This window comes from Desmonostoc vinosum (assembly GCF_059505385.1).
Genome location: NZ_JCACKM010000052.1, coordinates 1 through 44,528, shown reverse-complemented (window position 1 = coordinate 44,528; position 44,528 = coordinate 1). Strand labels below are relative to the sequence as shown.

The following is a 44,528-nucleotide window of genomic DNA, read 5'->3' as shown; positions in this document are numbered from 1 at the left end:
ATGTTTTTGTATCCCTACTCCCTACTCCCTACTCCCTACTCCCTGTTTTTGTAATATTCATCCCTTCATAAGGTCTAGGACTTCTATAGAGTTTAACTGTTTGGTCTTCATGACCACTAGCTAGGATTTGTCCATGAGAATTATCAGGGGGTGGAGAAACGGCGATCGCCCAAACACCACTACTATATCCCTGAAAGGTTCTAATACAGTGCCCTGTGCGAATATCCCAAAACTTGATTGCTTGGTTTTCATCACTGGCAATTAAGGTATGACATTTGACTCACTACTGGACTATTTCAGCTAAAATAATGCAATAAATTCTGTAGGTTGGGTTGAGGAGCGAAACCCAATATGGATAAGCTAATCTGCCTTTAACTTGCATAATCCTTTGCCTCAGAAAGACGCGGGGACGCGGGGATGCAATTTGAATGATTATTAGCTTATCAGTGTTGGGTTGAACGAAGTGAAACCCAACTTACGCCTATTAAATCTAATGCACTAAATTAGCTCAAACAATCTACTACAACAAACTTTGCTGTTTCAACTTAACTAGTGCATCTTCAGCAGCAGCTTTCTCAGCATCTTTTTTATTACGTCCTTTACCTTCACCATATTCTTGTTCACCCACAAATACTTTAGCGGTGAAAACTGGCACGTGAGACAAACCGCCTGCTTGAACAGTGACATATTTGGGAGGATTTGGAGTAACATTGCGGTGTACCCATTCCTGAAAGCGATTTTTTGAATCTACATTAGAGCGAGACTCTACAATTTTCTGAGGTACAGACTTAAATAGTGGTTTAACAACAACACGAACTGCTTCAATATCTGAACTATTGTCTAGATAGTAAGCACCAATCACAGCTTCAAAAGTGCTGCTGAGTAAATTAGGGTTTTGGTAGCCTCCGTCCAAAATAGCACCTTTGCCTAAACGCATTCTCAAGTCCAAACCAACCTCAATAGCGAACTTGGCCAATTGCTTTTCGTCAACTAGCGCCGAACGCCGCCGAGTGAGTTCATCTTCCCCTATTTCTGGATGAAGACGATAAAGATATTCACCACTTAAGAAATTGAGTACAGCATCACCGAGAAATTCTAAACGTTCATTGTGTTCGCCTTCTCCTGGATTTTCATGAACATAAGAACGGTGAGTCAGCGCCCGACGTAGGAGTTTCTCATCCTGAAATATTAAAAGTTTATGCATTATTATCTTTTGTCTTGTTGCAGAAATTGACTGTTGGAAAAGTGTACAAATACTTGTTTTATTCGACTAGTTTTTAGAAGCTATGCTTTTTAAGCAGCTAGTCTATTTATTTCAGGTAAAAACAATTCCTGATTTTGTTTTCTGACCTTACCATCTTTAACAGCAGCATCAACAAACTGACTGAAATTTTTAAATTTCTGACCATTGGATGTGGCAATAGAAGAACATCCTTGATATCGAGTGCAACGCTCACGCATCAATTTATCAATACGGCTAAAACCTGTTTGCTTACCTTGAGTTAAAGCAGTTTCGATAGCTTCAATCAAGTATTTTATAGCCTCATTGTAATTAATTTTAGACTTAATAGAAGTGGCTTGAGTTTGATTAATATGGTTAACTAACTTAGGTAAATCGTCTATAAAATGAAATTCATTAGCCAGACCTTTCAAATCTTTTTTTACATTACCTTTTTGGGCAAAGATGATAACTTTGATATCCTTAGTTTGCAAAAGTTTAACAGTGCTAATAAAATCTCCGTCTCCTGAAATTAGGATAACTATGTTGGGAAAATAATGTTTAGAAACATCGTCAATCAAGTCAGATTTTAATTGATTGTCTGCACTATTTTTTAAAGTGCAGGTAACATCTCGATATTCATAGCCAATTTCTTGCAACTCATCTTTTGCAGCCAAATGATTTTGATATAGTGAGTTATGGTAGATTTTCTTACTAATAATCTTCCCTTTTGATTTCACAAAAATTAGTAGAGATTTTGCTAAATCTTGACTTAAAGGTACATTTTGCAAATCGCAATAGATATAAACATTGAGTTGCTTTTGACTGGTTTGTCCGTTTGATGCTGAATAATTTGTTTCCATTGTAATGTACCCAGATTTTAGTTTTGTTAACTGGACAGCATCAAATTGCACATCTAGCAATAGCATCGGCTTGTACTAGGAATTGATGCTTCAAAATCCCTATGCCAAGCTTTTCACTATCACTTTTGTTTGATTCATGTCTCAGCCGTAGAATTCCTAGCTTCCTACCAAGTTTCTTGTCATCTTCTCCTCTGAAGATTCATTCAACTATCTCATCTTGCTATTGCAAATTTAGTTGAATCAGTTAACCTGATACAGTGCTAAATCTTCAGCCGAAGGGATGACACGAAGCATCAGTAGGAAAATAAGAATTCTGCCGCTGAGACAAGATCAAAAACCTGCGCTTGAGAGTGCGGTTATTTTGCTGTCTATACACAGATTGGCATGGTATTAAAAGCACGTCAATATTTGTTTACATAAGCTTTAAAAATTTGGCTTTGGTGTAAATACTTTACTTAAATCCAGATTTAAATTAGTAAAAATAGGTAAAACAATTCGTTTATTTAAGTAACCACGTACTTAATATTTATTTAAATGAACCGCCAAGATGAGGCAGTGCGTTGCAAGCAGCGAGTAAAGGAGGGTTTCCCTCGGTTGTACCAACTGTTGTGCCAAGAGGAAAGAAGTGCAAGTTTATAGAGAATTGATATGAATTGCTCCGTTATTTTAAATGTGCCAGAAATTGGTATGCTAAGAGCCAAGACTACATAATTATCAAACCATGCCCGCGCCTACTCTCAACCCCACTTTTACTGCTTTTCCGCTGACAGCTGTAGTCGGTCAAGAAGCAATTAAGTTAGCTTTGCTGTTAGCAGCAGTTGATCCAGGATTGGGGGGAGTGGCGATCGCAGGTCGTCGCGGTACGGCAAAATCTGTAATGGCACGTGCTATCCACGCCTTACTTCCACCTATTGAAGTTGTCAAAGGCTCGATTAGCAACTGTGACCCTAACCACCCTGAAGAATGGGATGACTTATTATCTACACAGACTATAGATAATATCTCTACTGAAATTATCCCTGCGCCCTTCATCCAAATTCCGCTAGGTGTCACAGAAGACCGACTTCTAGGTTCGGTGGATGTGGAACAGTCGGTAAAACAAGGTGACACTGTATTTCAACCGGGGTTACTCGCTACCGCTAACCGAGGTGTCTTATATGTGGATGAAATCAATCTATTAGATGATCAAATTAGTAACCAGCTACTGACAGTATTATCTGAAGGACGCAACCAAATTGAGCGGGAAGGGATTAGTTTTCAACATCCTTGCAAGTCGCTGTTTATCGCCACCTATAACCCTGAAGAAGGAGCCTTAAGAGAGCATTTATTAGATAGAATTGCGATCGCTCTATCTGCTGACGGTGTACTCGGACTAGATCAAAGAGTACACGCAGTTGAGGTGGCGATCGCCTATTCCCAATCTCCCCAAGAATTTCTCCAGCAGTACAGCGAAGACTTAGACGCCCTCAAAACTCAAATTATTTTGGCACGGGAATGGCTTAAAGATGTCTGCATTACCCACGAACAAATTACTTATCTTGTGAATGAAGCCATTCGTGGTGGTGTGCAGGGACATCGCGCTGAGTTGTTTGCTGTGCGGGTTGCCAAGGCGGCTGCGGCTTTAGAAGGACGAACAGCAGTTAATGCTGAAGATTTGCGCCATGCCGTAGAATTGGTGATTGTTCCACGCGCCACAATTGTGCAGACACCACCACCTGAACAACCACCCCCACCACCCCCACCCCCACCGCAAAATCAAGAAGAAGAACCCCCAGATAAACCAGAACAAGAAGAACAAGAAGAACAGGAAGAACAGGAAGAAAATCAACAGCAAGAACCCCCTAGTATTCCTGAAGAGTTCATCTTTGACCCCGAAGGAGTCATCCTTGATGATAGTGTGCTTTATTTTGCACAAATGGCAAAACGCCGGGGTAAATCTGGCAGTCGCAGTCTCATCTTATCTGAAGACCGGGGACGCTATATTAAGCCGATGCTGCCCAAGGGAAAGGTGCGACGTATTGCCGTAGATGCCACACTCAGAGCCGCAGCCCCGTATCAAAAAGCACGGAGAGCCAGACAGCCCGGTAAAAAAGTAATTGTTGAGCCTGGTGATATTCGCTCTAAACGTCTGGTACGTAAAGCTGGGGCGTTAGTAGTTTTTGTCGTTGACGCTTCTGGCTCAATGGCCCTCAACCGGATGCAGTCGGCTAAAGGTGCAGTCATGCAACTTTTAACCGAAGCTTATCAAAACCGTGACCAAGTAGCTTTAATCCCCTTCCGGGGAGAACAAGCAGAGGTATTATTACCACCAACGCGTTCTATTGCCTTGGCACGTAATCGTTTGGAAAGGTTGCCATGTGGTGGAGGTTCGCCCCTAGCCCATGGTTTAACACAAGCCGTGCGCGTCGGCTTAAATGCCCAAATGAGTGGCGATATTGGGCAAGTTGTGATCGTTGCAATCACTGATGGGCGTGGTAATATTCCTTTAGCGCGTTCGTTGGGTGAACAGTTAGAACCTGGGGAAAAACCAGACATTAAAACGGAATTGTTAGAAATTGCAGCGAGAATCCGTGGTTTAGGATTGCAACTGTTAATGATTGATACGGAGAGCAAATTCGTTTCTACTGGCTTTGCTAAAGAATTAGCCCAAACAGCAGCAGGCAAGTATTATCACTTGCCAAAAGCCACAGATCAAGCCATTGCGGCTATGACCAAAGGTGCGATCGCTGATTTAAAATCTCGTTGAGATGAGGGGCACAAAATTAAGACCCTGTAGCTACTGCTTGCGGTTGTAAGTAGCAAATTAAATCCTGAATTCCTTTTTGCAGATACCGTGTTACAGTCATCGGACTAGTACCAATATTTTTGGCGGCATCCTTGCGAGAAAGTTCTTTCAAAAAAACCATTTCAACTGCCATCCGGGGTTTTTCTTCTAACATGTTGATTGCCCCTTGGAGTTGTTGCCGTTCTTCGTCTTGTTGCTGAAGACTAGTAGAACGGGGACAAGGAAGTGCTTCACCCAAGGTGATTTGGCAATCAACATTGTTAACAGCAGTGGCATCTAGGCTCAAAGGCATCCGGTTTTGAGCTGCTAATTTGGTTTCTTGCCATTCTTGCAGAGATACTTTAAGTTCTTTGGCAATTTCAGTATCTTTGGGAGGACGACCTAGAGAAATAGCCAATTCTTTGCGAACTTTTTGCCCTTCATTATATAGTTCTTGCCAGCGACGAGGAATTTTTAATAGAGTACTGCGATCGCGTAAAAAATGCAGCATCTCACCTCGAATGTATGGCACAGCAAAGGAACTAAAAGCGTATCCTTGGCTGGGGTCAAAACGCTCAATTGCCCTAATTAAACCAAAATAGCCAATTTGTTCTAAATCTTCATAAGGTTCATTACATTGATGGCTAAATTTATGAGCCATCTTCCGCACTAAACCAGTATGTAACTGTACAAGTCGATTACGAAGTCTAATAGAGGGATTCTGGTGGTATAAGTGTAATAATTCTATACCTTCAGTTCGCAAAGAGGACTCACTAGTTGCCATATAAATTCCTTTGTTCTAACTCCTTCTCTGGAGGAATTGGAGTTGCGTATATCTTCTTTTAAGCTGTCATTATTTTCCTCAGCTGAGTTTGAATAAGCCATCGTTGTTCCACTGAACTTATCGGGGGCCTGACTCTAGAATTCAGTATTTGTACGCATGATTTTACGCGTTTATCCGTTGCTACTCATTGTGATTTTTCAAAAACAATAGAAGAGTTATAAAATTTGGTGCAAAATCAAGTGCTAATGAAGAAAGCATGAGATAGAGATAATTTCTCTCTTGATTTCATTAGACCTCTTGCATAAATCTTTTTTTACCGGGCTACGCCCCGCTTCTGTGCGAGACGCTTCGCGAACGCTAACACGCAAAGGCAAGGCAGTGCGTTGCGGGGGTTTCCAAGGTAGCTTTTAGGGGGAAACTTCCCCCTAAACATGCCGCCCCGTTGTAGCAAGTGTCATCGGGCTCCCCGACTTGTAGCAACTGCCGCGCAAAGAAAGAAACTGTAATTAGGACTTTTGCAAGAAGTCTATTCTTTACATACAAGAGTCAAAAAGTGCTTTTGCAAAAAATCTAGTTGCACAGTATATATTTTTTATCTACTTAACTTCTTTTCCTACCACACCTTTGTTGGGTTTCTCACCTCAAATGAAAATATTGGTCAAAATAGAAATAAGCAGTATGTTTCCCTAGAAACCAATTTTTCCATATGAGCAATACCAGTAACTTTCGTGAAGCTATCCGTGAGGCTAGAACTCAAGCCCTGATTGGGCCAAACGTAATCGCCAACGCCCTACCTTACGTCGGTGGTGGATTGGTGCTAACAGCCTTGGGAACCTATGGTGGTTTGGGAGTTCTCCGTACTAACCCTGGACTGTTCTTTCCCACTTTCATTGGTGCGATAATTCTCCAGTTAATTTTATTCTTCGTTGCCCAAAATGTTGCCCAAAAGGGTAACAATGGTCTGGCACTGCCCTTACTGGCAACTTATAGTCTCCTGTCTGGATATACTCTCAGTGGCTTAGTAAATGTTGCTTTGAGAAGCCAAGGTGTTGGCATTCAAGGCATTGGTTTGGCGGCCCTTGGTTGTGGCATCACCTTTATTGCTGCCCGTCAAATTGGTTCTAATCTCTCTGAACAGGATGGCATGGCTTTAAGCAAAACCATCAATCTCGGCATCATTGCCTTGGTGGTTGTGTGCCTTGCTCAATTCATTTTTGCTTTGTTTGGTGTTTTTACGCCAAATTGGTTAGAAATCGCCATCTCCGGCTTAGGGGTATTTTTGTTTGTTGGGGCTTCAGTCGTTGATTTCTACATCTTGCCGCGCACTTACCGCAACGACCAGTATTTACCCGCAGCCTTATCGATGTATCTCACTTACATCAACCTATTCGTTTTTATTTTGCGGTTACTGATTGCTCTCAATGGGCGTGATTGATAATTAGGGAGTAGGGAGTGGCACTTCGACTTTGCTCAGTAACCAAGAGTAGGGAGTGGGGAAAGGAAATTTTCATTATGCTTTGTTGTTAGCCCTACTCACGAAAGTTTTGTGAGAAAGAAAATATCAGAGTTATAGAATTCAACCGTGGTTATGCATCAGTAGCCACGGTTTTTTTAGGGTTGCAGCATTGAATAGACCTCTTGCATAAATATTTTTTTGTTGGGCTACGCCCCGCTTCGCTAACACGCAGAGGCGCAGCGAAAAGTTCTGTTCGCGTAGCGTCTCCGTCAGGAGAAGGAGGGTTTCCCTCCGTAGGAAACTTTTCAAGACAGAGACGCAGAGAAGAGAACGCAAAGAAGGACTTTTGCAAGAGGAATTATGAATTTTGTATGGACGTAGCATTACTACGTTCCTAGAATTTGCCCAACTACAGTTAAATAATTCGTAATTCGTAATTAAAATCAAAAATACAAATAGAATAAGAGCTGTCTCAAATTTAAAAGCGCTCTATCTATCATACTGAGCAAGTACTATGGAAGTCTTAGAACTCAAACGCGAAATCGAAACGTTGTCTGGCCGCCTGGGTAAAACCCAGGACTATCTTTGACCTACCTGCACTGACTGCCAAAATTCAAGATTTAGAACAAATATCAGCTCAACCCGAATTTTGGAATGACCAAGCTCAAGCCCAGCAAACGCTGCAAGAACTCAACGAACTTAAAGCACATGTTCAGCAGTATGATCAGTGGCAAGCTAATCTGGAAGATACTAAAGCAGTCGTTGATCTGTTGGAGTTAGAAACCGACGAAGCGCTACTGCAAGAAGCGGAATCTACCATTACTAAGCTCAATCGTGATCTCGATCAGTGGGAATTACAACAGTTGCTCTCTGGCCTCTACGATCATGAAGGGGCAGTACTGACGATTAATGCTGGTGCTGGTGGTACAGATGCCCAAGATTGGGCGTTTATGTTGCTGCGGATGTACACCCGTTGGGCAGAAACCCACGGTTATAAGGTGCATCTAACTGAAGAGTCGGAAGGAGATGAAGCAGGAATTAAGTCAGCAACCCTGGAAATTACTGGTCGCTATGCCTATGGTTATTTGCGCTCAGAAACAGGTACGCATCGCTTAGTGCGGATTTCACCCTTCAATGCTAATGGCAAGCGGCAGACCAGTTTTGCTGGGGTGGAAGTGATGCCACAGATAGATAGTTCTGTGCAGCTAGAAATTCCAGAGAAGGATTTGGAAATAACGACTTCGCGGTCTGGTGGTAAAGGTGGGCAAAACGTCAACAAGGTAGAAACAGCGGTGCGGATTGTTCATATTCCCACGGGTATTGCTGTGCGTTGTACAGAGGAACGTTCTCAGCTACAAAATAAAGAGAAAGCCCTCGCTCGTCTTAAAGCCAAGTTGTTGGTGATTGCCAGAGAACAACGTGCCCAAGAAATTGCCCAAATTCGCGGTGATATGGTAGAGGCTTCCTGGGGCAACCAAATCCGTAATTATGTGTTTCACCCTTACCAAATGGTAAAGGATTTACGGACAGAGATAGAAACCACTGCTATTACTGATGTGATGAATGGCGAGTTGGATGCATTCATTCAAGCCTATTTGCGTCAGGAAAACCAACTTGTAGAAAATCCTGCGTAACTTTAATTGCAGGTTAGTAGAGACGTGCTATGTCGCGTCTCTATTTTTGGTAACAGTGCCTACAAAGCGATCGCACCTCTATATCGGTCAACTGTTAGATTTATATATAAATAGTCTGCGATCAATACACTGATGAAGTTATGAGTAACTCTCCTTCAGGCGAACCTCAACCTAGCTACGTAAAACTCGCTATGCGAAACATGGTGCGAAAGGGCGGGACATCTTTAAAACATTTTGCACTAACTACTATTGGGCTTTTAGCGCTGCTTGTGGGTCTTGCTTACCTGACTCGCTAATGAGTAGTAGCTGGGGATTGGGCATAAGGGAGACACTACGCGTAGCAAGATCCCGCAGAGTATGACTTTGCTCAGTACAAGTTCCCAATTCCCCATTCCCTTTTTCACCTAAATATGCCAGGAGATTAAGTGCCCCCAAAAGTTGAATTATATGTGGAGGATGATTTTAACGAGCTATCTCCAATAGCATTTGTGAGTATTGGCGAGACTCATTTCCCAATTTCTGCTGCAATCTGGGAAAACTGGTTTAATTGCTGGTTGGAAATACTTCGCTTTGATTTGCCGTCAGCACCAAGTTACGAAATAGGGCTGCGATTGACAAATGACTCACAAATTCAAACACTTAACGCCCAGTATCGTCACCAAAATAAGCCTACAGACGTTTTAGCTTTTGCCGCTTTGGAGGTAGACTTTCCCCAAAGTGAAGAAATGCTTGCTTCTATGCCTTTATCTTTAGGTGATATTATTGTGTCTTTAGATACTGCTAATCGTCAAGCTCAACAACAGGGACATAGCTTATCAACTGAGCTAGCTTGGTTAGCTGCTCACGGGTTGCTACATTTGTTGGGCTGGGATCATCCTGATGAAGAAAGTTTAGGAAGAATGCTAAAACAGCAAGTGATATTGCTGAATGCAATCGGTATTGCTATTGACATAGAATAGCTGTGATTAGTATGTTCGCAAGTGTTAATCTTGGGTGATACTTTTATAATATATCTGTAAAAATTGCCTAAAATTACCTCAAATCTTATCACTCTATTAAAATTAGTGAAAAATCCCACTCTAACTCTTTCTTCTTTGTATTTTTAAGCCTATGTCCCAAAAAATTTCTCCACCACCAACACCCAATACCTTACAAACGCTAGTGACCAAAGACCGAGAATTCTCCTGGCAGGTGGCTTCTAATTTATTAGTGAGCTTTAAGTACGCCTGGGCTGGAATTAGCTATAGTTTTCAAACACAACGCAACTTTCGCATTCATGTCAGTGTTTGCGCTTTGGCGATCGCAATGAGCGTTTTTTTACATCTGCAAGCAGTGGAAATAGCAATAATTGGTATAACTAGTGGTTTAGTTTTGGCATTAGAGTTACTGAATACAGCGATCGAATCTCTTGTAGATTTAACAGTTAAGCAGACTTACCATGAATTGGCAAAAATTGCTAAAGACTGTGCTGCTGGTGCTGTGCTGATCTCAGCTTTTGTAGCTGTGCTGGTAGCTGCTGTACTGCTATTGCCTCCTTTAATGGTGTTAATTATGTCAGCTTTATAAACGTGGGATAATTAGATCCTATTTTGAGAAAAACATATATCAAGGTCAGTAATGGTAATTGGTAGTATGTATAAACCAATTACCTATTACTAAAAGCACACATTAAGTGGCAGAAATCAGGAGCGATCGCCTGTGATTATAGTCATTGATAATTACGATAGTTTTACATATAATTTGGTGCAATACCTGGGAGAGTTAGCGCTAGAGTTCCCAGTTGCAGCTGATATTAAAGTTTTTCGTAACGACAAAATCTCCATAGATGAAATTCGCGCTTTCCAGCCAGATGTCGTAGTTATCTCCCCTGGCCCTGGTCGCCCAGAAGATGCAGGAGTTTCCTTAAAATTAATCGAACAGCTAGGGCCAAACTTACCAATTCTAGGTGTTTGCTTGGGACATCAAAGCATTGGTCAAGTATTCGGTGGTAAGATCGTGTCCGCTCCAGAGTTGATGCATGGTAAAACTTCTCAAGTTTCTCACACAGGGGTAGGGGTTTTTCAAGGATTAGAAAATCCCTTAACCGCTACCAGGTATCATAGTTTGGTGATTGATCGCGAAACCTGTCCTGAGGTCTTAGAAATCACAGCTTGGGTTGAAGATGGCACCATTATGGGAGTACGACACCGGAACTATCCTCACATTCAAGGCGTCCAGTTTCATCCAGAGAGTGTTCTGACATCTTCAGGAAAACAGTTATTGCGAAACTTTCTGGAACAATTACAGTCGAGAGAGTAATTAATGAAACGACGACAGTTGATGGGCTATGCTGGGGCGGGGTTAGTAACAACTTTAGCAACTACCTTAGGTTCAAACCTGCAAGCTGATGCCCAATCTAGCGGTTTATCAGTTCAGTGGTTGGGTCATACTTGCTTTCTATTCACTGGTAGTGGTACGAAAATAATTGTCAATCCATTTCGAGCGGTCGGTTGTACTGCTAAGTATCGTCCCCCGAAAGTGGCAGCAAATTTGGTACTAATTAGCAGTCAATTGCTGGATGAAGGAGCGGTAGATGGACTACCAGGAAATCCTAAGCTAATATATGAGCCTGGAGTTTACGAGTTCCAAGGTATTAAATTCCAAGGAGTTGCCATAGACCACGATCGCAAAGGTGGTAAGCAATTTGGCTCAAATACTGCTTGGAGTTGGAAACAAGGCGGAATTAACATCCTCCATTTAGGGGGTGCTGCGGCACCGATTTCCATCGAGCAAAAAATCCTCATGGGGCGTCCCGATGTGTTATTTATCCCTGTGGGAGGCAGTGCAAAAGCCTACAATGCTCAAGAAGCAAAGCAGGCTATCGAGGTGTTAAATCCTAAGTTGATAGTTCCCACGCATTATCGGACACAAGCGGCTGATGAAGCTACCTGTGAGATTACACCTCTGGATGATTTTCTCAACTTGATGCAAGGTGTAACAGTACGCCGTAGTAATGGAGATACTATTGCCTTGAGTCCTGGGAAGTTGCCAGAGAATGGGACGATTCAGGTTTTGAGTTACAAGTTTTAGAAAGACATGAGGGGGATGAGGGGGATGAGGGAGAAATTTTCTCTTTGTGCCTACGTCCCCGTGTCTCCGCGTCCCCCTTCGGGTGACGCTCGCAAGCTCGCTAACGCAGTCGCCTGCGGAGGGAAACCCTCCTTTACTCGCTGTCTCACCGTGTCCCCGCGTCCTCTTCCCCACTCCCTACTCCCTACTCCCCACTCCCTCATCCGTAGTTAAGCTGTATACCACTCAGAAGTAAGTCTATCTGCTTCGCTGATGGGGGTTTCAGTTGCTTGTGTACCATCCATCACCCAAATGCTATCTGCACCTGTTTGCTGATCACGCCAGTAGATGTCTGTCTTGCCATCGCCGTTGAAATCGCCAAGGGATGGTTTTAAGGCGGCGCTATTGCTTGAGAGGAAAGCTTCACTGGCAACTGTTGTACCATCCATCAACCAAGCGGTGTTTTCGCCTGTGGTCTCATTGTGCCAGAAGACGTCAGTTTTGCCGTCGCCGTTGAAGTCGCCAATGCTCGATTTCCAAGAGGCATCAAGTGTATTTAAAGTACCTTCACTAACGATAATGCCATTCACTGTCCAAATTTTGTTTTCACCTGTTGTTTGATTGCGCCACAGGATATCAGTACTTAAATCACCGTTAAAATCGCCCAGGGTATAAGTCCAGGCCGCATCTTGGGATTGGAGGGCAAACTCACTCTTTTGTGAACCGTCCATGAACCAAACTTTGTTTTCACCAGTTGATTGATTACGCCAGAAGATGTCACTCTTGCCATTGCCGTCGAAATCAACAACAGTAGGAGTCAATGCTGTATCTGTGTTGTCTAGAACGGTGCCATTGGTAACTGTTGTACCATCAACTTCCCAAATCGCATTTTGGCCGGTTTGAGCATTATGCCAGAAGATATCAGTTTTGCGATCGCCGTTGAAATCGCCAATGCTTGGTGTCCAACCTGCATCAACTTTCTCTAAAGAAACTGCATTAGCAACGTTAGTGCCATCCATCAATACGATGACATTCTCACCTGTTGTTTGATTACGCAATAAGAAGTCAGTTTTTTGATCGCTATTAAAGTCGGCAGTTTTGTAAGTCCAAGCAGATACATCATATTGACCCAACGAACCCTGTTGAATAATGGTTGCACCATCCATCAAACGAACCACAATCTCACCGGTTTGAGAATTGACCCAAAGTTTATCTGTTTTACCATCACCATTAAAATCAGGAACGATCGCAGCACTAGTTAAGTAAGGATTAGGATTAGGATTGGCTGCTGCATCTAAAGAATTAGTCAGCGGTTCATACAGTGTAGACGCAGAACTTTTACTACTAAAAGTAGAAACAGAACCCAATGGGTCTAAGCTATCAACTGATGATGTTAATATTTGCGATTTTTGAAAAGATTCGGATGCCCATTTTGATGTATTCAAAGATAAGTTTGAGGTATTTTTACTGCCAAACATGATGTGTTTTTATGAGTGGTGGTCATACCTTTTTAACTTTTATTGATTATCTATTTCTGTCAATAAATAACATTTGCTTGGGTTTTATATTTTCTTTATAAACTCTATTTTTTGTTAAATGTCAGCTTTTGTAAATAATGTTTTAGATGATTTTTGTTAATTTTTCAAGTGCTATACAAACAATTAAAAAATAAAATTTGTAGTTTATGTATGTCAGGTTTTATAGATAAAGTTTGGCTATTTATATTTATTTTTTGACATTTAAAAATTATTCTTTGGTAGCTGTGCAGCGACTAAGTTTCGGTTTCGTAGTTTCTTAGGGTGTGTGATCACCAAGCGCTCTGACGGGTGCTAACGTCCATCACGCACCCTGCTAAAGGCTGTTCCTGTTACCTCTTTAACAATGCTATATATTGGTTAAAATAACTACTACTAAGGTGTAATCTCTACAGCCTTTGTAGTTTGAAAGTGTCAAATAACACAATAAATTACAAGTAGATTCAGCTATGCAAGCAGAATATCGGCAGCGGCGCGAGCAATTAATGGCGAAAATTGGGACTGGTACTGGTATTTTTCGCAGTGCGCCAATGGCAGTCATGCACAACGATGTCGAGTATAATTACCGTCAAGACAGCGATTTTTTTTACCTCACAGGCTTTAATGAATCGCAAGCGGTAGCAGTATTAGCGCCACATCACGCAGAACATCGATTTGTGCTATTTGTTCAACCTAAAGATCGGGAAAAGGAAGTTTGGACTGGTTATCGTTGCGGGGTAGATGCAGCTAAGGAACTTTATGGTGCAGATGAAGCTTACCCCATCAGCGAATTAGATGAAAAGTTGCCGCAGTATTTAGAAAAAGCCGATCGCATTTACTATCGCTTCGGACGCGATCGCGCTTTCAATGACACAATTTTGAGTCATTATCAACGGTTGCTGCAAACTTATCCTAAACGTGGTACAGGGCCGATCGCCATTGAAGATACTAGCACCATCCTTTACAGCATGAGGCTGCTAAAAAGTCAAGCTGAGATGGAACTAATGCGTCAAGCAGCTGCGATCGCCATTGAGGCACATAATCACGCGATGGAAATCACTGCACCTGGACGTTATGAGTACGAGATTCAGGCAGAGATGGAACGGATTTTCCGCTTGCGTGGTGGGATGGGGCCAGCTTATCCGACAATTGTGGCGTCTGGTGCGAATGCTTGTGTACTGCACTATATAGAGAATGTGCGACAGATGCAAGAGCAAGAGTTGCTGTTAATTGACGCTGGATGTGCTTACGATTATTACAACTCCGATATTACTCGGACATTTCCGGTAGGGGGGAAGTTTACGCCAGAACAAAAAATTTTATATGAGATTGTTTTGGAGGCACAAAAACAAGCCATAGCTCAAGTGCAACCAGGCAATCCTCATAAGTCAATCCATGATACAGCGGTGCGCGTCCTGACTGAAGGCTTAGTCGAACTTGGCATCCTCAAAGGTGAAATTGACAAGTTAATTGAGGAAGAAAAATACAAGCCATATTACATGCACCGCACTAGTCATTGGTTAGGTTTGGATGTTCATGATGCGGGTGTTTATCAACATGGTGAAGATAAACCGCAGATTTTGCAACCAGGTCAAGTTTTAACAGTGGAACCAGGACTTTATATTGTGCCAGATACTAAACTGGCAGAAGATCAGCCACAAACACACCCTCGCTGGATTGGTATTGGTATTCGGATTGAGGATGATGTATTAGTGACACCTAATGGACATGAGGTGTTAACTGCTGGGGTTCCTAAAGCAGTAGATGAAATGGAACGGTGAAAATAAGCGATCGCTTATTTTCGCAGTCCGAAAGCATCTTGAGTGGGTTTCATCTTAGCGTCAAAATTAATTTTCTAATTTTAAGGGTAAAGTCACTGTGAAAGTCGAACCAACCCCCAATTGAGAAACTACATTAATTTCACCTTGTAAAAGTTTTACTAACCGTAAAACTATTGCTAACCCCAACCCAGTACTGTCGGGAAGGAAAGATTTTTTACCCGAACGAATACGGAAGTAAGGTTCAAATATTTGAGTTTGGTCTTCTGGCGCAATACCAATTCCTGTGTCAATAACTGCGATCGCCCACTTTTTTTCATCCAGCACTTGACACTCTATATTAATATTTCCTGACTCTGTGTAGCGAATGGCATTACTGATAAGATTTGTAATAATCTGTTGCAATTGAAAGCCATCTGTAAATACTTCTTTGGGGGCGCGTTCACAATCAATGGTGATTTGTAATTTTTTATCAACAGTTAAAGGTTCTAACATTTCACACACATTTATCACTATTTCAGGCACATCAGTCAGCGCTGGATGAAGTTTGATTTGTCCTGCTTCATACCTTGATAGTTCTAGTACATCATTGATCAAGCGGAGTAATTGTCTGCCGTTGCGTAATACACGCTCAATATGTTCTACATTATTGATGGAGGGGTTATTTGTTCCAGTTTTTCGTCGCTGTTGGCGCAAAAACAGATCCGAGTAACCGATAATTGAAGTGAGAGGATGTTTTAAGTCGTGTGCTAGTTGCGAAAGATATTCTTGGTTAGCGTTTATTAAACGAGTCAGTTCTTCATTGTGTAGCGCTAACGATGATTGTAGCTGCTGTAGTTCTCGTAAACGCTCCTCAACATAACTCTTAAAACAACGAGCGATCGCTTCATCAATGACAGCATCAATCAAACGCATGGAGCGAATTACTTCACTTGATGTGCCTTTTAATAAATCTGCTTGTATAGTATCAAAAATTACTGTTCTTAGTAAATGATATTCCCTAGCAATTTCTGCTGGATCAAAACCTTGTTCTGCTCGAATTGCCCCATGCTGAAAACTGGCCACAACTATTGATTGAATATCATTATCTTCAGATTTGGAAAGCACTGTGATCATTGCTTTCAATACATCAGGGATGTGATCTCGTATCGCTGTATAAGATAGTTCATCAGCGCTTTCAATCCGCATATCTTTACGAACCGCAACCACCCATTTGTCTAGGATGATGTTAGTTTTTTCAGCCAGTGATTGACTAAAATCCATTATGTTAAATGCAGCCAAAAAATAGATAAGTAAAGTTCTAGATGAGACTAGTTTAACGAGTGCAGCGACTCTTTACCAAAAAAAATGTTTAGATTCACCTACCAAAAGACTTAGATTTTACCTATTATCAGTAATGTCCACTAAATAAAGCGATTTATAATCAGGTAAAAAAGTATAATAAGCTACTTTTATTTTCAAGATTAATCAGGTAGATTAAGTGCTTTAATGCTGAATTTTTACACGCTACTTAGCGCTCTGTGCAAGGATTTTACTCTACAGTATAACTAAAATCATAAGTTTTAGTTATTACTAAAAATTACTGATAACAATCAGGCCGAACGTTCGCTTCGCTTGGCTGTCACAAAACGCTCATGTGAGTGGTGGTTCCCGTTCGATGGAGCGGTTTCAACACACTGCTAATTTGTTGACGGGTGCAGACTTGAGGCAGCGCGTTGGGAGGCTCTGCCGACTTGAAGCGACTGCCGTGTCGCCATCAACGTCGGTCTGTAATTGATTTTTTTTGCACAATCTTTAAATTGCTGACTCTAATAATTGTCTGTCTCGCCCTTCTTTGCTTCCCCAATATTAGACCTGAATCGTTACTTTTCTTTCTACCTATGTTGTGGTTTTAAGGAATCTATGACTAAATTATTTCAGGAGCATTTAATCATTAAAGATACCTCATTACCTATCAGTACATACAGCAAAGTTATGCCCCGTACTGGATTTTTAGAAATTGAAAATTTAGTCAGGTCTTATCCGACACTAGATAAAGATAATTTTGTTGTTTTAGATGATGTGAATCTTACGATTGATGAAGATGAGTATATTTCTGTAATTGGTCACTCAGTTTGTGGGAAATCAACACTTTTGAAGATTATCGCTGGTTTAGAAAAAGCAACTTCTGGCTCAGTGAGGCTAGATGGCAAAGAAATTAGCAAACCAGGAGCAGAGAGAATGATGATCTTTCAAAATTATTCGCTACTACCGTGGTTAACCGTGCAGGAAAATATTCGTCTAGCCGTAGATGAAGTGTTAAAAAATGCTAATCGTGCTGAAAAAATTAGCATTGTGAACGAACATTTGGCAATGGTAAACTTAACGGCGGCAGCTGACAAATATCCTGATGAAATTTCTGGAGGTATGAAACAGCGGGTAGGTATTGCCAGGGCTTTGACAATTCGCCTAAAGATGCTATTAATGGATGAACCTTTTGGGGCACTAGATGCACTAACCAGGGGCAAATTGCAGCGGCAAGTCTTGGATATTTGGGAAAATCATTGTCAAGCAGTTATGATGATTACCCATGATGTAGATGAGGCAATTTATATGTCCGATCGCATCGTCTTGATGACCAATGGGCCAGCTGCTACGATAGGGAAGATCATAAAAGTTTCTTTTGAGCATCCGCGCGATCGCTCGGCGATGCGAAACTCGAAAGAATATTTTGAAATCCGCAACCATGCTCTTAATTTCTTAGATCGATATTTTACTCAAGACGAGTAAAGTAGATAATCACCTTCTGTTAGTGGGTAGCCTAATTCAAATTTATGAAAGCTAGATTTGGAGCGGAGGAACCAATGTTTGGGGCTAATCATCCGAGAGACACCTTCCAGTCTTAGCCCGTCAGCTAACTCCGTAGGCAATGGAAGGAACCCCCAAAAATTTGGCTGTCTGTCACCAGCTGTTATTGGGGTTTCCTCTACCGAACTTTAGATTTTATTCTTAGTCATTGGTCAAAAAAGCTAAAGACGAATGACAAAGGACAAAATTTAAAATTGGTTGCCCTGCTTCTCATTAGTAATTCATTTCATTGGAGAGAAGTAAAAGCTGTGAAAATTAAGCCAATGTTAGCTCGCTTGCAAAGCGCCATCGGTCGAGAAGACTTAATTGAGCAAATGGTATTAGTACCAGAGCCAAAAAAATCTTTTCCTAAAAAAGCTCAAAGACCATCAACTAACTTAATCGTAGGCTATGACGCTTCACCCAACAGCCACACAGCCTTAGATATTGCCTTTTGGATTGCTCACCAAACGCGTTTAGCTACTAATACCCAAGTCACAGTTCAAGTCGTTTATGTAGTAGAAGAAAGTAGCAGTAGTCAGTATCCAAATATCTTGAGTTTGCCGATAAATCAACCTACATTAGAGTGTTCAGTTAGCGACATATCAAAATCTGTGACATTAGTATTAACTCAGCCAAAACTGCACACATCCATTACACCTATTCAACAAGCAGATACAATTCTCTGGCAAGCACGAAGTTTAGCTGAAGAATGGCAAGGTTCTTTTAAATCTCATCTGCGGTTTGGCTGTATTAGTACAGAACTTAAAAAAGTTGTTGAATTAGAAACCGCTGATATTTTGTTTTTAGGTTGTAAATCTATCAATCATCCCATGATTCAAGCACTAGGTTCTAATTTTCCCTGTGCTGTCTTGGGTATCCCCAATTGTATTGATGAATAATTACTGTTTGAAATAGCAGCGTTTTTTATTTAATTCAAATAAAAAACAAGTCACCTACTAATTAGGTGACTTTTTCGCTACTCCGCCATTAAGGGGCTTCTAACTAAAAAAATATCCCATCGCTTTGAGGAGCAGGGGAAGGAGAATCTAATAATTATCTTCACTCTCAAAATTGGATAATTTATCTTCTGGAATTCCCTAAACAATTCGCAATGCTTCGACTGGTTTTGACTTTTCCTGTCAGAGATGCCACGTGTAGTAATAGCCGTAGGTTGGGTTAAATAATTCGTAATTCGTAATTATCTAACCCAACCTACAATTTTTTTACAACATTTAAGGCTAGATAAGCTAATCTGCCTTTAACTTGCATAATCCTTTGCCTCAGAAAGACGCGGAGACGCGGGGATGCAATTTGAATGATTATTAGCTTATGCCAGTAGGTTGTTGAGCGAAGTCGAAACAGCCAATGCTCAGCAACTATTCACAATTACATTTAGGTAGGGGGATTTAGACCCCTGCAAGTTGGGGTTTTAAACCGCTTTGAGCAAGGATAATTTGGTTTGTACGTATAGCACGCTTTGATTTTTATGGAAAACTGGCAAGCATTTCTCAGTATGATCGTATTTGTAAGTGTCATCATTCTCATCATGACGGAATGGGTGCATCTTACTATCGCTGCTTTATTAGGAGCATTAATATTAGTTTTTACTAATGTTATGACTTTACAGGAAGCTGTTGGTTACATTGGTAATAGTCATGGAACATTGGGTTTATTTTTTGGAGTTATGGTATTGGTACGAGCATTTGAGCCTACCAAAATATTTGATTATTTAGCAACTCAAATCGTACTCATAGCTAAAGGAGAAGGTAAGCGTTTATTGCTGGGTATTGTTGCTATTGTCACCCCGATTTGTGCAGTCTTACCAAATGCCACAACAGTAATGTTATTAGCACCATTAATTCCACCAATGGCGCAGGAAGTCGGCATAAATTTTGTCCCTTTACTGATTTTAATGGTGTTGGTGGCTAACAGTGCGGGACTATTGACATTAGTTGGCGACCCAGCAACCTTTATTGTTGGTGATGCTATAAATATCAGCTTTACAGATTATTTGTGGAAACTAAGTTTAGGAGGAGCGATCGCAGTTGCCACAATTATTCTCATATTACCATTTTTATTTCGCAAAATTTGGCGTACAAGGTTAGAGAATCTCGACGAATTACCACACCCACAAATTAATCACCCGCGAGTTTTAATTTTAGGAGCAGTAATTGTAGTTTTTGTATTAGTATTTTTTGTGATTGGAGAATCTCTACCAATTCCAATCTCACCTGCTGCTGTAGCTTTACTAGGAGCTACTTTAGCTTTGCTTTTATCTCACCATAGCCGCATTGATTCAGTTAATAATATCTTGCGGGATGTTGATTGGAGTACATTAATCTTTTTTATGAGTATATTTGTATTAATTGGAGGGCTAGAAAAGACTGGTATTATTAAAAGCCTCTCAGGAGTACTCGCATTTATATTGGGGAAAAATATTGTACTAGGTTCGATGGTTTTATTATTTACTGTAGGCATATTATCTAGTGTTGTTCCCAATATTCCTTTAGTGGTGGCAATGGTGCCCTTGCTTAAACAGTACATTGTCAATGTTGGATTAGCACCCGCAGAAGTTCTCGCACCCAACTTTCCCGGAGAGTTTCCTCCAGAAGTATTACCACTGTTTTACGCTATGATGTTTGGCGCAACTTTAGGAGGCAATGGCACACTAGTAGGAGCATCATCTAACATCGTAGCTGCTGGGATATCTGAGCAGCACGGACGCCGTATCTCGTTTAAAACTTTTCTTCACTACGGTATCCCAGTAATGTTAGTGCAACTTGTAACCTCAGCATTGTATGTATTGGTTCGGTTTTTGCTCTGAGTTAGCAGGAAGATGGCTTTTGATTGATGTTATACATTATAGCATTTTATATTCATTTTTTGCAGAAGAGTAAGATTGTCTCTTGTATCAAAAGTATGTACCTAATAGAGTAATATCTACACTCCAGATATGGTACAACAACATGTAAGAGCGATCGCACATTCTACCTAAAAAGGATTAAATGTATGAACCCGGCTGAAGAATACATCAATAATTGGCAAGAACCAGGAGGACAAGCAGGGATAGATCAAGATATAAATAAATCTAATTTTAGTAACTCTAATATTAACGAAATTAATAACTTGGATAAAGTTAGAGATATTCTTATTGGCAATCAGATGCGTGAGGTCGAAAAAAGGTTTACGCGCTTAGAAGAACAGCTAATTAAAGAATATACTAACGTGCGCGATGAGACAAGAAAACGTTTAGATGTGATAGAAAACTATATTAAACAAGAAGTTAATTCTGTAACTGAGCGGTTGAAGAAAGAGCAAGTAGAGCGTGATGTGGCGGTAAAACTACTTGCAGAAGAATATAAAAATTTCTCTTCTAACTTAGAAAATAAATTTACTCAATTTGATGAACAAACTAGTAGTAGTCAGCGGGAGTTGCGCGAGCAGATTCTTAACCAATCTAAAACTTTGCAAGATGACATCCAGCAAAAATATAAGGAAGTTATAGCTTTACTAGAACGAGAAACTCAAGAATTGCATAGAGATAAAACCGACCGTTCTCAACTAGCAGCCTTATTTTCTGAGCTAGCTATTCGATTAAACTCTGATATTAAATTTTAGTGCTATTGCTAGAAAACACTCGATGTCCAGAAATAGTATTTTTTAATTGTTGTCAACAATACTGTTTGCTGAAATATCAGATAATTTACTGCGTTGAGATTAAAAAATAAGGCCTTATTTTTTAATGTAGAATCAATTTCTTTTCCTTTCTTTTTCTATTTTGACAGCAGAATGTAAGTGAATATTAATTATGAATTGGGGAATTTTCATCATGAATAATAATTCCCAGAATGAAATAGAAAACAAATCTTCTAAAACTATCAAAAATAAAAACCAGATCTCAGAATTGTCCTCTGATAATAGTGAATTGAGTGAACTTCGTAGCTTGCTTCTGGGTCTGGAACCGAGCAAAGTCAAAAAACTCTATGAACGATTAGATAACCCTCAAATTCAATCAGAAGATATCAGTCGTCTACTTCCAGAAGCTGTTATCTTGCGGTCAAAGCAAGATAAACAACTGAGTGAGGCAATAGTATCGACTCTGGAAGAAGCTATTCAAGCATCTGTAAAACAAGACGAAAATGTACTATCTGAGGCGTTTTTTCCAATCATTGGGCCCGCTGCCCGCAAGGCGATTTCTGCGTCTCTAGATGAGATGATGCAATCACTTAATCAAACCTTGGAACATAGTTTATCACCAGAAAGTATTAAATGGAGATTAGAAGCTCAACGCACAGGAAAATCATTTGCTGAAATTATACTGTTACGCACACTAGTCTACAGAGTAGAACAAGCATTTCTCATTCATAAGAAAACTGGGTTACTACTACAACATCATGTAGCGACTCAAGTAGGTACTCAAGACCCAGCTTTAGTTTCAGCGATGTTAACGGCTATTCAAGATTTCGTTCAAGACTCTTTTGGAGTAGAAAAAACCGATGTATTACAAAGTTTGCAATTTGGAGAGTTAACAATTTGGATTGAAGAAGGGCCACATGCGCTAATAGCGGGTATTATTCGAGGGAAGCCTCCCCAAGAATTAAAGTTGTTATTTCAAGATGTAATTGAAAAAATTCATCTCCATCTAAGCCAAGAAATCAAAGATTTTACAGGAGAGACACAGCCATTTGAGGCTAGCAAGCATTATTTGCAAGATTGTTTGACAATCCAGTATAAATCTCCGCCTAAAAAAAATTATACTTATGCATGGGCTTTTTTAGGTGCGATCGCGATCGCGATCGGCACCTGGGGCTTTTTCACTATCAGAGAACAACTACGCTGGTCAGCTTATCTTACAAAACTTAACTCCCAGCCAGGAATTATTGTGACTAACACCAAACACCAAAGTGGAAAATATTTTATTTATGGAATGCGTGACCCTTTAGCAATAAATCCTAATACTTTGACTCAACAGGCTAATCTCAACCCTAAAACGGTTGTTGGTCAGTGGAAACCTTATGTTTCATTAGAACCACAGTTTATTACTATAAGGGCTAAAGAATTACTCCAACCACCAAAAACTGTATCACTACAAGTTGATAGTAGTGGCATTCTTCACGCCACAGGACATGCACCTCATCAATGGCTTATCCAAGCCAAAAAATCATGGCGCTTTATTCCAGGAGTAACTCAATTTCAAGATAAAAATCTTGAAGAAACCGAACTAAGAGAACTGAAGTTATATAAACAGCAAATTGAACAACAGTTAATATTTTTCTTAGAAGGAACAATAGAATTTTTACCTAGTGAATCTGATAAGCTACCTGATTTAGTTCTCACAATCAAAAAAATCTTGAATACGGCTAAATTATTGGGCAAAGATGTGCATATTCAAATTAGGGGGCACACTAATGAAAATGGAGAAGCACAACAAAATCTGTTACTTAGCTTGGCTCGTGCTAATAAAATCTTATCTTATTTAAAATCTCAAGGAATTAATACAAGCAAATTCAAAATTATCGGTCTTAGTTCTAGTCTATCTCTACAGCCAAAATTGGCTCCAGCAAATATAAAAATTGCTCGCCGAGTGTCTTTCAAGGTATTTATTGACAATACTCAACATTAAAGCAGTTTTAATTTATGCTACAGAAAAAAATCTGTATGGTAGGTGCATTTGCCGCAGGTAAAACAAGTTTGGTAACACGATTTGTAAGCAGTATTTTTTCCGAAAACTATCATACTACAGTAGGCGTAAAAATTGATAAGAAAGTAGTAGAGATTCAAGACAAGCAGTTGAATTTTATCCTTTGGGATCTCTACGGAGAGGACGAGTTTCAAAAGTTACGAATATCTTACTTGCGGGGATCATCGGGTTATTTATTAGTAGTGGATGGCACTCGAAATAATACACTAGAAAAAGCTATCAGCTTACAAAATCGAGTAGAAGAATCGATTGGGCAAGTTCCTTTTATTTTGATACTAAATAAATCGGATTTAATAGATGAATGGGAAATAGACACTACTCAAATTAGTAAAATTGAACAGAAAGGTTGGACGGTAATGAAAACCAGTGCTAAAAATGGTTTTGGGGTAGAAGAAGTTTTTCAAAATCTTGCCCAAAAAATCTTAGAAGAATAAATAATTACTCTCATTCATTATTAAGTTATTATTGACTTTTACTCTAAATTAATACATAGAGATGCAGAATGATGCTTACTCACAAAACAGATGTTATTATTTTAATAAATAACCTTAAAAGACATGAGTGATTCTATTACAGCAGATCTTTTTTCAGCCTTGAATATTTTAGTGTTAGAACGGCTAGATTTTGGTTTATTTCAAATTGATGGTAATGTTCCAAATTGGGTAGAACAATTTTGTTCTCAAAAATTTACAACAGGAATGGAGATATTAATCCCACAAAAAAACTTTAGTTTTTTAGAAAACTTTTTAATTGATGCCGAAGAATTTTGGCAGAGAAATAGTGATTCTAAACTCACTTCAGGAATATGGACTGATCAGGATATAAATAATACAGAATACCACTTTGAAGCTGTAGCAATTTCTGTAAATAATAGAAAATTTTTATTAATTGAGACTTTAGATGAGAAATATCATGAGAAGCAATACATAATTCAAAAAGCTAGAGAAAATCAACTAATTTATCAGCAATGGTTAAAAGATAATCAAAAAAAAGATATATTAATCCATTGTATTATTCATGATATGGCAGGTCAATTAAGTGGTATGAATGGCTGTTTTGCTCTACTAGAGTTTGAAAATTTAACACCTAAAGGAAAAGAACGTTTAGAAATTGGTAAAAAGCAGTCTCTCCAACAAGAGATATTAATTGGAGAAATCTTAGACGCATTTTCAGCAGAAATTCAATCTTTAGAAAGCTTTACATTTGATATTGATAAAGCGCCAGATATTTTAAATTCTATTCAAGATGTGATTACACTTTCAAAACCTTCTTTTATACTCAACAATATACGATTACAGCTAGCTAACAATACTGATATAAATGCAGATTGGAAAGTAGTTGGCGAACAATCGCGTTTGAATCGAGTCATTTTTAATTTAGTAGAAAACGCTTTGCGATATAGTCCACAAAACTCTACTGTGATAATTAGCTTGCAATCAGATTTAGAATCTATTCTTGTAAATGTAGATGATCAGGGAGTTGGTATACAGCCAGAGATGGTAGAAAATTTATTTAATAAGTTTTCTCAAGGAAAATATAAATCAGGTAAATCAGGGCTTGGCCTGTATTTCTGCCGTATTACAGTCGAACGCTGGGGAGGTAAGATTGGTTATTCACCTAAACCTGAAGGCGGTTCTCGATTTTGGTTTCGTTTATTAAGACCAGAACTAAGAAGAAGCTAGTAATTAAGCTAAAAAACATCTAAATTACATAATCAAATTAAATAAAACTCTTGTGGGGTGGGCATCTTGCCCGCCCTAATTATGCAAGTTATATGTGGAACAGCTTACCAGTTTTGATTTTTCAATTAATGGTTTCTTTTCGACTTACTAAAGTAGCACTGAGTTGTAAGTAATGAGTAGAAATTCACACTCAATACCGACAATTCAGCACTACTAAAAATTAATATCTGATGATATGCAGCACATCACGTAGGACGCTAAAACCAGCTAAATCCCATAGTAAATAGGCAAGAAATCCAATAGCAGCTAAGCGACCATTCCAAAGTTCTGCTTGGGGAGTCCACCCAAACAAAAATGCATTACGATCTACGCCGTTATAAGCGTTAGCGACTGGTGGTAAATCTGTAGAGGAACGAGTTTCTCGAGTTTCCATTTTTTCTCTCCAAATTTTTAACTTTTGAATCTAGTAACCAATCAAGTGAAGTACATCACGTAGGACGCTAAAACCAGCTAAATCCCATAGTAAATAGGCAAGAAATCCAATAGCAGCTAAGCGACCGTTCCAAAGTTCTGCTTGAGGATTAAGACCGAAGATAAAGGCATTACGATCTATGCCGTTATAAGCGTTAGCAACTGTTGGTAAATCAGTGGAAGGACGAGTTTCACGAGTTTCCATTTTTCTTACCCTAAATAATTTGTTTGCTAACTTTAATGTAGCTATTAGTAACTAAGATGCTTTCCGTCTGTGGGTACAAACTCTAAACACTTTTTGCAACAGACAAATCCACCTTAAGATGGTGACAAAAAAATAATTATAAATAAATGTAAAGCGAGATTAGCTGAAATACTATTGAAGCAAAATAAATTGTTATTACTAAGCGATTAAAAACTCCACACAACAGTTAGACTATCTTTGCTCTCTGATTTGACAACGCGTGTCAATCTCAGCAAAATTCCACCAATTGTTTGCAAAAGTTCTATCTTTCGTTGGAGCAGTTTTCAAACTTTGGAGAGATGCTCAAAGTACCTAAATTCCAGGATTCTGAACAAATGAGTTAGGTATTGCCATAAATACAAGTGTAAATACTAAAATTTGCTTCTCATGAATCCCTAAATCCCCCAAATTATAAGCTTACAAGAAGGAAATACAATGTTTCAAAGTATGGAAATCATGCTGGGACTCTATAAGCCGCCGTTATGGCTGGCACAGGCCTCGGCAGATACCTTAGACATTACACCAACACAGGCATCTGCTCTCGCTACAGGGCCGCGCTTTTTTGTTGCTCTAATCTCTGGTGTGATTCTAGCTTTCGCTTTTCAATTAGTGCTAACAAACCTCTCCATTGCAGCGGGTATTTCCTATCTAGGGCGTTCATCCGACTCGGATTCAGGTGATGGGGAAGCCGAAAGTCTCGGTGGTACTATTCGTAAAGTTGGCACTGCACTGGGGATGTGGACGCTGGTCACGGTAACGATCGCCCTATTAATTGCTAGTTTCCTGGCAGTAAAATTAAGCCTAGTGATCCTAGACCCCAGAATAGGAGCAATTCTCGGTTTGGTGATTTGGGGTGCTTACTTCTTATTACTCGTTTGGGCAAGTTCCACGACTGTAAGTTCTTTGGTAAGTTCGGTTGTCCACAGTGCTAACTCTGGTTTTCAGGCGATTATGGGTACAGCCACCGCTGCATTTGGGGCAAAAGCCATAAATCAGCAAGTCGTCTCCACTGCTGAAGCCGCTGCTGCCGCTGTGCGTCGAGAACTAGGAAGTGCAATCGACCCCATGAGTATCCGCGAGAATATTGAAGATTACCTAGAAAAGTTACGTCCCCCAGAATTGGATGTAGCCAAAATTCGCGGTGACTTTGAAAACTTACTCAATGATCCACAACTAAAAGCGATCGCCGGTAGCCCAGATCTGCGTAACATCGACCGCCAGAAATTTATCGATTTAGTCAGCAGTCGCACCGACCTTTCCAAACGAGATGTCAACCGCATTGCGGATACATTATATAAAGTGTGGCAGCAGGTAGTCAGTCAACAACCTGCTCAAGACCGCATTGGTGAGTTAGTTGACTATCTCAAATCACTGCCAGCCGGACAAACTAAAACAGACGAACTCAACGCCAAACTAGACCGATTAGTGGCTGAAATGCGGGGCACAAAACAACAGACAAAGGAAGCAACTGTTGGCCCAATTCAAAGCACACTCCAACAAGGATTATCTGCCCTAACTGGAATTGTTTTGGGACGTACAGACTTGACCGATTTGGATGTCGAAAAAATATTGCGATCGCTTTCTAGCGCCAAAGATAAAGCCACTGCCCAAGCAGATAAGCTGGGTTTACCCACACCCTCACAACCATACAGCCCAATTCGCGCCGATGTTGAAAATTACCTATCTAACACCTATGCTTGGCAACTGAGTCAAGAAAAAATTGCCGAAGAATTTCGTGATGTTATTTACGACCCAGCCGCTGACCCTGGAATAGTACGCCGGGAACTGGAGAGATTATCTCGTAACGATTTTGTCAATATTCTCCAACAGCGGGGACTGCTTACTCAAGCTCAAATTCAGCGCATTGCTAATCGCTTAGAGGTTGTGCGTCAATCGGTACTAGTAGTAGTTACTGCTGCCGAAGAAAAAGAGATAGTGCAAGACTTGCAACGCGCAATGGGTAGTTATTTACTCGTGAGTGCCAAATCAGATTTGACACCAGAAGGCATTGAACGCGATTTCAAACCCTTGCTAAAAGACCCAGACGCAGATCATGAAACCTTGTCGCGACGCCTAGCGATTGTTGACCGTCAGGGAATGCGGCAAATCTTACTAGAACGCAATGATATCCAGCCAGAAGAAGTAGACAGCATTCTCGATGAGTTGGAAAAACAGCGCGATCGCGTTTTAGTTGAATCTCAAGGACTGGCAGAACAGGCAAAATATCAAGCAGAAAGCCTGTGGTTGAATGTAGAATCATATCTGCGTAATACTGGCAAAGACGAATTAAATCCCTATGCCATCCGCGCCGACCTCAAAAGATTGCTGGAAGATCCTCAAGCCGGGATGGCGGCACTGAGAGCGCGAGTGTCTCGTTTTGACCGCGACACCTTAGTAAAACTGCTGATTCAGCGACAAGATTTGAGTGAAGACCAAGCAAATCAAATCATCAACACCGTAGAAGAATCGTGGCATAACGTCCGCCAGACACCCCAAATTGTTGCAGACAAAGCCAAAGAGCAATACGATTCTGTAACAACTGCGATCGCCGATTACCTCCGCAATACTGGTAAAACAGAATTGAACCCTGAAGGTATTCAACGGGATTTAAATACACTGTTTCAAAATCCCAAAGAGGGAGCTGTTGCACTCCGCCGTAGGTTGTCGCAAATCGATAGAGATACTCTAGTAAAATTACTGAGTCAGCGACAAGATTTGAGTGAAGAACAAGTCAACGAAACTATTGACTCTGTACAAAACTCAATTCGTAACATCGTTAACGCACCGCGCCGCCTAGCCAGCCGCACACAGCAAAGAGCAGAGACATTCAAAGCTTATCTAGAAGAGTATCTGCGGCAGACTGGCAAAGAAGAACTAAATCCAGAAGGTATCAAACGTGACTTGCAACTTTTATTACATGACCCACGAGTGGGAGTAGAAAGTTTTAGCGATCGCCTATCTCATTTTGACCGCTCTACCATTATCGCCCTGTTAAAGATTCGGGAAGACATGACCGATGCAGAAGCAGCGCAAATTGCAGACAATATCGTCTCAGCGAGGGATCAAGTAGTCGAGCAAGTGCGGAGCATTCAACGGGGCATCCAAGACGTAATTGATGGGATCTTTGCTCGCATTCGTTACTATCTCAACTCTCTAGATCGTCCAGAACTCAACTATGACAGCATCAAGCGTGACGTTCGGACATTATTTGAAGATCCGCAAGCTGGGTTTGAGGCATTACGCGATCGTTTATCTTCCTTCAACCGCGAAACCTTAGTAGCAATCATGAGTTCCCGTGAGGACATCTCCGAAGCAGACGCCAACCGCATCATCGACCAAATCGAACGCGGACGTAACTCAGTCCTACACCGGGCAGAACGCCTACAACATGAAGCACAACGTCGCCTAGAAAAAGTGAAACTCCAAGCACAACGCCAAGCAGAAGAAACTCGCAAAGCCGCAGCCACAGCCGCCTGGTGGTTATTCACCACAGCCGTTATCTCCGCCATCTTCGCCGCATTAGGAGGAGCAGTTGCTGTAGTTCTAGTGTAGGTGAGCAAATTATCTCCGCTATGGCTTTTCAACCTCTGAAATATTTCAGAGGTTTTTTATTTTAGCTAAATTCACTAATACCATTTACGCCTAATGTGAATTAAAAACTTTAATTTTGTAGGGTGCGACCAGGCTAAAATGATGTAATAAGTTTTCTTGTGGGGTGGGCTGTAAAGCCATTGGTGTTAAGCTAAAAAACATCTAAATTACATAATCAAATTAAATAAAACTCTTGTGGGGTGGGCATCTTGCCCGCCCTAATTATGCAAGTTATATATGGAACAGCTTAACTTAAGCTAGAAATATCTTCGGTGTTGGCTTCCTCACCCGCCAAGAAATAAATTTCTTGGCTAATAGCTCAAGTCTACTGAAGTAGACTCAAAATCTTGGGGGATATTCAGTCATCTTGAGATGACTTTTGCTATTAGCAAGGAACTTCAGTTTCTTGCGGGACATCGGTTCTACGTTAACTTGACAACAATCGCCACGGACGGGCGAGACGCCCATCCCACAAAAGTTCTTTATAAATAATTGTGTCCACCTACTTATTGCACTTTCAGAGAATCTGAAATGAGTGAACAACCTGGAGATTTCGGGTTAGGATTTTTGAGAAACGCATCCAAGCACTTAGTGTTCTCTTGTATTACTTGGCGCTCTGCTGCTGATAAGGGCGTGTTTGTTTTTTCACTGAATTCTACAATAGTTTTATAGATATCCGAAGACTCTTTAAATCTCTTTAGTTTGGTATCAAAGCTTGCATCTGCCATAGCAATCGATTCTGCACAACCAAGCAAAGCTTTAGTTGTGGGAAAGGAGACAGCAGATGAACAGTATGACTTCAAAGCTCCTGACCAACCACCGTTGCTCACAAAATTAGATTTGGGGCCATCTTTTTTTGCTTGCATTAATGCTTTTTCCCCAGCCTCTAGTAATTTCGATGCCAGTTTTTTCTCAGATTTACCAGCCCGTTCTCTCTGCATTAGTAATCTATCAACATTACTTAAATCACTTCGATTAATAGTGCGTAGTGGCTCACTTTTACTAGGGCTGACTTGAGATCCAATCGATGGGAGTGGTTGATTGTTTGACGTTGGAGAAGCTTGTTGTTCAAGTGAATTTTGAATACAGGCTGATAACAGAGAAACAAGAATCGCAAATAGAAAAAATCTCATTTTTGAAAAGGAGCTACATATAATGGCCGTAGTCTATACTGACTATCTATTTTGATTGTTCCTACAATGCCATCTCTTAATCGCCGATTGTACAAATACTTGCGATCGCATCTCCCCCTTGCCCCCCTGCCTCTTCCCAGTCCCCTAATTCCAATCCTGTTCCTCTTTCTTCCCACGACTTTTGTAAATGCCTCCCACGTTATGCAGTTGGCGAGTTTTTTCAAATAGTTCCGCCTCGCTCAAACCCCACTGCTGCAAGACTTTATCTAAATCTTGTTGGATGTCTCTGGCCCCTGGAAAGCCTTGATAACGAGTCCGCAGTCTAGCCAATTCTGCCAAATTGTAGTCCGTCGCCTCTTGAGCGAGTAAAATATCAATAAGAGGGCGATCGCGATTGTAGAGTGGATGTTGTTGGTCTTTGCTTGCGTTTGCGTCTGCCATAATGAGTATCGGGTGCTGAAACAGCAAGTTTTAAGTGTTAAGTGTAGCCCACAGCAAAGGACAAAAAACATTAAACACTGAAAACCTAAATGTTATTTTTATTACTTTTCATCAATGGTAAACTCTAGTTAGGGTACTGCCACTTAAATTCCTCAAAACCCTACTCAGCAATCAAAACTCTCAAGACGGCAACCACACCTGAGCGAATACGGCTCTCACCACTGCCAAACAAGTTTAAATAAAGATACATTGTCATTAAGAAAATACAAGAAACTTTAGATGAGGGTGAATTTTATCTCACCCAAAGTCCAAGCAGCAAGGGAGCAAGAACCCGCTATGTTTGAACACTTCACTTCCGAAGCCATTAGAGTAATTATGCTAGCTCAGGAGGAAGCCCGTCGCCTGGGACACAATTTTGTAGGAACTGAGCAAATTCTCCTGGGTTTAATGGGAGAAGGAACTGGGGTTGCTGCTAAAGTGCTGAGTGAATTGGGCGTTACTCTCAAAGATGCACGCCGCGAGGTAGAAAAAATCATTGGTAGAGGTTCTGGCTTCGTACCGCCAGAAATTCCTTTTACCCCCAAGGTAAAAAGCCTCTTTGAGCAATCGTTTAAGGAAGCCCATAGTCTTGGACAGAATTACATTAACACTGAACACTTACTCTTAGGATTAACAGAGGCTGGCGAAGGTGTCGCAGCTAAGGTACTACAAAATTTGGGTGTTGATCTAAAAAGCGTCCGTAGCGCCATAGTTCGCCGTTTGGGCGATGACGCAACTGTTTTGGCTGGTGGTGGTAGTCAAAAGCGCTCCCAAACGCTGAGTATTGAAGAATTTGGCAGAAATCTTACCAAATTAGCCCAACAAGGCAAGATTGACCCAGTAGTCGGCCGCCAAAAGGAAATCGAGCGTGCCATCCAAGTTCTCGGCCGCCGCACTAAGAATAACCCAGTGTTGATTGGGGAACCAGGAGTTGGTAAAACAGCGATCGCTGAAGGTTTAGCTCAACGTATTATCAACCAAGATGTCCCCGAAGTTCTCCAAGATAAGCAAGTCATCAGCCTGGATATGGGTTTATTGGTGGCTGGAACTCGTTTCCGGGGCGATTTTGAAGAACGCCTCAAGAAAATCATGGATGAACTACGCTCTGTGAGCAATGTCATCCTGGTAATTGACGAAATTCATACGCTGGTTGGCGCTGGTGGTACAGAAGGCGGCTTAGATGCAGCCAATATCCTCAAACCAGCCTTGGCGCGGGGTGAACTGCAATGTATCGGCGCTACCACCCTTGATGAGTACCGTCAGCATATCGAGCGTGATGCTGCCCTAGAGAGACGTTTCCAACCCATCATCGTTGGAGAACCATCGGTTGACGAAACCATCGAAATCCTTTACGGCTTGCGCGGGGCTTACGAGCAGCACCACAGAGTTACCATCTCTGATGCAGCGCTGGTAGCAGCAGCACAATTATCAGACCGCTATATTAGCGATCGCTTTTTGCCAGACAAGGCCATAGACTTGATTGATGAAGCTGGTTCTCGCGTGCGTCTGCGGAACTCCAACTTATCAACTGATAGAGAACTCAAGCGTGAACTCATCACCGTTACCAAAGCCAAGCAAGAAGCAGTTAGAACCCAGGATTTTGACAAAGCCGGGAAACTGCGTGACCAAGAGTTGGAAATTCAACAAAAACTCCAAGCTGGTTTACAAAGCGACGACAAACCCGCCAATGCCAACATCGTTGACGAGGAAGACATCGCCCAAATCGTTGCCTCTTGGACTGGTGTACCAGTTAACAAGCTCACCGAATCCGAGTCAGAGTTACTTCTACATCTAGAAGATACCCTTCATCAACGGCTCATCGGCCAAGAACAAGCAGTTACAGCCGTATCTCGCGCCATCCGTCGCGCCCGCGTCGGATTAAAGAGTCCTAATCGCCCTATTGCTAGCTTTATCTTCTCTGGGCCTACAGGAGTCGGTAAAACAGAATTAGCCAAAGCACTGGCCGCTTACTTCTTCGGTTCCCAAGAAGCAATGATCCGCTTAGACATGTCCGAATACATGGAAAGCCACACCGTTTCTAAGTTAATTGGTTCGCCCCCTGGTTACGTAGGATACGACGAAGGCGGACAATTAACCGAAGCTGTGCGACGCAAACCTTACACAGTGTTGCTATTCGACGAAATCGAAAAAGCGCACCCCGATGTATTCAACATGCTGCTGCAAATCTTAGATGACGGACATCTCACCGATGCCAAAGGCCGCAAAGTGGACTTCAAGAACACACTCATAATCTTGACTTCCAACATCGGCTCTAAGGTAATTGAAAAAGGTGGCAGTGGTCTAGGCTTTGAGTTCGACACACAAGCCGAAGCCAATTACAACCGCATCCGCACCTTGGTAAATGAGGAATTAAAAGCCTACTTCCGTCCTGAATTCCTCAACCGTGTTGACGAGATTATCGTCTTCACCCAGCTTTCCAAGGATGAAGTCAAGCAAATCGCTGAGATTATGCTCCGCGATGTCTCTAGCCGCCTCACTGAAAAAGGAATTGCCCTAGAAGTTACCGAAAGCTTCAAAGAGCGTGTAGTACAAGAAGGTTACAACCCAAGCTATGGGGCCAGACCATTACGCCGGGCAATCATGCGCCTCTTGGAGGATTCTCTAGCTGAAGCACTCCTATCTGGTGAAATTATAGATGGAGACACCGCGATCGTTGACGTTGACGATGACGGGCAAGTGAGAGTACGCAAGTCCGAAAAACGAGAGTTGCTATTAGCAAACGTTAGTTAATATTTATACCAAATAGCTTTTGCAGTAGTGTCTAAATATTACCTAGCTTCATACCTCAGGTAGAGCGCAAATCAAGGTACATCCGGCAAATTATGAAAGTGAAATGGTATTAACTCATTTTCCCCTAGTATTTCTACTAGGGGATTTTTTATGCAATATTTGGGGATTGGGGAATGGGGACTGGGGATTGGGCTTCTCCTGTCGGAGACGCTCCGCGAACGACTTCGCTCAGCCCACGGGGAATTGGTTCTTCTCCGCGTCCCCGCGTCCCCGCGTCCCCGCGTCCCCCTATCTCCCCCATCCCCTGGTCACTGAGCGAAGTCGAAGTGCATCCCCACTCCCTACTCCCTATTTTCCAGATCATTAATCCACTTAGAAGTATTTATCACCTTACTAATAAAAGTATCTTGAGCAACTAAAATTGCTCTGTGAAGTTCTTCATCAGTGGCAGCACCTGCATCATTTTTAAAAGCGAGAGTTCCTGTTGCATCAGCAAGAAACTCTACAGCAAAACCCAGGTGGGAGGCTTGTCTAGCTGTAGTATCACAACACATCTGAGTCATATATCCAGATATCACTACAGTATCAATTCCTTGATCTCTCAACCAATTTTCTAACTCTGTGCCTGTAAAGCTACCAGGCAAATTTTTCTCAATCAGCAGATCATATGGATATTTAGCAATCTCAGGATGTAGTTCCCATGCTTGACTACCTTTTTTAAAAATAGGTGAATCTTCTGATGGTTGTGTATGCCTAACAACAATAACAGGAATACCTTGCTCACGAGCAATATTCATTACTTGCAGAATATTATCTAGGCTTCCTGATGGATAGGTAACTGGTAATTTACCAGTGAAATACTCATTTTGTACATCGATAACTAGTAAGGCTCGTTTCATAAGACAGAATCGAAAATATTACTGTATTTAATAATACAAGCAAAAATATTCTACAAATTCCTGCTTAATGTAAGTGGTATTCATTCTCATACTCAATTTTGCCGTAATCTAGTTTTACGATCCGGTCTGCTAGATGAAAATAGCGATCGTCATGACTAATCACGATCGCCGTTTTACCCTGCTCCCGTAATTCCGGTAATAATTGAGTATAAAATACTTCTTTAAATACTGGATCTTGATCGGCTGCCCACTCATCAAATAAATAAATTGGTCGGTCTTCTAAATACGCTGTGAGTAGCGCCAATCGTTTACGCTGTCCTTGGGATAAAGCAGTAGTAGAAAGTTGTCCGTTCTCAACTTTCACTTTATGGTCGAGTTGCAGTCGTTTGAGGTATTTTTGGACTTGAATTTCTACCCCAGTATTTTCTGAGCCTAAAAGTTCTTCAAATAAATAAAAATCAGAAAATACCACAGAAAAATGTTGGCGATACCACTCTCGATTTTGTTCACTAATTAGCTCTCTATCCAATAAAATTTCCCCATTTTCTGGAATATAAAGTCCGGTAATCAGTTTAGCTAATGTAGATTTACCGCTGCCGTTACCACCAACAATAAATATGATTTCTTGAGGATATAATGTTAAATTAATGGGGCCAATTACAAAGCTGCTATCTTCTTTATCTGTATGATAAGTGTGGGTAACACCCTTAAGTTGTAAGCTGTACCAATGCGATTTAAAAGTAGGCGGCACAGTCGATATTTCAGAACGACTAGCTAAAAATAAACCCAAAGAATCTATTTTTTGTAAGGCAACATTGGCTTTGCTAATTTGTGGTAAATTGTTGACAATATTGTCCAACGGCAACATTAAATAAGTAAAAGTTAGGATATAGCCTGAGAGGGTTTGAGGGCTGATAGCAATAAATTTAGGTAGTGCAAACAGTAAAAAACCGATCGCGAAAAAAAACAGCAGCTTACCCCAGCTAGTAGTTGTAGCAAACAGAGTCAAACCATCAACATTATGACGCCGAAATCGCGTAGCTGTAGATTCTAAGTTGTTTGTCAGAAAAACTTGGCGGCGTTGATAGTTGAGTTTGAGTTCTTTAACTCCTTCGGTAATAGTGCGAAAATGCTTAAAGAGTAAATCTTGATCGTCGCGGGCTAGAGCGAGTAATTTCTCTCCTCTATTCAACAGCCACTGACAGCTACCTATTCCCACCACCATTAAACCTACAACTATCACAAATACTAACGAAGATAGCCAAGTGATATACAGCAAGCAACCCAAAACCATTGCTAAATCAATGCACAAAAAAGGAATTATATACACAGCATTAGCAACAGCTTGTACATCTTCTGTAAGAGTTGCTAAAAGTCGCGGGTTTCCTAATAGTTCTAGATGATTTAACTCTGAAGCCAAAATCTGACGACTCAAGCGCATTCGTAACTGCAAAACAGCATTTTGAGATAGGTGAATCAACATGACTTGGGAAACAATACTAGTAACGAGTGCAACGATTACTAGTCCCAAAAAGCCCCAAGCGATGGATGTCAAAGATGAAGTTGTATTACTAGTAGCGCGGCTAATCAAGGCAATTAGTCCAGCACTACTACCACCACTCAAAAATCCAGTAGCGATCGCAATTGTTACCATCCCCCAAGAGGAACGCACCAACCATTTTAAAATCAAGACTTTCAGCCCCTAATAACCCTACTATAGAGCTTCTCTATTTTTCAGTGCTGTAGCATGAAAATTGGATTTTTTTATACTCAGCAATCATGCTCAAGATCTGCTCATTTATTAATTATTTTCGCATCTATCTATTTCCATGGCGGTTTAATAATGCATTATTTTAAGACGGTCATATCATCTCCAATAGACCTAAATTAAAAGTGTTCCTCTTGAATGAGTCCCATTACTACCAGTACCAAAGTAATGGTACGTTTACCTGTTGTTAAAATCGCTCCCATCAGCAAAGTTTGGACATGACACCAAACTGGCTTAGTAAAAACTGCCGCAAACGGCAGTAGGACACTGGCGATTTCAACTGGTATTGTTTCATGGGACGATACACACAATTTTCTTGCAGTCTCAGTCTATTGCCCGAGTCACCAGTATTCACCAAGACTGTATTTAAATGTTATGTATGCAGCAAAACCCGCATTTTTTAGCGATCGCCTACCCTTGTGATGACCCGAAGGTAAAAATGGATAAAGTCGAGCTTAGCTAGTATTTCATAACTATTTCTATTTACTTAGTTAATAAGCAAATTAGTTGGTCTTGTAACTTAGATTTTGGGTTAATAATTTTGACTTTTTTATCCTGACATAATAATTCAATTAAGTGTTGAGCTTCACTTTCTTTCACACCAGAAAACTGACTAGTTGCTTGTAAAATTAAAGTAGGTACTCCCATATAACCTTGAGTTTGGACTAGATTCAATAAGAAATCTTTAACTGGTCGTAAATCTTGCTTTCCATTTACATCAGGCTTTTGCTTAGCTACAATTCCTAAATCCTGTAACAAAACACATTTATCCAAAATATTTGACTCACAAATTAAAGATTGTAGTTCCTGCAAAGTGATAGCTTTACTACCAACCACCAATTCTTGAGCAAGTGCAGAATTAACTAAACTGTCGTATGTCGCTAGATAGTGAACTGAGGGAAGATTTGGTTTAATATGAATATGCATAGTGCCTGTAAAAATTTGACTATAAATTTTATAACCCGCGAGTTTTGCATTCCCCACCCCTCCAATTCTAATTAAATAGAGAGTTTGACATAGGCTTTTCTGAATAGCTTTCTGGCAAGCATTCATGACATTAAAAAAACTATTCATATTTGCATCTTCTGTCCAGACTATTCCTACTTTTTCTTGTTTACCTGGGTGCTGATAGCTTAATGAATAGCTTGCATAAGTTCCACTGATGAGTTTAGGTTTTACTCCCTGTACTTGTAGTGCTTCTAAAGCCTTTTGCACCATCTGTATTAGGTCAGGTGCTGCTAAAAGAGAGACTTTGCCTATCTTATTTTGAATTTTTGTATACTCTTGTTGCCAGATTAACTTAAACTCAGCTTCTTTGTCTTGAGTATTGGTAGGTTTAGTAGAAATATCTTTGTCTACTTTAATTTTTATAGTTTTCGGTTTTTCATTTATTTGCTGGTCTGAAGTTTGCTCTGGCAGATTAATTATTAAAGTTTTAGTCTTGTTATTTAAAATTGAAAGTTTGTATTGTTGATATTCTTGCCTCCCTAAATTTAAAGTATTTCTCGGCATGGTTTTACCACCAGGAAAATTTAGCTCTAATAATTGTTTATTCAACGGAAAAATAGGGGATTTAGGTTGAGGATTTGCTGTTTTATGTAGCGATTTTAGTAAATAAGCCCAAAGAGCTTCTGCTTGTTCTAAAGTAATATGCTTGAGTTGAATTAATCTATGAATTCCAGCTCTATCAGCTTGTTGAATTCTATTAATATTTATTTTCCATGTTTGGGTAATAGCACTAATAATTACCAAAAAATTCTTTAAATTATCTCCATGAATAGTTGTATTGACATCAAAAAAAGGTTGTATGTCGAGTAAGCCATCTGGTAATTTTGGTATAGAATCCAAATTATCAAAACATAGAACTATTGGTTGCGTTTCTGTAGAAATCTTGCCAAAATTGGCCAAAATGTTTTTGGCGGCATCCTCTGTATCTATACAGTTTTTGATTTTTAAGGCTTGCATGGATTCTTCACTCAAGCTATCTCCTCGTAACCACTCGCAGGCTATTGGATATAGTTCTGGTTCAGTGAGATCATGCAGTACTCCAAAAAAAATGTCAGGATTATATATACGTGCTTGTTTATAAGTATCCTTCAGATGTTTAATAAATTTTTGTCTATCAGTTTGTAATAAATCCCAAATATTATCATTAAAAATTCGCTGTGTCAGGTTGCGTTTGGTAAATGCAGATAAACTTTTCAGCCAAAGTATTAACTGAGATTCTTGTTGACCCTGTGGAATTTGAATTAGGCTATCAACAGTGTATCTCAAAACATGACGCCAAACATAACTGCTATCAGCCCAGCTACAGAGAACATACACAAAAAATGCTTTTGAGTTTAGAGTGCGCTTAAGCCTACCCAGTAAGTGACTTTTACCGGAGCCAGGATCTCCTATAAGTAATACAGAACGGCTACGATGATCAGTACCCACTAAATCTAATAGACCTTCAATTTCAGCTATTGCGCTTTGATGAATAGAGTCAACTGTAAGTAATGAATCTTGCTTTTCTTCCCAAAAGTTAGTTGGCTTTATATTTATCAGGTCAAAAGGATTAACCTCACGTCTAATGATGTCGTCAATATTTACCATATTGCTATTTTAATGAGCAAGAAAAATCAATTAATTGTGGACTAGAAGTTTTCTAAAATCTATTGATTAATGGAGATGAAAAATAATGAACCACCGATGTTTTGATAAATTCCAGCTTCCACTTGTTCTGGAGTATAAGTACTAGCTTCTTGCAATGAACTTAAATCAATTTGGTCATTAGCTTGCAAACGATATAAAGCCTTATCTAATTCATCTCGTGACAGTGGTGGTTGTAATTTTTGCCGCAGATGAAAAATTGGTAGATAATTCTCAGTACCAAGTTCTTTATCTAATTTCCCAATAATTTGTAAAACTTCATCATCACTAATTTCTTTATCTGCAACACTGACGGTAGATAGCGATATAGAAACTTCCTCAGACTTCTCTCGCAAAGTCTTCCGTAAAAAGCGGAGGTAATTATTTAGTAATTCTAAGCTAATGACAGGATTAGAACCTTTGTTTGGACTATAATCATCCCGCAGGTACTCAATGCCTCTATCAGTTAGCCAAACCTCAGCTTTAGTTTTTTTCAGTTTTAGTTCAGCTTCAATTAATCCTCGTTCACCTAAAGTTTTCAATATCGCTTCTTTATCAGCTGCTTTTAGCGATGATACTTTAATTTCGCTAGGAGTGATTTTGCCTGAAGCTTTACTAATCTTCTCCAATACCTTGAGTTCATTATCTGCGATGGGTATTTCTGCCGAATCAACTTTCAGCAACGCTTGACCAGGCGGTAAAATTTTAACCGAAGCAATCTCGCGAGAATATTCTACCAACTCGCGATCGCCTAAAGCTCGACAAATTTTGTCCTTTCCTTTAAAAGCATCGAATGCACTAGCACTAAGGCTTGCTCGGTAATTCGCAAACCCCAACAGTTTCAAGAGAAACTTTAACTCATTTGTATCCATGCAGCCTAATCTTGCCTGTATAATTTAGGACTACTCTAGCCCGAACAGCAAAAATTTACACACTCTTATCATCATAGCCATAATTGATGCCAACAATTACGGCATCATAATACAAATTCGTAATTCGTAATTCGTAGTTCGTAATTAAGAAACTCTTATTTAGTATGGGTTTTTGAGTTTGAATGTGTAGCCGAATTTTAGAAAATTAGTATAACATCTATGCATCCCCGGAGACATACTTAAGTGACAATCTCTACAATTCGCACTTTATTCATCACAAAAGAAGTACCTTTTTGCCTGGGGTTTCTCTATGGCAGCATAGCAACGTTGCAATCTGGCGTTCAAAGTGGGAAAATTTAGCAAGTCGATTATGGTGGCTACATCCTCGCAGACATCTACATACTGATTGGGCTTATGCAAAAACTGCTGCTGAAGAATTATATAGTAGGGAACAGGGTTGAAAGTCTTTTGTTATGTGACTTTGTTCTGAAAATTTGTACATTATTTACTTGCAATCTGCTACAATCACCAATTACAATCAGCAACTAAATTAGCGACTATCTCAACTAGTTCTTCGGGTGCAACTGGTTTGGATACATGAGTATGAAAGCCAGCTTCCAAGGCGCGGATACGATCTTCACTATCTCCATAGGCTGTTAAGGCAATAGCTAAGACTCGTCCACCCATACTTGGTTTAAGGGCACGTATTTTACGAATAAAAGTGTAGCCATCTTCACCTGGCATACCGATATCGCAAATTAGGACATCTGGTTGCAATTGGGATAATACTTCGCGTGCCGCCGCCGCTGATTCTACTGCTGTAACTGTAGCTCCATCTGCTTCTAGAACTGTAGTAACGAAAAGGCGAATATCATCATCATCCTCAACTACGAGAATATTTAAACCCGCAAGAGCCACAGGAGATTGCATAACAAATCACATTCTATGCAGACATAATATCTATCATGCCACTTGATCGCGATCGCAGTTACAGTTTTTGATAATTTTTACCCTGGCTATAGTGAACAGTTATGAGCGATCGCACCCTCAAAATAATTATGCTACTTCTCTAGCACGATACACTGTGTTAGAACGTGATTAACAATTAAAAAATTAGCTAAATGCTGACGAATATTACCGGGATTAAACTCAGCATAACCGTAAAGTTCGCTGGGAACGCCTATTTTGAGTTTTAATCCAGAGTCTTCTACTAAAGAACTAATTGAGATATTAGAACCGTATTTATTATCAAGCTGATTACTAAATGGATAGCAATCTAAGAGGTTGTTTAAAAAGTCTAAATTAATACTAACCCCGGCGATTAGAAATCGCGACTATACAGACAAAACCCACCTCCGTGGGTTTCAAGAACTCGATTTTCCGTGTTTTCCAAAGGAGGTGGACTTCGCTTGTTTAGTAGCAAATTATATTCGCCCAAAACTTTTCAAACATCCTCTAAGCGAAGCTATGCCCTAGGCTTTACGCTAACGTAATTCGTAATTAAGTTTTGTAATGGGGATTTAGCGCAAAGTCACCAGCAGGTCTAACTGCTGGTGGATTCTTCCATCTTCTTCCTTAAACTTAGTGGCCTCATATCAGTCCATACTTGCTTAATGTATTCTAGACATTCTGCTTTCAAACCACTTTTGCCCGCATCTCGCCAACCAGGTGCGTTTTCTCGGTCAGCAGGCCAAATAGAATACTGTTCTTCGTGATTGACTACAACTTTGTAAACCGTTGTATCTTCTTTATCATCTTGATACATATTTTTCCTTTGTTAGTTTATTTTTGACACTTAGCATTCACCTTTGGGATCAGGCAAAATTATTTCTACATTACGCAGAGTCCGAAAAGCATATCCACTTAAACTAATCACTAACAATCCCAGCGAAGAAATAACATACATAAGTCCCATACCTGCGCCTTTTCCAGTGCCAAATATCCCTCCCAATAGGGATGCAAGGCTACCTGTTGGCATCATCGCCGGTTCAAAAATGTAGTCAGCAAGTAGCCCAGCCATAAAAGAGGCTACTGTTGAAGTGAACAGCATAATTGCAGAGTGGGTAGCGAAAACCCGTCCCTGTACTTCAGGTTGAACTTTAGCTTGCCAGATAGCATCGTTGGAACTGCCGAGTAATGGGAAGTTGAGAGAAGAGAAAAATCTGCTGGGAATCCAAATTAAAGGTGTATGACTCAAACCCAGTAACACTTTGCCTAATCCAGCACCTACCATACCTAGAAATACTCCATGTATGCGGCGTTTGAAACCACCTCTGCTGCCTAAAAGCAACGCTCCAACAATACCACCAATTCCTGCTGCTGAAGCTAAGTTGCCTAAAATCGCCGCATTGTTATTGGTGCGTGCCAGAATCATGGGCGAATAAACTGAATCCCCAAGGTCGTTAGCAAACCAAAACAATGATGTCCATACCAATAAGACCATTAGTTGAGGACGGGCAAAAATGTATTGGAAACCGAAGATGATTTCATACCATACATCTTTACGACTCAAGGGTTTATTGAGCGCGATCGCAGGTTGGGGAATATGCACAAGTAAGATTGTGCTAACAGCGATCGCAAAAGTTGTGATATCAATAATTAAGATACCTGCAATCCCAATAACTGTGTAAAGAACGCCAGCCAATGCTGGTGCAACGATTAGAGAGGTGGAATTGGCCAAAAAGCCGATGCTATTGGCGCGATCGTAGTGCTGTTTGGGTACCATCGTCGATATTGATGCCGAATATGCTAATTCTTGGAATTGCTCGAAAGCACTCTTGACGGCTACAACTAAGTATAAATGCCATAGCTGCAAATTCTCAGTTAGATAAAGCAGCAGGATAGTTATGGTCAACAGACCACTGACCAGATCACCAAGCATCATCAAGTACTTACGATTCCAGCGATCAACTATGATCCCTGCTATGGGAGTCACCAACAGTTGCGGCAACAGTGCAAAAAAACTAAATAAAGATAATGCAGTAGCCTGACCTGTCAATTCCCATACCCAGATAGAAAAAGCAAAAACAGTCATGCTACTGCCAATCAAGGAAATCGTCTGACCCAGCCAGACGATAATAAAAGTCCGCATGAGAGATCGTTAATTTAGTAGTAATTTACAAAGCCCTTTTGGGGCCCTGTTCCCTTTCATTGCTTCGTAGCATCTTCAATTTGCCTTGTCATACCTAGTTGGCGAATTCGGATTGCCTCTGTTCGACGTGCTAATGCCCATTGACGTTGTTGCCAGATGATGATACCTGTAACGAATAAAATTACGGGTATGAAACCAATAACAAAATAGAGGATGCGAGTTAAAAGTCCTCCATATTGGCCAAAGTGCAAAACATACTGAGTGTTTTCAATGCTGGCAGCCAGGGGAGCCGTTTGAGGATTATCTAACCACAGAATTTTACCAGTGTAGCGATCGAGTTGCATGTATGCATCTCTTTGGAAGGCATTTGCTTGAGGAAATCGCATCCACATATAAAAAACTTCCTGCGGTTGCTTCGGTAGGTAAATCATGAAAGTTTTCGCCCCTGGCAAGGCAGCCTCTGCTTTTTGAACGATCGCATTAATTCCCATTGTTGGTACACCAGCCACAACTTGAGAAACAACTTCCGCAGGTTTGGGGCGAGAACCTGTTAGCCAGTAAACTGGGCCTTCTAATTGGCTCCAAAACACGATCGCAGTCCCAGTCAAAGCCAGCACACACAAAACTACAACAGATAAAATTCCCCCAACTTTATGCAGGTCATAATTGATAATTTTTCCAGGCGATCGCCAACGAATCTGCAATCCCCAAGCCAGTCGCCTCCAGCCATTCCACAGCAGAACGCCTGTAATCCCCACCACAAACAGCAGTATCCCACACATCCCCACGATAGTTCCGCCCAGTTCTCCAGCAAATAAATGGACGTGCAACTCACCAATCAACCCTGTAACAGTCTGTGCCCAAGGACGGGAACCCAAGATGTCGCCATTGTAAGGGTTGATATAGTATTCAATTGGTTTGTCCTTGGAATTAATCGCAATCAATTTGTAAACACCATCGCGGGCTTGAGGGATGGCGATACTATGCAACTTCAGGTCTGGAAAAGCTTTGGCGACAGTCAAAGCCGCAGCCTGGGGAGAAATTAATTCCGCTTGCGGTACAACCTCAAGCAAATGGGGATTGAGCAGATGATCGATTTCGTCATCAAATACTAGCAAGCTACCAGTGACACTAATAATAACTAGTAAAACACCCGCAAAGATGCCGATATAGCGATGCAAAGTCAGGGCTAGTGTACGGATTTTCATGTCTGGACTGGGGATTGGGGACTGGGGATTGGGGATTGGGGACTGGGGATTGGGGACTGGGGATTGGGGACTGGGGACTGGGGACTGGGGACTGGGGATTGGGGACTGGGGACTGGG

At 40.7% G+C, this 44,528-nt stretch carries 37 protein-coding genes, 1 pseudogene and 1 riboswitch; of the genes and pseudogenes, 19 read left to right on the top strand and 19 right to left on the bottom strand.

Annotated elements, in window-relative coordinates:
- Positions 1-28: 28 nt before the first annotated feature.
- The 3 genes from AC5JMF_RS09260 to AC5JMF_RS09250 all read right to left on the bottom strand — a co-directional run bounded on the left by AC5JMF_RS09260 (position 29) and on the right by AC5JMF_RS09250 (position 2,148).
- Positions 29-205, bottom strand: a complete 177-nt coding sequence (locus AC5JMF_RS09260) for a hypothetical protein (protein WP_495795415.1) — start codon at positions 203-205, stop codon at positions 29-31.
- A gap of 315 nt (positions 206-520) precedes the next feature.
- Complete coding sequence (gene rnc / locus AC5JMF_RS09255) at positions 521-1,204, bottom strand: ribonuclease III (RefSeq protein WP_495795411.1); 684 nt, start codon at positions 1,202-1,204, stop codon at positions 521-523.
- Positions 1,205-1,293: 89 nt separating this feature from the next.
- Entirely contained in the window at positions 1,294-2,148 is an 855-nt protein-coding gene (locus tag AC5JMF_RS09250) for an NYN domain-containing protein (protein WP_495795410.1), read from the bottom strand.
- A gap of 655 nt (positions 2,149-2,803) precedes the next feature.
- Here AC5JMF_RS09250 and bchD point away from each other — a divergent pair.
- The gene (gene bchD / locus AC5JMF_RS09245; protein ID WP_495795409.1) at positions 2,804-4,828 is read left to right on the top strand and encodes a magnesium chelatase ATPase subunit D; all 2,025 of its coding nucleotides are present in this window, start codon (positions 2,804-2,806) and stop codon (positions 4,826-4,828) included.
- 16 nt (positions 4,829-4,844) lie between these two features.
- On the opposite strand, the gene AC5JMF_RS09240 is transcribed toward bchD, so the two are convergent.
- On the bottom strand, positions 4,845-5,630 hold the full coding sequence (locus AC5JMF_RS09240) for an RNA polymerase sigma factor SigF (RefSeq protein WP_495795408.1): 786 nt from the start codon (positions 5,628-5,630) through the stop codon (positions 4,845-4,847).
- Positions 5,631-6,336: 706 nt separating this feature from the next.
- Between AC5JMF_RS09240 and AC5JMF_RS09235 the strand changes: the two genes are divergently transcribed.
- The 7 genes from AC5JMF_RS09235 to AC5JMF_RS09205 all read left to right on the top strand — a co-directional run bounded on the left by AC5JMF_RS09235 (position 6,337) and on the right by AC5JMF_RS09205 (position 11,789).
- Positions 6,337-7,065: a Bax inhibitor-1/YccA family protein gene (locus AC5JMF_RS09235; RefSeq protein WP_495795407.1), complete on the top strand. Its 729-nt coding sequence runs from the start codon at positions 6,337-6,339 to the stop codon at positions 7,063-7,065.
- Positions 7,066-7,600: 535 nt separating this feature from the next.
- A protein-coding gene (prfB, locus tag AC5JMF_RS09230) for a peptide chain release factor 2 (RefSeq protein ID WP_495795406.1) occupies positions 7,601-8,720 on the top strand; the annotation gives its coding sequence in 2 pieces (ribosomal slippage) (positions 7,601-7,672 and positions 7,674-8,720; 1,119 coding nt in all).
- A gap of 140 nt (positions 8,721-8,860) precedes the next feature.
- A complete protein-coding gene (locus tag AC5JMF_RS09225) occupies positions 8,861-9,016 on the top strand; it encodes a DUF3285 domain-containing protein (RefSeq protein ID WP_495795405.1) in 156 nt (51 codons plus the stop codon).
- Between the two features lie 129 nt (positions 9,017-9,145).
- Positions 9,146-9,679 (top strand): rRNA maturation RNase YbeY, encoded by a 534-nt coding sequence (gene ybeY / locus AC5JMF_RS09220; RefSeq protein ID WP_495795404.1) that lies wholly within the window; start codon positions 9,146-9,148, stop codon positions 9,677-9,679.
- 151 nt (positions 9,680-9,830) lie between these two features.
- A complete protein-coding gene (locus tag AC5JMF_RS09215; RefSeq protein ID WP_495795403.1) occupies positions 9,831-10,286 on the top strand; it encodes a diacylglycerol kinase family protein in 456 nt (151 codons plus the stop codon).
- A 132-nt stretch (positions 10,287-10,418) separates the two neighbouring features.
- Positions 10,419-11,018 (top strand): anthranilate synthase component II, encoded by a 600-nt coding sequence (locus AC5JMF_RS09210; protein WP_495795402.1) that lies wholly within the window; start codon positions 10,419-10,421, stop codon positions 11,016-11,018.
- A gap of 3 nt (positions 11,019-11,021) precedes the next feature.
- Complete coding sequence (locus AC5JMF_RS09205) at positions 11,022-11,789, top strand: MBL fold metallo-hydrolase (protein WP_495795401.1); 768 nt, start codon at positions 11,022-11,024, stop codon at positions 11,787-11,789.
- Positions 11,790-11,998: 209 nt separating this feature from the next.
- Here AC5JMF_RS09205 and AC5JMF_RS09200 read toward each other — a convergent pair whose 3' ends face one another.
- Positions 11,999-13,246, bottom strand: a complete 1,248-nt coding sequence (locus tag AC5JMF_RS09200; protein ID WP_495795400.1) for an FG-GAP repeat domain-containing protein — start codon at positions 13,244-13,246, stop codon at positions 11,999-12,001.
- A 506-nt stretch (positions 13,247-13,752) separates the two neighbouring features.
- Between AC5JMF_RS09200 and AC5JMF_RS09195 the strand changes: the two genes are divergently transcribed.
- Complete coding sequence (locus AC5JMF_RS09195) at positions 13,753-15,063, top strand: aminopeptidase P N-terminal domain-containing protein (RefSeq protein ID WP_495795399.1); 1,311 nt, start codon at positions 13,753-13,755, stop codon at positions 15,061-15,063.
- 66 nt (positions 15,064-15,129) lie between these two features.
- Here the strand turns inward: AC5JMF_RS09195 and AC5JMF_RS09190 are convergent, their stop codons facing one another.
- Positions 15,130-16,323, bottom strand: coding sequence for a sensor histidine kinase (locus AC5JMF_RS09190; RefSeq protein WP_495795398.1), 1,194 nt, complete (start codon positions 16,321-16,323; stop codon positions 15,130-15,132).
- A 321-nt stretch (positions 16,324-16,644) separates the two neighbouring features.
- On the opposite strand from AC5JMF_RS09190, the pseudogene AC5JMF_RS09185 reads away from it, so the two are divergent.
- The 8 genes and pseudogenes from AC5JMF_RS09185 to AC5JMF_RS09150 form a co-directional block, all read left to right on the top strand.
- A pseudogene (locus tag AC5JMF_RS09185) lies at positions 16,645-16,912 on the top strand (hypothetical protein); the annotation flags it as partial.
- A gap of 122 nt (positions 16,913-17,034) precedes the next feature.
- On the top strand, positions 17,035-17,829 hold the full coding sequence (locus AC5JMF_RS09180) for an ABC transporter ATP-binding protein (protein WP_495795414.1): 795 nt from the start codon (positions 17,035-17,037) through the stop codon (positions 17,827-17,829).
- An 18-nt stretch (positions 17,830-17,847) separates the two neighbouring features.
- Positions 17,848-17,983, top strand: a riboswitch (cyclic di-AMP (ydaO/yuaA leader).
- A 187-nt stretch (positions 17,984-18,170) separates the two neighbouring features.
- Entirely contained in the window at positions 18,171-18,788 is a 618-nt protein-coding gene (locus AC5JMF_RS09175) for a universal stress protein (RefSeq protein WP_495795413.1), read from the top strand.
- A 587-nt stretch (positions 18,789-19,375) separates the two neighbouring features.
- Complete coding sequence (locus AC5JMF_RS09170) at positions 19,376-20,713, top strand: ArsB/NhaD family transporter (protein ID WP_495795397.1); 1,338 nt, start codon at positions 19,376-19,378, stop codon at positions 20,711-20,713.
- A 185-nt stretch (positions 20,714-20,898) separates the two neighbouring features.
- Complete coding sequence (locus AC5JMF_RS09165; protein WP_495795396.1) at positions 20,899-21,507, top strand: hypothetical protein; 609 nt, start codon at positions 20,899-20,901, stop codon at positions 21,505-21,507.
- A gap of 211 nt (positions 21,508-21,718) precedes the next feature.
- The gene (locus tag AC5JMF_RS09160; protein WP_495795395.1) at positions 21,719-23,512 is read left to right on the top strand and encodes an OmpA family protein; all 1,794 of its coding nucleotides are present in this window, start codon (positions 21,719-21,721) and stop codon (positions 23,510-23,512) included.
- 14 nt (positions 23,513-23,526) lie between these two features.
- Positions 23,527-24,024, top strand: a complete 498-nt coding sequence (locus tag AC5JMF_RS09155; protein WP_495795394.1) for a Rab family GTPase — start codon at positions 23,527-23,529, stop codon at positions 24,022-24,024.
- Positions 24,025-24,147: 123 nt separating this feature from the next.
- Positions 24,148-25,272, top strand: coding sequence for a sensor histidine kinase (locus AC5JMF_RS09150; protein WP_495795393.1), 1,125 nt, complete (start codon positions 24,148-24,150; stop codon positions 25,270-25,272).
- Between the two features lie 220 nt (positions 25,273-25,492).
- Here the strand turns inward: AC5JMF_RS09150 and AC5JMF_RS09145 are convergent, their stop codons facing one another.
- Together AC5JMF_RS09145 and AC5JMF_RS09140 are read right to left on the bottom strand one after the other, a co-directional pair.
- Positions 25,493-25,705, bottom strand: coding sequence for a high light inducible protein (locus tag AC5JMF_RS09145; protein ID WP_495795392.1), 213 nt, complete (start codon positions 25,703-25,705; stop codon positions 25,493-25,495).
- Positions 25,706-25,735: 30 nt separating this feature from the next.
- Positions 25,736-25,948: a high light inducible protein gene (locus AC5JMF_RS09140; protein ID WP_495795391.1), complete on the bottom strand. Its 213-nt coding sequence runs from the start codon at positions 25,946-25,948 to the stop codon at positions 25,736-25,738.
- A 474-nt stretch (positions 25,949-26,422) separates the two neighbouring features.
- Here AC5JMF_RS09140 and AC5JMF_RS09135 point away from each other — a divergent pair, with 474 nt between their 5' ends.
- Complete coding sequence (locus tag AC5JMF_RS09135) at positions 26,423-29,539, top strand: MFS transporter (RefSeq protein WP_495795390.1); 3,117 nt, start codon at positions 26,423-26,425, stop codon at positions 29,537-29,539.
- Positions 29,540-30,084: 545 nt separating this feature from the next.
- Here the strand turns inward: AC5JMF_RS09135 and AC5JMF_RS09130 are convergent.
- Both AC5JMF_RS09130 and AC5JMF_RS09125 read right to left on the bottom strand, forming a co-directional pair.
- Positions 30,085-30,711 (bottom strand): hypothetical protein, encoded by a 627-nt coding sequence (locus AC5JMF_RS09130; RefSeq protein ID WP_495795389.1) that lies wholly within the window; start codon positions 30,709-30,711, stop codon positions 30,085-30,087.
- Positions 30,712-30,855: 144 nt separating this feature from the next.
- Entirely contained in the window at positions 30,856-31,152 is a 297-nt protein-coding gene (locus tag AC5JMF_RS09125) for a DUF3288 family protein (RefSeq protein ID WP_495795388.1), read from the bottom strand.
- Positions 31,153-31,488: 336 nt separating this feature from the next.
- Between AC5JMF_RS09125 and AC5JMF_RS09120 the strand changes: the two genes are divergently transcribed.
- Positions 31,489-33,942 (top strand): ATP-dependent Clp protease ATP-binding subunit, encoded by a 2,454-nt coding sequence (locus AC5JMF_RS09120; protein ID WP_495795412.1) that lies wholly within the window; start codon positions 31,489-31,491, stop codon positions 33,940-33,942.
- A gap of 341 nt (positions 33,943-34,283) precedes the next feature.
- Here the strand turns inward: AC5JMF_RS09120 and AC5JMF_RS09115 are convergent, their stop codons facing one another.
- The 9 genes from AC5JMF_RS09115 to AC5JMF_RS09075 all read right to left on the bottom strand — a co-directional run bounded on the left by AC5JMF_RS09115 (position 34,284) and on the right by AC5JMF_RS09075 (position 44,411).
- The gene (locus tag AC5JMF_RS09115; RefSeq protein WP_495795387.1) at positions 34,284-34,841 is read right to left on the bottom strand and encodes a cysteine hydrolase family protein; all 558 of its coding nucleotides are present in this window, start codon (positions 34,839-34,841) and stop codon (positions 34,284-34,286) included.
- 64 nt (positions 34,842-34,905) lie between these two features.
- Positions 34,906-36,531, bottom strand: coding sequence for a cyclic peptide export ABC transporter (locus AC5JMF_RS09110; protein ID WP_495795386.1), 1,626 nt, complete (start codon positions 36,529-36,531; stop codon positions 34,906-34,908).
- Positions 36,532-36,728: 197 nt separating this feature from the next.
- Positions 36,729-36,920, bottom strand: coding sequence for a hypothetical protein (locus tag AC5JMF_RS09105; protein ID WP_495795385.1), 192 nt, complete (start codon positions 36,918-36,920; stop codon positions 36,729-36,731).
- A 172-nt stretch (positions 36,921-37,092) separates the two neighbouring features.
- The gene (locus AC5JMF_RS09100) at positions 37,093-39,204 is read right to left on the bottom strand and encodes an ATP-binding protein (RefSeq protein WP_495795384.1); all 2,112 of its coding nucleotides are present in this window, start codon (positions 39,202-39,204) and stop codon (positions 37,093-37,095) included.
- Positions 39,205-39,263: 59 nt separating this feature from the next.
- Positions 39,264-40,112: a transcription factor RcaD gene (locus AC5JMF_RS09095; protein WP_495795383.1), complete on the bottom strand. Its 849-nt coding sequence runs from the start codon at positions 40,110-40,112 to the stop codon at positions 39,264-39,266.
- 525 nt (positions 40,113-40,637) lie between these two features.
- Positions 40,638-41,042: a response regulator gene (locus tag AC5JMF_RS09090; RefSeq protein WP_495795382.1), complete on the bottom strand. Its 405-nt coding sequence runs from the start codon at positions 41,040-41,042 to the stop codon at positions 40,638-40,640.
- A gap of 613 nt (positions 41,043-41,655) precedes the next feature.
- Complete coding sequence (locus AC5JMF_RS09085; protein ID WP_495795381.1) at positions 41,656-41,877, bottom strand: MbtH family protein; 222 nt, start codon at positions 41,875-41,877, stop codon at positions 41,656-41,658.
- A 30-nt stretch (positions 41,878-41,907) separates the two neighbouring features.
- Entirely contained in the window at positions 41,908-43,203 is a 1,296-nt protein-coding gene (locus AC5JMF_RS09080; RefSeq protein ID WP_495795380.1) for an MFS transporter, read from the bottom strand.
- Positions 43,204-43,259: 56 nt separating this feature from the next.
- Positions 43,260-44,411, bottom strand: coding sequence for a PepSY-associated TM helix domain-containing protein (locus AC5JMF_RS09075; RefSeq protein ID WP_495795379.1), 1,152 nt, complete (start codon positions 44,409-44,411; stop codon positions 43,260-43,262).
- Positions 44,412-44,528 lie beyond the last annotated feature (117 nt).

Coding starts and splice junctions, on each gene's coding strand:
- rnc (WP_495795411.1), bottom strand. CDS start 1,204: ATGCATAAACTTTTAATATTTCAGGATGAGAAACTCCTACGTCGGGCG.
- AC5JMF_RS09250 (WP_495795410.1), bottom strand. CDS start 2,148: ATGCTATTGCTAGATGTGCAATTTGATGCTGTCCAGTTAACAAAACTA.
- bchD (WP_495795409.1), top strand. CDS start 2,804: ATGCCCGCGCCTACTCTCAACCCCACTTTTACTGCTTTTCCGCTGACA.
- AC5JMF_RS09240 (WP_495795408.1), bottom strand. CDS start 5,630: ATGGCAACTAGTGAGTCCTCTTTGCGAACTGAAGGTATAGAATTATTA.
- AC5JMF_RS09235 (WP_495795407.1), top strand. CDS start 6,337: ATGAGCAATACCAGTAACTTTCGTGAAGCTATCCGTGAGGCTAGAACT.
- AC5JMF_RS09225 (WP_495795405.1), top strand. CDS start 8,861: ATGAGTAACTCTCCTTCAGGCGAACCTCAACCTAGCTACGTAAAACTC.
- AC5JMF_RS09215 (WP_495795403.1), top strand. CDS start 9,831: ATGTCCCAAAAAATTTCTCCACCACCAACACCCAATACCTTACAAACG.
- AC5JMF_RS09205 (WP_495795401.1), top strand. CDS start 11,022: ATGAAACGACGACAGTTGATGGGCTATGCTGGGGCGGGGTTAGTAACA.
- AC5JMF_RS09200 (WP_495795400.1), bottom strand. CDS start 13,246: ATGTTTGGCAGTAAAAATACCTCAAACTTATCTTTGAATACATCAAAA.
- AC5JMF_RS09195 (WP_495795399.1), top strand. CDS start 13,753: ATGCAAGCAGAATATCGGCAGCGGCGCGAGCAATTAATGGCGAAAATT.
- AC5JMF_RS09190 (WP_495795398.1), bottom strand. CDS start 16,323: ATGGATTTTAGTCAATCACTGGCTGAAAAAACTAACATCATCCTAGAC.
- AC5JMF_RS09180 (WP_495795414.1), top strand. CDS start 17,035: ATGCCCCGTACTGGATTTTTAGAAATTGAAAATTTAGTCAGGTCTTAT.
- AC5JMF_RS09175 (WP_495795413.1), top strand. CDS start 18,171: ATGTTAGCTCGCTTGCAAAGCGCCATCGGTCGAGAAGACTTAATTGAG.
- AC5JMF_RS09170 (WP_495795397.1), top strand. CDS start 19,376: ATGGAAAACTGGCAAGCATTTCTCAGTATGATCGTATTTGTAAGTGTC.
- AC5JMF_RS09165 (WP_495795396.1), top strand. CDS start 20,899: ATGAACCCGGCTGAAGAATACATCAATAATTGGCAAGAACCAGGAGGA.
- AC5JMF_RS09160 (WP_495795395.1), top strand. CDS start 21,719: ATGAATAATAATTCCCAGAATGAAATAGAAAACAAATCTTCTAAAACT.
- AC5JMF_RS09155 (WP_495795394.1), top strand. CDS start 23,527: ATGCTACAGAAAAAAATCTGTATGGTAGGTGCATTTGCCGCAGGTAAA.
- AC5JMF_RS09150 (WP_495795393.1), top strand. CDS start 24,148: ATGAGTGATTCTATTACAGCAGATCTTTTTTCAGCCTTGAATATTTTA.
- AC5JMF_RS09145 (WP_495795392.1), bottom strand. CDS start 25,705: ATGGAAACTCGAGAAACTCGTTCCTCTACAGATTTACCACCAGTCGCT.
- AC5JMF_RS09140 (WP_495795391.1), bottom strand. CDS start 25,948: ATGGAAACTCGTGAAACTCGTCCTTCCACTGATTTACCAACAGTTGCT.
- AC5JMF_RS09135 (WP_495795390.1), top strand. CDS start 26,423: ATGTTTCAAAGTATGGAAATCATGCTGGGACTCTATAAGCCGCCGTTA.
- AC5JMF_RS09130 (WP_495795389.1), bottom strand. CDS start 30,711: ATGAGATTTTTTCTATTTGCGATTCTTGTTTCTCTGTTATCAGCCTGT.
- AC5JMF_RS09125 (WP_495795388.1), bottom strand. CDS start 31,152: ATGGCAGACGCAAACGCAAGCAAAGACCAACAACATCCACTCTACAAT.
- AC5JMF_RS09120 (WP_495795412.1), top strand. CDS start 31,489: ATGTTTGAACACTTCACTTCCGAAGCCATTAGAGTAATTATGCTAGCT.
- AC5JMF_RS09115 (WP_495795387.1), bottom strand. CDS start 34,841: ATGAAACGAGCCTTACTAGTTATCGATGTACAAAATGAGTATTTCACT.
- AC5JMF_RS09100 (WP_495795384.1), bottom strand. CDS start 39,204: ATGGTAAATATTGACGACATCATTAGACGTGAGGTTAATCCTTTTGAC.
- AC5JMF_RS09095 (WP_495795383.1), bottom strand. CDS start 40,112: ATGGATACAAATGAGTTAAAGTTTCTCTTGAAACTGTTGGGGTTTGCG.
- AC5JMF_RS09090 (WP_495795382.1), bottom strand. CDS start 41,042: ATGCAATCTCCTGTGGCTCTTGCGGGTTTAAATATTCTCGTAGTTGAG.
- AC5JMF_RS09085 (WP_495795381.1), bottom strand. CDS start 41,877: ATGTATCAAGATGATAAAGAAGATACAACGGTTTACAAAGTTGTAGTC.
- AC5JMF_RS09080 (WP_495795380.1), bottom strand. CDS start 43,203: ATGCGGACTTTTATTATCGTCTGGCTGGGTCAGACGATTTCCTTGATT.
- AC5JMF_RS09075 (WP_495795379.1), bottom strand. CDS start 44,411: ATGAAAATCCGTACACTAGCCCTGACTTTGCATCGCTATATCGGCATC.